The sequence below is a fragment of the Streptomyces sp. NPDC085931 genome (assembly GCF_044540565.1).
GTDB lineage: Bacteria > Actinomycetota > Actinomycetes > Streptomycetales > Streptomycetaceae > Streptomyces.
Genome location: NZ_JBITSK010000011.1, coordinates 115,344 through 169,873, shown reverse-complemented (window position 1 = coordinate 169,873; position 54,530 = coordinate 115,344). Strand labels below are relative to the sequence as shown.

The window sequence follows — 54,530 nt, the reverse complement described above, 5'->3', positions numbered from 1 at the left end:
TGCGCCATGGAACGCATTCGACTCGGCAATCCCTCCGAGCTGGGCGACGAGCCCTTCTCCCTCGGCATGTGGGTGGGTGAATCCGCCACGCCGAACAAGCTGAAAGACGCGAACGAGCAACTGGCGGAGCTCTACAAGGATCTCGACAAGCGACTTGCGACCAAGAACCCGGTCCAGCTGCACGCCTGCCCCTGGTGCGGCACCCGTTTGGACGCCCGCGCCTACGAGGTCGACGAGGGTGCCAAACGGATGCACATCCGTTGCCCGGGTGGTGGTTGCGACTTCGCGAACGGTCTGCCCGTCCACCTGATCGACGAGGCGGTGTACCACGCCCGGCCGACCCTCGTCATCGCCACCGTCGACAAGTTCGCGTCCATGCCATGGCGTCCGGACACCGCGGCCCTGTTCAACCGGGATGACCCGAGCGACCGCACCCCGCCGCCCGAGCTGATCGTCCAGGACGAGCTTCACCTCATCTCAGGGCCTCTGGGGACGCTCACCGGTCTCTACGAGACAGCCGTCGACGAACTCGCGGGGCGCCCGAAGGTGATCGCGTCGACGGCGACCATCCGTCGTGCCGCCCATCAGGGCCGCAGTCTCTTCGACCGCCGAGTCCGCCAGTTCCCGCCGGCGGGCCTGGACTCGAGGGACTCCTGGTTCGCCGTGGAGACTCCGCGAGAGGACAAGGCAAGCCGACGCTATGTCGGCCTCCTGGCCCCTGGTACGAGTCAGTCCACCCTGCTCATCCGGACCTACGCGACACTGCTGCATCGGGCGAAGCAGGCCAAGACCTCGGACGACGTGCGCGACGCCTACTGGAGCCTGGTCGGCTACTTCAACAGTCTCCGACTGCTCTCCGCTGCCGAACTTCAGGTCCACGACGACGTGGTGGCCTATCTGGAGCTCCTCGCCGCCCGCGAGCAGACCACCGTGCGCTCCGTGGCCAATTACTCGGAGCTGACCAGTCGCATCGACGCCAGCGAGATCCCTGCGCGCCTCAAGGGCATCGAGCGGGCGCTTCCTGATCCCGACGTGGTGGACGTCCTCCTGGCCACCAACATGATCGCTGTAGGCGTGGACGTGGACCGGCTCGGCCTGATGGCAGTGATGGGCCAACCGCAGACCACCGCCGAGTACATCCAGGCCACCAGCCGCGTCGGCCGCGCTCACCCGGGCCTGGTCACCGTGATGCTCAACGCCACCCGCTCGCGTGACCGCTCACACTACGAAAACTTTCTCCACTTCCACTCCGCGCTGTACCGAGAGGTCGAGTCGACCTCCGTCACCCCCTTCTCCGCCCGATCTCGTGAGCGTGGTCTGCATGCGGTGATCGTCGCCCTGACGAGGATCATGATCCCGGAGGCTCGTCCCAACGAAGCCGCAAGCGCCGTGGAGTCGTACGAGCACCGCATCCGCGACGAGATCAAGCCCGTGATTCTCGACCGGGTCCGGGCCGTCACCCCCGAGGAGGTCGATGCGGTCGCCCGTGACTTCGACGAGTTCCTCGACTGGTGGTGCGAGGAAGCAGACGTCCACCACGGTCTGCTCTTCGAGCCGAGGAGGGGGAGGCGCACTCCATCGCTGCTGCAACCGTACGACGACGAGGCCGAGAACGCCGAGGCCTGGCCCACATTGTGGAGCCTGCGCGATGTCGATGCCGAGTCCGCTCTGTTCATGGAGGCCACCCGATGACCCCGCCCCCCGCGCGCCGTCGCCGTTCCGGTGCCGGCGGATCGGCGCCCGCACACAACCTCCCGCGTCGCGGCGCCATTCGCCGTGCCCAGGCGATCACGACGTACGGCGTAGGCTCACTCATCGCGGTGGACCATGAGTCCTTCATCGTCTCCGGCTTGGACGGGGCCGACGAACACTGGAGTTCGGACGAGGCGCCCCGCATCCACGAGCGTCGGCTCGCACGCATCCTGAAGGTGGACTATTTCCGGCTGCCGCCTGCGTCCGACGAGTTCAGCAGAGACGGAATCCGGGTCCGCCGCTTCCCGCTCATGCACTCCTGCCCGGACTGCACAGAGCTGCGCCGCCACCGCGACTTCAACTCACCGCCCGGTAAGAGCCTGTGCGGCACCTGTGAGGCCGACCTGGTTCCCTCCCGTTTCGTGATCGCCTGCGAGGCAGGTCACCTCGACGAGTTCCCGTACTGGCACTGGGTCCACCGAGCCGCAGGGCGAGCCACGACCACCGCCGGCCAGTGCGGCGGCACACTCAGGCTGCGCTCTTCCGGCCGCAGCTCTTCGCTCCGCTCGATCCGCGTGTCGTGCAGCTGCGGGGTGCCCGAGGTGTCGATGGAAGGTTCCTTCCGCAAAAGTGCGCTGAAAGACCTGGGTCTGCGCTGCCGCGGTACCCGCCCGTGGCTCGGCACCTCCGTCCCGGCGGAGTCCTGCAGCCGCACTCCACGCACCCTCCAGCGTGGTTCCTCAGCCGTCTGGCAACCGGTGCTGAAGTCTGCGCTGTCCATTCCGCCCTGGAGTGACGGCCGGGCGGACAAGCTTGCCGAGTACTGGGATCGGCTCCGCGAACTGGACAGTCGAGCAGAGGTGGAGGATCGCCTGAAATTCGTCTTCGGAGACGACCTTCCGGTGCCCATCGACGAAGTGATGGCACTGCTCGCCGCAGAACGCGAAGAGGATTCGACAGGTGACGAGGTGCGCTCTTTCGACCACCGCTACCGCGCCTTGCGCAACAAGGAGTACGAACGCCTCTGCACCGGCAACGACGAACGTGAGCACTCCCACCACGAGCAGTTCATCTGCGAGAGCCCACTCACCTCTCCTGCCGCGCTCGACGGCACCGGCATCACCGGTCCCATGCTGGTGAAAAAGCTGCGCGAAGTCCGCGCGCTCAAGGCGTTCACCCGACTCGCCGACCCCAACTCGGCCACCGAGGCCTACGAGGCCGCGCTCTCCGACAAGCGGCTGAGGTGGCTGCCCGCCATGGAGGTACGCGGCGAAGGCGTTTTCCTGCGCCTGGCGACGGATCGGCTCGCCACCTGGGAAAAGCTGCCGGCGGTGATGAACCGCGCCCGGCGCATCCGTAGCGCCCATCAGCGTCTGATGGAGGAGTGGGCCTCCGATCCCAGCCAGGTTCAGCCCTCTCCCGTCACCCCACGCATGGTGCTGCTCCACACCTTGGCCCATGTGCTGATCAACGAGTGGAGCCTTGATGCCGGCTACCCGGCGGCAGCCCTCCGCGAACGCCTCTACGCCGACGAGGACATGGCGGGTCTTCTCGTCTACACCGCCACGAGCGACTCCGCGGGCAGCCTCGGCGGTCTGGTCGCTCAAGGGGAGCCCGGGAAGCTGGCGGACGCGATCCGTTCGGCGATCCGGCGGGCATCCTGGTGCTCCGCCGACCCCTTGTGCGTCGAGGCCGAGGCGTCCGGAACGGGCGGGACGAATCTCGCCGCCTGTCATGCCTGCGTGATGCTGCCTGAGACCAGTTGCGAGCACAACAACATCCTGCTCGACCGGGCACTCCTGGTGGGCACGCCGGAGAATCCCGACGTGGGCTTTTTCGCCGATCTGCTGCACCACTGACCAGTCGGCCCGTCCGAAGCATCACGACCTCGGCGCACTTCTGTCGTAGACGGGCGCCTCTCGCTGCGACGGCACATCTGGGCCGGCCCAGGGGCTGCCATCTGCGCAGGTTCGGCTGCGAAGCCGCCCTGGGGCGCTCGGGGTACGGCTCGCTAGCCGCGCTCGCCCCGTTCGATGCAGAACTCATTGCCCTCCGGGTCCGTCAGGACGACCCAGCCTCGGCCGTTCGGGAGGGTGCGGTCTGCTTCGATGCGGGCGCCGAGGGAGACTGCGCGGTCGACCTCCTCGGTGCGGGTGCGGCCGGCGGGTGCGAGGTCGAAGTGGAGGCGGTTCTTGGTCCGCTTGGGGTCTCCGGTCCGCACGAAGAGGAGGCCGGGTGTGCCGGCCGGGAGTTCGATCAGGACCTCGTCGTCGCCGGGCTCGTCCGTGTCGGAGATCGGGTGGCCGAGGAAGTCGGACCAGAAGCGGGCCAGTGCGTAGGGCTCGCCCGTGCAGTCGAAGGTGATGTGGCGAAGGGTGGGGTTCAACGGTCGGTTCCGTCCCGTCGGTCGGCCAGTGGTGCCGTGTGTTCCGCAGCATCGTCGGCGGGGCCGGTGGCTGTCGAACTGTTTGGTGGCTCGGGCAGGTTGCCGTCGCCGCCCAGGTTGGCGACCATGCGGCGCAGGACGTTGATCGTGGTGATGAAGTCGGCCCGGGAGACGCCCTCGTGGGTCTGGTGGTGGACGCGGAGGTTGCGTTCCCTGGCCCGGAGGCGGGCGGCCTCGCCCTCGTCCGTGAGGGTCAGGCCGCCCGTCGTGTCGTCCTCGGTGAGCCAGCCCCGGGCCGTGAGGTCGTCGTAGACCGCGTCGAAGTCGGTGTGCTGGTCGTCGTAGGGGGTGAGGCGGGCGGTGAGGGTGGCGCGGGTCCAGGTGCCCGGGGCGCCGGCGGCGTGGTTGAGGGTCCACCAGTGGGGCTGGGTGAGGTTCTCCACCGCGAGTTGGGCGCGGATGGCCCCGACGACCCTGCGGTAGGCCTGGCCGGTCCATGCGCCGATCGGCTGGGCGGCCAGTTCGTCCTGGGGGTAGTCCTTGAGTTCCTCGACGTGTGCGGTCATGGGTCCTCGCTGTCCCGTCTGTGCCGTCTGTGCCGTGGTCGGTCGGACGCGAGAAAACTAGGACCTCAAGCAAGGTCGAGGTCAAGGACGAAGGTGCGGATCGCCTCGTGGAGGCGGGCCGGCTGGTCCAGGTGCACGTCGTGGGACGCCTCGGGGATGCGGACCACCTTGGTGTCGGGGCGGTGGGCGAGCATCCCCGCCGGCTCGTCGGGGCGCATCGTCCCGTGTTCGCCCTGGACGAGGAGGGTCGGGCGGGTGATGCGCGACCACTCCGACCAGTAGGCGGTGGTGGCCAGTTCGGCGACCGTGTCGATGATCGTGGTGCGGTCGAAGGCCGGGTACCAGCCGTCGTGCCTCTTCTCCAGGGTTCCCGTCCACGCCTCGTGGCCCAGGAAGGCCGCCGCCTCCCGCAGTGACGTGAAGGGGGTCGGCCAGTTGTCCAGCCAGGTCGCGATCCGGGTGGGGAGGTCGGGGGCCGGGCCGCCTGGGCCCGCTTCGACCAGGATCAGGGAGTGCACGAGGTGCGGGTGCGAGGCGGTCAGCAGCATCGCCGTGTGGCCGCCGAGTGACTGGCCGAGCAGGGTCACGGGGGCCAGGCCCAGGTGCTCGATCAGGGTGGCGGCGTCCTCGACGTGCGCCGCGCGGGTGGTCGTCGGCGGGGTGCGCGTGCTGGCGCCGTGTCCTCGGGCGTCGTACGTCACGACACGGTGGCCGTCGGACAGCAGGCGTGCGGTGAGGGTGTCCCATTCGCCCTGGTGGCCCGCCAGGCCGTGCAGGAGGACGAAGGGCGGTGTGGGGGGCCTGGGAGTCGCGGTGGGGTGGCGCGGGCGGGCGTCGTGGTCGGTGTAGGCGAGGCGCGTGCCGTCGGGGGTGGTGAGACTCGCGGACGTCGGTGGGGGCATGGGCGGGCGACCGTACGTGGGAAGGGGCATGGTGGGCGGCGGCCTCCTGGCGTCGACGGCCGGACCGGGCGGCCTACGATCCTCCGTGGCCCGGAGGCCCGGAGGCCCGTGGCCCGGAGGCCCGTGCCCGGAGGCCCGTGGCCCGGAGGCTTCGGGGGGCCCAGCGGCCTCGGTGGCCCGGTGGCTCCGGGGGGCCACGGCCTCGGTGGCTTCGCGGCTCGGCGGGCCCAGCGGGCCTCGGTGGCTTCGCGGCTCGGCGGGCCCAGCGGCCTCAGCGAAGGCCACTCCAGCGGCCGCGGGCGGCTCCGACGGGCCCAGCGGCTCCGTGAGCCCATCGGCATCGGGAGGCTCCGGCAGGCCCGCGCGCCGGTGGACCCGCGGCGCCGGTGGACCCGCGGCGCCGGTGGGCCCGCGGCTTCGCCGGCCCGGTTGCCTCCGACACCCCGGCTGCCTCGCCTGACGGCCACCCTCGGTTTTCTCACCCTGGTCGCCGGGGTGGCCGTCGTCCGTGTTTCGAGGGCCTACGCCGCCGGGCTCAGGTCCGCTCGGCCGAACAGGAGAGCGTAGCCCGGGGGGAGTTGGGTGAGGATGCGGGTCACCAGGTCGTCGCCGATCAGGGGTGGGAGCACGCTGAGGACGGAGCTGACGTCCCAGCGGGCCGTGGCGGGGGTGGCGCCCGGGGTGCGGGACGCCACCTCGTCGACGAACCGCGCGGCGGTCAGCCGGTGCGTGGCCGGGATCTGGGCGGCGATCAGGCGGGCCGCCTCGTCGGGGAGGGCGCGGGCGAGGTCGACCCGTTCGTCACCGATGACGTGGGCGCCGAGGGCCGCCAGGACGGTACGGGTGACCCGCTCGGCCTCGGCCGGGGTGTCGTACTGGCCCGACGCGCGGACTGCCTCGACGAGCCGGGGCCAGCCGTTGTCGTCATCGTGGTCTCTCGCGGTCACACCGGGCACTGTCGCCGTGCTCATGTGCGGGTTTTTCCTCCGGATGCGTGGGTGCGGTCCTCCCGGGGCGCGCCACCGTGCGTGCGTACCCGCGCGCGGTGGCGCGGCCCCCGGACTGGACGGGCGGTGTTCGCGGGGTGGGGCCGTCAGCCGCTGATCTGCTTGCGGCTGTCGCCGCCCGTGATGTGGATGCGGCGGGGCTTGGCCTGCTCGGCCACCGGAATGCGCAGGGTCAGGACACCGGCCTCGTACGAGGCGTCGATGCGCTCCGTGTCGAGCGTGTCGCCGAGGAAGAGCTGGCGCGTGAAGGTGCCGGTGGGGCGCTCGGCGACCAGGGATTCCGCGCCCTCGGGGGCGGGAGACCTGCGCTCGGCCCGCACGTTGAGGACGTTGCGTTCGACGTCCAGCTCGATCGTCTCGGGGTCGATGCCGGGGAGGTCGAAGTGGACGAAGAAGTCGTCCCCGGAGCGGTAGGCGTCCATCGCCATCGCGGAGGGGCGGGTGGCGGAGCCCAGGACCTGCTGGGTGAGCCGGTCGAGTTCACGGAAAGGGTCCGTGCGCATGAGCATCACTGGTCACTCCTCTCTTCAGGCGCTGTGTGTGCGATGCCCTACGGTCTGCGTCTTCTTATATAGCTCGGAGGAGGAAACTTGACAACCCCCGACTCAGGTTCGGGGTGGCCTCCGTGCCTGTGCTGTGGCGGGTTAGCCTCGTGATCTCGTAAGCGTGGGCGTGTCAGGAGGCAGCAGTGGCGAAGGTTCCCAGCGCGGTGGTGGCGGCGAGCGGGCTCGTGGGCGGGTACGGCGTGGCCCGGTGGACCAGGCAGCGGCCGCTTGGCGGGGTCGTCCTCGCCGTCGCCGGCGCGGCGGCCGCGCGGCAGTGGCGGCAGCAGGCGGGCGGGGTGGCCGCGGGGGCGTTGTCGGCCGCGTATGTCGCGGCGTTCGCCGGGTCTCATCCGCTGGCACGGAAGGTGGGGGCCTGGCCTGCCGTGTTCGGCGTGGCGGGGGCCGTGGGGCTGGCCTCGTGGGTGGTGGCTGACCGGCGGCGGGACGGAGCGTAGGCAGCGGGCTGCGGGACTGCGGGGCTGCGAGGGTTGACCCGGGTTTGGTGCCGCATGCCGCCGAGTGCCGTGCATGCGCCGGGCGCGCGGCTTCCGTCGGGCGCTGTCCCTACGGCTCTTGCCGGTACGGCCGCCCCGCTCGCCCCCGGCCCCACTCACCCCGTGGGCACACAGCAGAAGACCCGGCCCTGTCACCCAGGGCCGGGTCTTCGAGTGGAGCGCCGGGCAGGCCTTGCACCTGCATCTCCCCACAGGAAGTGGGGCGTCTTTCCTTGGACCACCAACGCATCGCCCCTGTACCGGAGTTCCGGCGACTGGGCGCAGATCAACTATAGCGCAGTTTCCGTTGGCGCCTTCACCACCGGCTGTCTCCCCATCGGCCCCCGCCGGTACGCGACTTACGGCACCCGGCCCACGGGCGGGCAGCCCGCGGGCCGGGACCGAACCTGGGAGGAAGCCGCCGAGGAAGCCCCGGAGGGAGCCCCGGTCAGAGCCCCGGACGGAGCCCCGGATAGAGCCCCGGATAGAGCCTCGGATAGAGCCTCGGATAGAGCCCAGTCAGAGGCCCGGAAGGAGCCCCGGAAGAAGCCCTGGCCGCACCCGCAGCCTCACGCCACCGTCCCCGCACCCGGCTTCGCCTTGCCCGCCGCCGCCGTCAACGGCTTGGCGATGTCCTCCAGGGAGCGGCGTTCCGCGTTCACCGCGAGGAGTGCCGCCACCAGGCCCGCCAGGCACATCAGCGTCGCGCCGATGGAGAAGGCGAGGACCGTGTCGCCGACGACGCCGGATTCCGTGAGCTTGGCGAACAGCAGCGGGCCGCTGATGCCGCCGGCCGCGGTGCCGATGGCGTAGAAGAAGGCGATCGACATCGCGCGGGTCTCCATCGGGAAGATCTCGGAGACCGTCAGGTAGGCGCTGGAGGCGCCCGCCGAGGCGAAGAACAAAACCGCGCACCAGCACGCCGTCATCGTCGCCGCGCTGAGCGAGCCCTGGTCGAAGAGCCAGGCCGTGCCGAAGAGGAGCAGGCCGGACAGGATGTACGTGCCGGAGATCATCACGCGGCGGCCGACCGTGTCGAACAGCTTGCCGAGCAGCAGCGGGCCGAAGAAGTTGCCGAGGGCGATGACCGCGAAGTAGTAGCCGGTGTTGCCGCTCGGGACGTCGAAGAACGTCGTCAGGATCGCGCCGAAGCCGAAGGTGATCGCGTTGTACAGGAACGCCTGGCCGATGAAGAGGGAGAAGCCGAGGATCGCGCGCTTGCGGTAGTCGGAGAAGACCGTGCGGCCGATCTCCAGGAAGGAGACGCTGCGGCGCTGGTGGATGGTGATCTCACCCTCCGGCGGCGGCAGCGGCTTGTCGTTCTCGCGTTCGATCTCCCGCTCGATGGAGGAGACGATGCGTTCCGCCTCGTCGTCCCGGCCGTGGATCAGCAGCCAGCGCGGGCTCTCCGGGACGTGCCGGCGGACCAGCAGGATGACCAGGGCGAGGACCGCGCCGAGGGCGAAGGTGAGGCGCCAGCCCACGTTGGCGGCGAAGATGTCCGTGTCCAGCGCGACGATCGACAGCAGGGAGCCGAAGACCGCGCCCAGCCAGAAGCTGCCGTTGATCATGAGGTCGACGCGGCCGCGGTACTCCTTGGGGATCAGTTCGTCGATCGCGGAGTTGATGGCCGCGTACTCGCCGCCGATGCCGAAGCCGGTGAGGAAGCGGAAGAGGAAGAACCACCAGGTGTCGAAGGAGATCGCCGTGAGGGCGGTGGCGGCGAGGTAGACCGCCAGGGTGATCATGAAGAGTTTTTTGCGCCCCCATTTGTCGGTGAGCCGGCCCCAGAACAGGGCTCCCACGCAGGCTCCCGCCACGTACAGGGCGGCGGCCATGCCGGTGACCTCGCCGGAGGTGATGGGCAGGCCGCTGCCGGGTTCCGACAGACGGCTCGCGATGTTGCCGACGACGGTGACTTCGAGACCGTCGAGGATCCACACGGTGCCGAGCCCGATGACGATGGTCCAGTGCCAGCGCGACCAGGGGAGGCGGTCGAGTCTGGCGGGGATGTCGGTGGTCAGGGTCCGGCCGCTCTCGGCCTGCGCGGTGGTCATGGGCTCCCTCCTCGTCGAGAAGAACCCCGTTCTAGTGCCCTGAGCGGCTTTCCTTACGCCCCGAGCGCGTGCGTCACCGTGTAGATGAGCAGGCCGGCCAGGGAGCCGACCACCGTGCCGTTGATGCGGATGAACTGCAGGTCGCGGCCGATGTTCGCCTCGATCTTCCTGGTGGTGTGCTCGGCGTCCCAGCTCGCGACCGTGTCCGTGATCAGGGAGGTGATCTCCTTGCGATAGGTGGTGACGACGTAGACGGCCGCGTCCTCGACCCACTGGTCGACCTTGTCCTGCACCTTGCGCTCGCCCGCCATGCGGGAGCCCAGCGACAGCAGCGAGGCCCGTACCCGCAGGCGCAGTTCGCTGCGCTCGTCCTCCGCAGCCGCGACGATCATGGACCGTACGGCCGTCCAGGCGCTGGCGATGAGGTCCTGGACCTCGCCGCGGCCGAGCACCTCGCCCTTGAGCCGTTCGACGCGGGCGCGGGTGTCGGTGTCGGACTGCAGGTCGGAGGCGAAGTCGGTGAGGAAGCGGTCGAGGGCGCCGCGCGCGGGGTGGGCGGGCATGTCGCGCATCTCGGTGACGAAGCGCAGCAGTTCCTTGTAGACGCGCTCACCGACCTTGCGGTCGACGAACTTCGGGGTCCAGCCGGGGGCGCCGCCCTGGACGGCGTCCATGACGGAGTCGCCGTGCAGCACGAGCCAGTCGTGGGCGCGGGTGACGACCAGGTCGACGACGCGCCTGTGGCCGCCGTCGGCGACGACCTTCTCCAGCATCTTGCCGACGCCGGGGCCGATCTCCTGGGCGTTGGCCCGGCGCGTGATGGCCTCGCCGACCACGGCCTGCACGTCGGAGTCGCGCAGGACCGTCAGGGCGCCGCGCAGGGCCGTGGACAGCTCGGCGGTGACCCGGTCGGCGTGCTCGGGGACGGCGAGCCAGGCGCCGAGGCGGCTGCCGATGCCGACGGCGCGCAGCCGCTGCCGTACGACGTCCTCGGAGAGGAAGTTCTCCCCGACGAACTCGCCCAGGGAGACGCCGAGCTGGTCCTTCTTCCGCGGGATGATCGCCGTGTGCGGGATGGGGATGCCGAGGGGGTGGCGGAACAGGGCCGTGACGGCGAACCAGTCGGCGAGCGCGCCGACCATGCCCGCCTCGGCGGCCGCCGCGACGTAGCCCGCCCAGGCCGCGGCGCCGGAGTTCTGGGCGATCTTGGCGAGGACGTAGACCAGGGCCACGAACAGCAGGAGTCCGGTGGCGGTGAGTTTCATCCGGCGTACGCCGCGCTGTTTCTCCTCGTCCGCCGGACTGAAGGTCGTCATCGCACGGTTCACGGTGGCGCCGGGGCGGGCATGCTCCCCGCCGACACCGACCTTTTGTTCCGTTCTGGTCCGTTCCATCCGCTCCACCCGCTCGGTGATCCCGCACACATTGTCCCTTCCTGACCGACTCCTGGAACGGAACAGGAGTTCCCGGCGTCTGTCGGGAGGGGGTACTGCCACGGGGTCCTGTGAGCCTCCCCCGGTCCATGACGCATCATGGGCACATCAGATCGGAGCCTTGGGCTCCCATCGCCCGAGGAGAACTACACAGCATGACCCGAGGACGTGGCTACGCCCTCTTGGCCCTGGTCGTCGCAGCGATCGTGGCCCTTTCCACCGCCCTGTACGCCGGGGTGGCGTCCGACAACGGCGAGCCGGGCCGCAACGCCCTCGGTAACGGCCGCGCCCCGAACTCCGCCGCTCCCGCCTCCACCGGCACCTGGGTCAGCACGTGGTCGACGTCCCCGGCCGCCGGCGAGCCCGGCACCGAGACGACGGGCATGGCCAACCGTTCGGTGCGCAACGTCGTCCACACCAGCGTCGGGGGTACGAGTGCCCGCGTGACGCTGTCCAATCTCTACGGCCGGTCCCCGCTGAGCATCACGGGCGCCTCGATCGCCCTGGCCGCGGGCCCCGGCACGCCGGCCGCGGTCCCGGACACCCTGCGGCAGCTGACCTTCAACGGCGGTCCGACGGTCGTCATCCCGCCGGGGCGGCAGGTGATGAGCGACGCCGTGCGCATCGCGGTCCCGCACGACGCGGACGTCCTGATCACCACGTACACGCCGGCCGGCTCCGGCACGGTGACGTACCACCCGCACGCCCGGCAGATCTCCTACCTCGCGCAGGGCGACCACACGCGGGACACGACAGGCACGCCGTACACCGAGCAGACCAAGAACTGGCGGTACCTGACCGCCCTGGACGTGCTGAGCAACGAGTCCGACGGGACGGTCGTCGCGCTCGGCGACTCGCTCACGGACGGCATCACGTCCACGATGAACGCCAACAACCGGTGGACCGACGTGCTCTCCGACCGGCTGCGCGCGGAGATCGCCGCCGGGCGGGACCTGCCCCGGTACAGCGTCGTCAACCAGGGCATCAGCGGCAACCGGGTCCTCACCGACGGGCTGGGCCGCCCCGCGGACAACCCCAGCGGCCTGAACCGCTTCTCGCGGGACGTGCTGCAGCGGACCAACGTCAAGGTCGTCGTCATCGACCTCGGCGTCAACGACATCCTGCGCAATCCGCGGCTCGCCGACCCCCAGGCGATCCTGGGCGGCCTGCGCACGCTGGTGGGCCAGGCCCACGCTCGGGGGCTGAAGGTCGTCGGGGCGACCCTGATGCCGTTCCACGGCCACCGGGGCTACACGGACCAGCGGGAGTCGGTGCGCCAGGCCATCAACGCCGAGATCCGCTCCGGGCGGGTCTTCGACGCGGTGGTCGACTTCGACGCGGCGCTGCGCGACCCGTACGACCCGCGCCGGCTGCGCGCCGACTACGACTCGGGCGACCATCTGCACCCCAGCGACAAGGGCTACACCCGGATGGCCGAGGTCTTCGACCTGGAGTCGCTGAAGGGGTCGGCGCCGGCGGAGCTGTAGCCCACCGGGGGGTGAAGCCTCGCGCCGGGCGCCCTCAGTCCCGTTCCCGGCGGTCCGCCCCGCGCTCCAGCTTCTCCCGGCGGCGGGCCTCGCGGACGCGCTGCTTCTCGGCGCGGGTGAGCTTGCGCTGGACGCCGACGCCGCCCCAGAAGGCGAAACCGGTGACGATCACGCGCGGGGCCCCCGGTTCGCCCGGCACGCCCTCCTCGCGGTGGTCGAAGCCGCCCATGACGCCGATGCCGCGCACGACGACCTCGACGCCGGGCGGGACGATGACGTCCACCCCGCCCATGATCGCGATCGCGTTGATCTCGACCTCGCGCTCGGTGAAGTCCGCCTCGCGCAGGTCGATCTCCCCGCCGCCCCAGAAGGCGAAGCAGGTGAACCGCCGGGGCATCGTCCAGCGGCCCTTGCGCTGGAAGCCGGACATCACGGCGACGGCCCAGGTCGAGGACCCCTCGCCGCCGACGATCCGCCCGGACCAGCCCGGCCCGGCGGCGGGCTCCTTGTTCAGCGACACCACCGGGGCCGTGACGCCCGGGACGGGCAGGTCCCGGGTGATCGGCGCCAGTTCCCCGTACGTCCGGGCCCGGTAGGTGGCGTCCAGGCGCTCCTCGAACTCCGCCATGTCGAGCCGGCCCTCCGCGAGGGCGTCCCGCAGGACGTCGGCGACCTTCTCACGGTCGGCGTCGGAAGCGCGGAGGTCCGGCACTGCGTCGTCGGTCATACCCAGCAGCCTACGAGTTGCCCCTGCCGGGCACTACGTGGTCGCACGCTCCGGCCCGGGTTCCGGGGTGTCCCCCAGGGAGTGCAGCATCCTCGCGATGACCGCCTCGATGTCCGGCTCCCGCACCGACAGGTCGACCAGCGGGTACCGCTGCGCGATCCGCGCCACCAGCGGCGCCGCCGACTCGGCCGCCGGGAACGCCAGCCACTGCCGCGGCCCGTCCACCCGCACGACCCGCGCGGGCGCCGGCGCCTCGATGGGCGGCAGTTCCCGCTCCAGGTCCACCACCAGGGTCCGTTCGCTCTCCCCGGCCTCGTGCAGCCCGGTGAGCGGCCCGTCGTACATCAGCCGCCCGCGGTCGATGACCATCACCCGCCGGCACAACTGCTCGATGTCCTGCAGGTCGTGCGTGGTCAGCAGCACCGTCGTGCCGCGTTCGGCGTTCAACTCCCGCAGGAACTCCCGTACCTTCGCCTTGGAGACGACGTCCAGACCGATGGTCGGCTCGTCCAGGTACAGCACCTCCGGGTCGTGCAGCAGCGCCGCCACGATGTCGCCGCGCATCCGCTGCCCGAGCGAGAGCTGCCGGACCGGCACCTCCAGCAGGTCGGCCAAACCGAGGAGTTCGACCAGCCGGTCGAGATTCGCGCGGTAACGGGCGTCCGGGATGCGGTACATGCGGTGCACCAGCCGGTAGGAGTCGATCAGCGGCAGGTCCCACCACAGCGTCGTGCGCTGCCCGAACACCACCCCGATGCGGTGCGCGAGACGGACGCGGTCCTTCGACGGGTCGATGCCCGCCACCCGCACCCGGCCGGCGCTCGGCGTGAGGATGCCGGTCAGCATCTTGATCGTGGTGGACTTGCCGGCGCCGTTGGGGCCGATGTAGCCGACCATCTCGCCTCTCCCCACCCGGAACGAGATCGAGTCGACCGCCCGCACCTGCCGCCGCTCCCGCTTCAGGAAACCGGTCTTCCGGCGCACCTCGAAGACCTTCTCGACCCCGTCGAGCTCGATGAACCCGCTGTCCGAACCGGTCAACTCAACTCCCTGTACTCCGGTACGAGCGCAGCCCCGTCCGCCACGCCAGCCCCGCCAGCGCGCCGCACGCCAGGGCGACCAGCGGCGAGGCGTACGCCGTCCACCCGGGCAGGCCGACCGGGTACGGCCTGCCCAGCACGTGGGAGGCCGGCACCCAGTTGACGAAGGCGAGCGGCACCATGAAGGTCACCCCGCGCACCAGGTCCTTGCCGAACACGCCCGGCGGGTACTGCAGCAGCGTCGTCCCGCCGTAGGTGAAGGCGTTCTGCACCTCGGCGGCGTCCTGCGCGAAGATCTGGAAAGCGGCCCCCGCCACGAACACCGCCGAGAAGATCGCCGCGCCGCTGACCACCATCACCGGCACCAGCAGCACCTTCGCCGCGGTCCAGTCGACGTCCACCGACACCAGCGCCCAGCCCAGCACCACCGCGCCCTGGGTGATCCGGCCCAGCCGGCGCAGCGCGAAGCGGTCCGCCCCCACCTGGGCGAGCACCGGCGCGGGACGCACCAGCAGCGTGTCGAAGGAACCGTCGCGCATCCGGGCGCCCAGGACGTCCATCGAGCCCAGCAGCAGATCGGCGATCCCGAACGAGGTCACCGACAGCCCGTACAGCAGGGCCACCTCGGGCAGCGACCAGCCGCCCAGCGAGTCCACCTGCGAGAACATCAGCAGGATCGCCACGAAGTCCAGGCCGGTCACCGCCAGGTTGCCGATCACCGTGACGACGAAGGAGGTGCGGTAGGTCATGCTGGAGCGCACCCACATCCCGGCGATCAGCCGGTAAGCCCGCACCCCCTCGGACAGCGCACCGCGCTCACCCACCCTGCACCACCACCCGCCGCGTCGCCGCCGACTGCACCAGCCGCCCCGCCGCCAGCAGCGCCACCGCCCACGCCGCCTGGAACGCGAACGCCCGCAGCGGGTCCGTCTCCCCCATCAGCACATCGGCCGGCAGCTGGATCTGCGCCGCCCACGGCAGCACCCGCACGACCTCGCCGAGGACACCCGGGAAGGCGTTCAGCGGCAGCACCATGCCCGAGAAGAAGATCCCGGTGACCATCAGGGCCTGGTTGACGCCCATGCCGTCCATCAGCCAGAACACGCTCAGCGCCGCCAGGTAGCGGATCGCGAAGCTGACCACCGCCGCCAGCAGCAGCGTCACCCCGAACGCCGCCCACGGGACGACGCCCGCCGGCAGCGCCATCGGGAAGAACGCCGCGCCGAACAGAAACGGGACCACCCCCCGCCCCAGCAACTGGAACAGCGCCCGCCCCAGGTCCCCGGCCAGCCACCACAGCTGCAGATCGGCCGGCCGGTACAGGTCGACGGCGATCTCACCGGTGCGGATGCGCTCCATCAGGTCCTTCTCCGCGCCGCCGCCCTGGATGGCGAGGGTCGCGTAGAGGCACTGCCCCAGCCACACGTAGGTCACCGCCTGCGCCTGGTCGTACCCGCCCAGATGCGGCTTCTCGTCCCACAGCGCCAGGTACGTGTGGACGAGGATCACGCCGAAGACCGTGTTGGTGAACACCCCGGCCGCCGTGGCCGCCCGGTAGGTCGCGTACCGCCGGAAGCCGCCCGCCGCGACGGCCGCGTACAACCGTCCCGAGCCCACCTGCACCACCCTCCCAGCCGACCGGCACCGAAGCGCAGGAGCCTAGTGCCCGCGGCGAGGAGCCTGCCACGGAATATCACGCGCCGGCGAGGACGCCGCGGGGCGAGCCGGCACCGCCATTGACGGTACGATCCGTTGCGTCCGCGTGGGCCGAGGCGCCCGTGGCCAGGGCGAGCGGCGTGACGGCGGTGCCGGCCGGGGCGGAGCACGCGAGCCGGCACGCATACGGTCGGATCACCCTCGGGGGTGTGTCCCCCGTGGGGCGGATCTCGCGCGAGCAGGGTCTCGACGCGCACGGGCGGTTCGGGGTGCGGTCCGCCCTCGGCCCCGCCCGGGCGTTCGCCCGCGCGCCGGCCCGCCTCGCCCCACGGCTCACGACACGGCCCTCGATCAGGGAACTGATCGCCGGATGGGACAGTCTTCATCACAGGGGCGCAAGAGCGAGCAGAGACGTACGGGAACGACGTACGACGCGAAACAGGAGTCCGTGCACGACATGAGTGACGAGCCTCAGCCGCAGCAGCCGAACCAGGGCTGGGCACCGGGAGAGCCGCAACCGGACGGCGATTCCGGCACGCCCGGGACGGCCGCCGAACCGAAGCGGACGGGCTGGCGCCGGATCATCCCGACCTGGCGCATGACGCTGGGCGCGTTCCTCGTCGCCGCCCTGCTGCTCGTCGGCGGCTTCTTCCTCGGCTACTCGCTGGTGAAGATCCCGCCGGCCAACGCGCTCGCCACCAAGCAGGCCAACGTGTACCTGTACGCGGACGGCTCCGTGATCGCCCGCGACGGCGAGGTCAACCGCGAGAACGTCACCCTCGCGCAGATCTCCAAGGACGCCCAGCACGCCATCCTGGCCGCCGAGGACCGCGACTTCTACACCGAGTCCGCCGTCGACCCCAAGGCCATGGTCCGCGCCGCCTGGAACACCGCCCTCGGCAAGGGCAAGCAGTCCGGCTCCACGATCACCCAGCAGTACGTCAAGAACTACTACCTGCGCCAGGAACAGACCGTCACGCGCAAGGCCAAGGAGTTCTTCATCGCGATCAAGCTGGACCGCGAGGTGAGCAAGGACCACATCCTGGAGGGCTACCTCAACACCAGCTTCTTCGGCCGCAACGCCTACGGCATCCAGGCCGCCTCCCAGGCCTACTACGGCATGGACGCCAAGGACCTCGACGCCGGCCGCGCCGCCTACCTCGCCGCGCTGGTCAACGCGCCCAGCCAGTACGACGTCGTCGCCCACCCGGAGAACCGCAGGGCCGCCGAGTCCCGCTGGAACTACGTGCTGGACGGCATGGTCAAGAAGGGCTGGCTCGACGAGTCGGAGCGGGCCGGCATGAAGTTCCCCGTGCCGAAGGAGTCCACCCTCTCCACCGGCATGTCCGGGCAGCGCGGCTACATCGTCCGGATCGTCCGGGACTACCTCGTCCAGAACAAGATCGTCGACGAGGCCAGGCTCGACGCCGGCGGCTACCGCATCACCACCACCCTGCAGAAGCCCAGGCAGGACGCGTTCGTGAAGGCCGTCGACGACAAGCTGATGTCCAAGCTGGACAAGAAGGGCAACAAGGTCGACCGCTACGTCCGCGCGGGCGGCGCCGCCGTCGACCCCAAGACCGGCAAGGTCGTGGCGATGTACAACGGCATCGACTACGTCAAGCAGTACACCCCGAACGCCACCCGCAGGGACTTCCAGGTCGGCTCCACCTTCAAGCCCTTCGTGTTCACCGCCGCCGTCGAGAACCACAGCGAGACCCAGGACGGCCGCGTCATCACCCCCAGCACGATCTACGACGGCACCAACCAGCGACCCGTCCAGGGCTGGGCCGGCGACCCGTACGCCCCCGAGAACGAGGACCAGGTCTCCTACGGCGACATCACCGTCACCGAGGCCACCGACAAGTCCGTGAACTCGGTCTACGCGCAGATGGCCGCCGACGTCGGCCCGCAGAAGGTCAAGCAGACCGCGATCGACCTCGGCATCCCCGAAGCCACCCCCGACCTCGCCGACGGCCCCGCCATCGCGCTCGGCACGGCCACCGCCAGCGTCCTCGACATGGCCGAGGCCTACGCCACGCTCGCCAACCACGGCCGCCACGGCGCCTACACGATGGTCGAGAAGGTCACCAAGGAAGGCACCCCGATCGACCTGCCCGAGAGGCGCACCCGGCAGGCCGTCAGCCGCGAGGCCGCCGACACCACCACCAAGGTCCTGCAGAGCGTCGTGCAGAACGGCACGGCCGCCGCCGCCCAGGGCGTGGGCCGTCCCGTCGCGGGCAAGACCGGCACCGCCGAGAAGGACAAGGCCGCCTGGTTCGCCGGCTACACGCCCGACCTCGCCGTGGTCGTCTCCGTCATGGGCCAGGACCCCGTCACCGCCGAGCAGAAGCCCCTCTACGGCGCCCTCGGCCTGCCCCGCATCAACGGCGGCGGCCCGCCCGCGCAGATCTGGGCGCAGTTCACCCGCGACGCCCTCGAGGGCAAGCCGGTCAAGGACTTCGACCTGCGGCTCCAGCCCGGCGCCGACGTCTCCCAGGCCCCCGGCACCGAGGCCCCGGCCGACCCCACCACCGGCGCCACCGACGGCGGCTCCTCCACCGGCGGCCAGGACGAGGACACCGAGGCACCCAGCCAGACCCCGAGCGCGCCCGAGGGACAGAACCAGGGCCAGACCGACGGCGGCACCACCGACGGCGGCACCGGCGGGGAGCCCCCCACCGGCGGCGGCACGACCGACGGCGGCACCACCGACGGCTCGGCCACCGGCGGTGACGGCGGCACGACCGACGGCGGCGCCGCCACGGGAGGCGAGACCGGCGACGGCGGCACGGGCGACGGCGGGGCCACCACGGGCCCCGGCTGGGGCGTGGTGCCGCAGGGCGCGCGCCGCGAATGACGCCCTGACTCAGTGACCGCTGGTCGCCTTCAGCCCCACCACGGCGACCAGCAGCAGGCACACGAAGAAGATCCGGGCGGCGGTCGCCGGCTCCCCCAGCACCGCCATGCCGAACACCGCCGCCCCGGCCGCGCCGATCCCCACCCACACGCCGTAGGCGGTACCGATGGGCAGGGTCCTGGCGGCCTGCGACAGCAGCAGCATGCTGGCGACGATGCCGGCGCCGGTGAGCACACTCGGCACCGGGCGTGTGAAGCCGTCGGTGTACTTCATGCCGACGGACCACCCCACCTCGAGCAGACCGGCGACGACGAGCAGGACCCAGGCCATGACAGGCACCTCCGGGAAACGGGCTGACGGTGTCGGTGCGTCGTCTTTGCCTTGATCCCGGTACGGCGCGTCTCGTCGGGGTCCCCCCAACGTAGCAAAGCCCGGCGGCAGGCCGAAGGGGCCGGTGACGAGCGTCACCGGCCCCTTCGCACCGCCGCCCGCGGACCTACAGGTACAGGCCCGTCGAGTCCTCCGAACCCTCGAACCGGTCCGCGGCCACGGCGTGCAGGTCGCGCTCGCGCATGAGCACGTACGCGATGCCCCGCACCTCGACCTCGGCACGGTCCTCCGGATCGAACAGAACCCGGTCGCCCGGCTCCACCGTCCGCACGTTCTGCCCCACCGCAACGACCTCGGCCCAGGCAAGCCGCCGGCCGACCGCCGCCGTGGCGGGGATCAGGATGCCGCCGCCGGAACGCCGCTCGCCCTCGCCGGTCTCCTGCCGCACGAGTACGCGGTCGTGCAGCATCCGGATGGGCAGCTTGTCGGGATGGGTGCTGTGCTCGTTTCTGTTGGCGCTCACGCCCTGAAACCTACCTGTCTTCCCCGGGAACGTCCGCAGTCGGGTCAGCCCTTGCGGCGCCGCGTGCTCACCGCGAGCAGCCCGACCACGCCCACCACGACGAGTGCGACGGGCACGACCCGCTCCAGCCGGGGCGCCCCGTCCTCGTCCACGAAGCGGGCGCGCACCTCGCTGACGGCCTTGTTGACCCCCACGTAGGCCCGCCCCAGGGTGTGGTCGATGTTCGACGCGACCTTGGCCTTGGCATCCCCGACGATCGTCTTCGGGTGCACCCGCACGCCGATCTCGTCGAGGGTCTCGGCCAGGGTCGCGCGGCGGCGCCTGATGTCCGCCTCGATCTGCGCCGGGGTCCTGGTGTCCGCCGTGTCCGCCACCGTGTCGCCTCCGAAGTCGGTATGAGCCTGTACCTGTGCCTGTGCCGGACAGTCTGTCAGCTCCACGGCTCATCGCACTGCCTCGACCCCCGGTTACGCTGGTCCGATGAGCGAGCGACTCCAGCCGGGGGACGTGGCCCCCGCCTTCACCCTGCCCGACGCCGACGGAACCGAGGTGTCCCTGGCGGACCACAAGGGCCGCAAGGTCATCGTGTACTTCTACCCGGCCGCCCTCACGCCGGGCTGCACGAAGCAGGCCTGCGACTTCACGGACAACCTCCAGCTGCTGGCGGGCGCCGGCTACGACGTCATCGGCATCTCCCCCGACAAGCCGGAGAAGCTCGCGAAGTTCCGCGACAAGGAGTCCCTGAAGGTCACCCTGCTCGCGGACCCGGACAAGAAGGTTCTGGAGGCGTACGGCGCCTTCGGCGAGAAGAAGCTGTACGGCAAGACGGTCGTCGGCGTCATCCGCTCCACGGTGATCGTGGACGAGGAGGGCAAGGTCGAACGGGCCCTGTACAACGTCAAGGCCACGGGCCACGTCGCCAAGATCATCAGGGACCTGGGCATCTGAGACCCCCTCCCCCACCCGAGAGCGGCTCGCATCGGCGCACCCCGGTACGAGCCGCTCCGCTTTTCGGGCGTGACCGCCCGACAGTCGGTTCGTTACTCCGTACGAGATCGCGAACACGTGGTCGAGGACGGAGCGGGCGGGAGGGGCTCGATGGGGGCGAGTGCGTACACCAGGGAGCGGCTGGAAGAGGCGGCCCGGGGGGCGCGGACGCTGTCGGAGGCGTTGGGGCGGTTGGGGGTGGAGCCGGGGAGTTCGACCCGGGCCTACATCAGCCGGCGGATGAAGGAGCTGGGCGTGGACACGTCCCACTTCACGCGGGAGGGCGGCAAGTGGACGAAAGAGGTCCTGCAAGCGGCCGTGGCGGTCTCGGCCAGCACGAATGACGTGTTGCGTCATCTCGGCCTGGATCTGGTCGGCGGACATCACACGCACATCGGCCGCAGGATCAAGGCGTACGGCATCGACACCTCGCACTTCGTGCCCGTGGCCCGCACGGAGAGGATGAGGGACAACCAGCGCCGCCGAACCGCCGCGGACATCCTCGTCGAGGACAGGTCGCCGCACGCCCGGCGGGTTCCCGGCGCCCGTCTCAAGAGGGCGATGCGGGAGCTGGGCATCGAGGAGCGCTGTGCCCTGTGCGGCATCGGAGCGCTGTGGCTGGGCGAACCCCTGCCCCTGGAGGTCGACCACATCGACGCCGACTGGCGGAACAACAGGGTGGAGAACCTCCGGCTGCTGTGCCCCAACTGCCACGCGACGACCGACAGGTACCGGGGGCGCGGCGCGCGGCGCGAGCAGGGGTGTCCCGCATGAGTCCGCGGCAGGCCCCGCCCACAGCCGGGCAAGTACGGGCCGCGGTCGCCGCGTCCACCTCCCTGGCGGAGGTGCTGCGCCGCCTGGGCCGGCCGGACAACGGCGGCCAGCGGGTGATGCTGCGCCGTTGGATCGCCCAGGAGCACCTCGACACGGCGCATTTTCTGGGACAGGCACACAACCGCGGCAAGCCGGGCACGGTTCCGGCCAAGCGTCCCGAGGAGATCCTGGTCCGCCACGACGGCCGGCACCGCACCCGGACCCCGCTGTTGCGCCGAGCGCTCGCGGCCGTCGGTGTGCCGGAGCGGTGCGCGCGGTGCGGCACGGGACCCGTGTGGCTCGGCAGGCCCATGACGCTGGAGGTGGATCACATCAACGGCGACTGGAGCGACGACCGGCGTGAGAACCTGCGGCTGCTGTGCCCGAATTGCCACGCGATCACCAGGACGTGGTGCCGAGGAGGCCGCCGGGCGATCCGCGAGGCCCAGTAGAGTAGGCACCGCTGAGGGCCCGTACCCCAGCTGGCAAGAGGGCGCCGGTTTAGGTCCGGTGTGTCGTGGGTTCGAGTCCCACCGGGCTCATCCGGGAAGGGCGCGCACAGCAGTGGGCGCCCTTCCGCACATCTCAGCCCAACAGCTCCCGCACCACCGGTGCCAGCGCGCGGAACGCCTTGCCCCGGTGGCTGATCGCGTTCTTCTCCTGGGGGGTCAGTTCCGCGCAGGTGCGGGTCTCGCCCTCCGGCTGGAGGATCGGGTCGTAGCCGAAGCCGCCCGTGCCGGCGGGTTCGTGGCGCAGGATGCCGCGCAGCTGGCCCTCGACGACCCGTTCCGTGCCGTCCGGCAGGGCCAGGGCGGCCGCGCAGGCGAAGTGGGCCCGGCGGTGTTCGTCGGCGATGTCGGAGAGCTGGGCGAGGAGCAGGTCCAGGTTGGCCTTGTCGTCGCCGTGGCGGCCGGACCAGCGGGCGGAGAAGATGCCGGGGGCGCCGTTGAGGACGTCGACGCAGAGGCCGGAGTCGTCGGCGACGGCCGGCAGGCCGGTGGCGCGGGCGAGGGCGTGGGCCTTGAGGAGGGCGTTCTCGGCGAAGGTGACGCCGGTTTCCTTGACGTCGGGGATGTCCGGGTAGGCGTCGGCGCCGACGAGTTCGTGGCGCAGTCCGGCTTCGGCGAGGATCGCGCGCAGCTCGGTGATCTTTCCGGCGTTGCGGGTGGCGAGGATCAGGCGACTCATGGTCCCCACAGTATTCCGCGCCCCGAAGGGGGCGCGGGGTGCTGCGCGAGTGGCCACAGGGCCCTCGGCCCTCGGCGTTACGGTGTGCACACCTTCGTCAGTTCGCCCGCCGCGTCGGTGACGGGGCTGATGTCGGGCGTCTCGTCGCCGTTCTTGAGGGACGTGCGGACGTTGTCGACGGCCTTGTTGAGGTCGTTCACGGCCTGGTCGACGTCCGCGTTGTCCGTCTTGTCGCCGATCTCGCCGAGGTTCTTGTCGATGGAGTCGAGGGACTCGTCCAGCTGCGTGGGGTCGTTCGCGGCGTTGTCCACGGCCTGCTGGAGTTCCGTGACGCTGTCGGCGATGGCGTCGGCGGTCTGGACGCAGTCCAGCGCCTTGTCGACGGCGGCGCAGCCGGTGGTGAGTCCGGCGGTCAGCGCGACGGCCGCCAGGGTGGCGGCGACGGCTGCGGTGCGGCGTCGGCGGCTCGCGGCCATGGAACGGTCCCTCTCGTTCGGTCGGGCCGGTCGGGCCCGTGTGGCTGGCCGGGCGCACAGGGATGAGCCGTGCGCCCGTACTCCTTCAGACGCGCGGGTGCTCGGCGCGGTTGCCCGTGCCGAGCACCCGTTTTGGTGCGTCCTTTACTTTTCGAGGACCGTATCAAGGGCGGCGCGCTGGTGGGCGGCGAGTTCGGTGCAGCCGGCGACGGCGAGGTCGAGCAGGGCGTTGAGTTCGTCGCGGGCGAAGGGTTCGGCCTCGGCGGTGCCCTGGACCTCGACGAAGCGGCCGTCGCCGGTGCAGACGACGTTCATGTCGGTGTCGGCCTTGACGTCCTCCTCGTAGCAGAGGTCGAGGAGGGGGACGCCGCCGACGATGCCGACGGAGACGGCGGAGACGGTGCCGGTCAGGGGCTTGCGGCCGGCCTTGACGAGTTTCCTGCCCTGGGCCCAGGCGACGGCGTCGGCGAGGGCGACGTAGGCGCCGGTGATGGCGGCCGTGCGGGTGCCGCCGTCGGCCTGGAGGACGTCGCAGTCGAGGACGATGGTGTTCTCGCCGAGGGCCTTGTAGTCGATGACGGCGCGCAGGGAGCGGCCGATGAGGCGGCTGATCTCGTGGGTGCGGCCGCCGATGCGGCCCTTGACGGACTCGCGGTCGCCGCGGGTGTTGGTGGAGCGGGGCAGCATGGAGTACTCGGCGGTGACCCAGCCTTCGCCGCTGCCCTTGCGCCAGCGCGGGACGCCTTCGGTGACGGAGGCGGTGCAGAAGACCTTGGTGTCGCCGAAGGAGACGAGGACGGAGCCCTCGGCGTGCTTGCTCCAGCCGCGCTCGATGGTGATGGGGCGGAGCTGCTGGGGGGTGCGGCCGTCGATTCGAGACATGGCGCCGAGCCTATCCGTACGTGCGGAACGGGCCCCTCCCGCGGTGCGGAGGGGCCCGTTCCGGTGGTGTCAGGGTCCGTCAGGGGTGAAGCCCGGGACGATCCCCGCGCTTCACATCATGTCTTCGATCTCCGCCGCGATGGGGTCGGCGTCGGTGCCGATGACGACCTGGATGGCGCTGCCCATCTTGACGACGCCGTGGGCGCCGGCGGCCTTGAGGGCGGTTTCGTCGACCTTGGCGGGGTCCACGACCTCGGTGCGGAGGCGGGTGATGCAGCCTTCGACCTCTTCGATGTTGTCGATGCCGCCGAGCCCGGCAACGATCTTCTCAGCCTTGGTGGCCATGTTCGTTCTCCCTGATCCGAACCGCTTTGTCGCAGTAACCCACAGTTGGCCCATCTTCGCGAGCGGTCTCGTCGTGTGTGCCGAAGGATGGCTCACGTTCGTGTGACCGTCCGGACGACTGGTCTACACCACGAGTCCGTCTCTCGACAAAAGTCCCTCGCCCCGGGCCCGTCGACGAAGGGGAGCGGAGATGAGTGCCGACAGCTCCGCCGGCGCCGAGGCCGTCGCCGGTCCGGCGCGTGTCCGCTGGAACCGGTTGTTCCAGGGGTTGCAGAAGATGGGCCGCAGTCTGCAGCTGCCGATCGCGGTGCTGCCGGCGGCGGGGATCCTCAACCGGCTGGGGCAGCCGGACGTGTTCGGGGCCGACGGGCTGGGCTGGACGAACGTCTCGAAGGTGATGGTGGGGGCGGGCGGGGCGCTGCTGGACAGTTCGCTGGGGCTGCCGCTGCTGTTCTGTGTGGGTGTCGCGATCGGGATGGCGAAGAAGGCGGACGGTTCGACGGCGCTGGCGGCGGTGGCCGGTTTCCTCGTGTACTGGACGGTGCTGCGGCAGTTCCCGGAGGACTGTCCGCAGGGGGCGGTGGCGGTGCCCGGCGTCGGGTGCCAGGTGACCGACGGGGACCGGGAGGTGACGGCGTTCGCGTTCCAGAATCCGGGGGTGTTCGGCGGGATCGTGATGGGGCTGCTGGCGGCGTTCTTCTGGGCGCGGTTCCACCGGACGCGGCTGGTGGACTGGCTGGGGTTCTTCAACGGGCGGCGGCTGGTGCCGATCCTGATGGCGTTCGTGGCGATCGCGTTCGCGGCGCTGTGCCTGTGGGTGTGGCCGCCGGTCGGTGACGCGCTGGAGGGTTTCAGCGACTGGATGGACGGGGACGCGTGGGGCGCGGGCGTGTTCGGGGTGGCGAACCGGGCGTTGCTGGTGGTGGGGCTGCACCAGTTCCTGAACGTGCCCATCTGGTTCCAGTTCGGCTCGTTCACCAGGCCGGACGGGACGGTGGTGCACGGCGACATCAACATGTTCCTGGCGGGCGACCCGGACGCGGGGCAGTTCACCTCGGGTTTCTTCCCGATCATGATGTTCGCGCTGCCGGCTGCGGCGCTGGCGATCACGCACTGCGCGCGGCCGCAGCGGCGCAAGGAGGTCGGTGGCCTGTGCTGTCGGTGGCGCTGACGTCGTTCGTCACGGGCATCACGGAGCCGATCGAGTACTCGTTCCTGTTCGTGGCGCCGGTCCTGTACGCGGTGCACGCGCTGCTGACGGGGGTGTCGATGGCGGTGACGTGGGGGCTGGGGGTGCACGACGGGTTCAGCTTCTCGGCGGGGCTGATCGACTACGTCATCAACTGGAATCTGGCGACCAGGCCGTGGCTGATCGTCCCGATCGGGCTGGGCTTCGCGCTGGTCTACTACGTGATCTTCCGGTTCGCGATCACGAAGTTCGACCTGAGGACGCCGGGGCGGGAGCCCGAGGAGGACGTGGAGGACAGCGCCGAGGCGTGATCCTCCGGGGTGGGTGGAATTGGCGGGTTCCACTCGTTCGGCCTACCGTGCTACAACTGGTCTACACCACTCACCGGTGGAGGTCGCGCGGTGGATACCGCGTTCCCCTTTCTTTGAGACGCCGCCGTCCCCCGTCGAATTCTTCCTGGGCGGCGCCGTGCCCCATGGAGGAAGTTCATGTCCACAGACACCGCCGCGCCCGCGAGCCCGAGCAGAGGCTCGGCCGTGATGGCCGTCCTGCAGCGGATCGGCCGCAGCCTGATGCTGCCGGTCGCCGTGCTGCCCGCCGCCGCCCTGCTGGTGCGGCTCGGCAACACCGACATGCTGGGGCGCGAGTCGTTCCCCGCCTTCATCACCAAGATCGCGGGCTTCATGGCGGCCGGCGGCAACGCCATCCTCGACAACATGGCGCTGCTGTTCGCCGTGGGCATCGCCATCGGCTTCGCCAAGAAGTCGGACGGCTCCACCGCCCTGGCGGCCGTGGTCGGGTACCTGGTCTTCAAGAACGTGCTGGCTACGTTCACCGACGGCAGCCTGCCCAAGAAGGAAGCCATCGTCGACGGCAAGATCGTGATGGTCGAGCAGGCGGTGGACGCCAAGGTGCTCGGCGGTGTGGTGATGGGCCTCGTCGTCGCCCTGCTCTACCAGCGCTTCTACCGCACCAAGCTGCCCGACTGGGCCGGCTTCTTCGGCGGCCGCCGCCTGGTCCCGATCCTGGCCGCCTTCGCGGGTCTGCTCATCGGCATCGTCTTCGGTTACATCTGGCCGGTCCTCGGCACGGGCCTGCACAACTTCGGCGAGTGGCTGGTCGGCTCCGGCGCGGTCGGCGCGGGCATCTTCGGTGTGGCCAACCGCGCGCTGATCCCGATCGGCATGCACCACCTGCTGAACTCCTTCCCCTGGTTCCAGGCCGGCACCTACGAGGGCAAGAGCGGCGACATCGCCCGGTTCCTCGCGGGCGACCCGACCGCCGGGCAGTTCATGACCGGCTTCTTCCCGATCATGATGTTCGCCCTGCCGGCCGCCTGCCTGGCGATCGTGCACTGCGCCCGCCCCGAGCGCCGCAAGGTCGTCGGCGGCATGATGTTCTCCCTCGCGCTGACCTCGTTCGTCACCGGTGTCACCGAGCCGATCGAGTTCACCTTCATGTTCATCGCCCCGGTGCTGTACGCGATCCACGCGGTGCTCACCGGTGTCTCGATGGCGCTGACCTGGGCGCTCGGGATGAAGGACGGCTTCGGCTTCTCGGCCGGCGCGGTGGACTTCTTCCTCAACCTGGGCATCGCGACCAACCCGTGGGGTCTGGCCCTGGTCGGCCTGTGCTTCGCGGCGGTCTACTACGCGGTCTTCCGCTTCGCGATCACCAAGTTCAACCTGCCGACGCCCGGCCGGGAGTCCGACGAGGAACTCGCCGAGCTGCAGAAGGCGGAGGCGAAGTAGCCCGCTTCAGCGCCGAAGGCCCCGGAACCGCTCGGTTCCGGGGCCTTCGCGTGTTCGGACCGCTCAGATCTCGTACGTCCGCCGGGGTTCGGCGAGCTCCACGGGGCCGTCGTAGACCTCGCGGGCGTCGACGAGGTTGACCTGCGGGTCGGTCCACGGCGGGATGTGGGTGAGGACCAGGCGCCGGGCACCGGCCCGGGCCGCCGTCTCGCCCGCCTCGCGGCCGTTGAGGTGCAGGTCGGGAATGCTCTCCTTGCCGTGCGTGAACGCCGCCTCGCACAGGAACAGGTCGGCGTCCCGGGCGAGTTCGTCCAGGGCGGGGCTCACCCCGGTGTCACCGGAGTACGTCAGGACCTTGCCGTCGTGTTCGACGCGGATGCCGTACGCCTCCACGGGGTGGGCCACCCGCTCGGTGTGCACCGTGAACGGGCCGATGTCGAAGGTGGACGGCTTGACCGTGTGGAAGTCGAAGACCTCGCTCATGGAGGAGGCGGTCGGGGTGTCCGCGTAGGCGGTGGTCAGCCGGTGTTCCGTGCCTTCGGGGCCGAAGACGGGGAGTGGATCGCAGCGGCCGCCGTCGTGGCGGTAGTAGCGCGCGACGAAGTACGCGCACATGTCGATGCAGTGGTCGGCGTGCAGGTGGCTGAGGAAGATCGCGTCGAGGTCGTAGAGACCGCAGTGGCGCTGCAGCTCGCCCAGGGCGCCGTTGCCCATGTCGAGGAGCAGCCGGAAGCCGTCGGCCTCGACGAGGTAGCTCGAACAGGCCGATTCCGCGGACGGGAACGACCCCGAGCAGCCGACGACGGTGAGCTTCATGAAGCAGAAACCTCCGCTGGCGGGATAAGTCTGGTAGGGGCGTCGGGGGTCGTGCGGTCCGTCGAGCGTAAGGCGCGAAACCTCCGGTAGCTCCTCCGCCAAGGCCCGTTGTGGGCGAACTCACCTGTGGTGTCACCGGTTCGGCTGGCAGGCCGGGCGCGATCCTCACGAGGACGGGCGCGGGGCGGGGAGTACGCCGGTACCGTCTTCAGTATGGACACGTCCTGGTGGCTGGCGCTCGCCGCGGTGGTACTGCTCGCGCTCGTCGCCACGCTCGTCGACGGGTGGGGGCGCGGGTCGCGCACACGGCAGCGGCGGGCCCGGACGGCGGTGGCGGACACGGCGGTGGCGGGCCGGCCGCAGCCCGCGGAGATCTGGTGGGCGGACGTGCCCTACGAGGACGCGGCCGGGTCCAAGGACCGGCCGTGCCTGGTGCTGGCGGTGCGCGGGGAGCGGGCGACCGTCGCGAAGATCACCACGCGGTTCCGGCACGAGCGCGCGGGGGTGATCCTGCTGCCGCCCGGCTCGGTCGGCGACGCCCGGGGCCGGGCGAGCTTCGTGGAGACGGACGAGCTGCGGGAGGTCCCGGTGTGGGGCTTCCGGCGCAGGATCGGGGTGGTCGACCCGGCGCTGTGGGACCGGGTGCGGTACCTGGCCGGCTGACCTGCGCGGCGAGAGGGCTGCCGACGTGCACGGCCGAGGGAATCGCCGGCACGGCACAGGGTCCGACCGGCACAGCCGAGGGGCTCACGAGCACGGCAGCGGGTCCGACCCGCACGGCCGAGGGGATCCTGTGCACAGAAGCCGAGGGATCCTGTGCACAGAGAAGGGGCCGGAGTGCGGCTCCAGCCCCTTGGTGTGTCCGTGCCGCCGGCTCACGCCCAGAGCTGCCCCTGCAGCGTCTCGATGGCCTCCTCGGTCGTGGCGGCCGTGTAGACGCCGGTCGAGAGGTACTTCCAGCCGCCGTCGGCCACGACGAAGACGATGTCGGCCGGCTCGCCCGCCTTGACGGCCTTCCTGCCCACCCCGATCGCGGCGTGCAGCGCGGCGCCCGTGGAGACACCGGCGAAGATGCCCTCCTGCTGGAGCAGCTCGCGGGTGCGGGTCACCGCGTCCGCCGAGCCGACCGAGAAGCGCGTGGTCAGCACCGACGCGTCGTACAGCTCGGGCACGAACCCCTCGTCGAGGTTGCGCAGGCCGTAGACCAGGTCGTCGTAGCGCGGTTCGGCCGCGACGATCTGGACGCCGGGCTTGTGTTCGCGCAGGTAGCGGCCGACGCCCATGAGCGTGCCGGTGGTGCCGAGGCCGGCCACGAAGTGCGTGACGGACGGCAGGTCGGCGAGGATCTCGGGGCCCGTCGTCGCGTAGTGGGCGCCCGCGTTGTCCGGGTTGCCGTACTGGTAGAGCATCACCCAGTCGGGGTGCTCGGCCGCGAGCTCCTTGGCGACGCGCACGGCGGTGTTGGAGCCGCCCGCGGCCGGGGAGGAGATGATCTCGGCGCCCCACATGGCCAGCAGGTCACGGCGTTCCTGCGAGGTGTTCTCGGGCATCACGCAGACGATGCGGTAGCCCTTGAGCTTCGCCGCCATGGCCAGGGAGATGCCGGTGTTGCCCGAGGTCGGCTCCAGGATCGTGCAGCCGGGGGTGAGCCGGCCGTCCTTCTCCGCCTGCTCGATCATGTGCAGGGCGGGGCGGTCCTTGACCGAGCCGGTGGGGTTGCGGTCCTCCAGCTTCGCCCAGATGCGCACGTCGGCGGACGGCGACAGCCGCGGCAGGCGCACCAGGGGGGTGTTGCCGACCGCGGCCAGGGGTGAGTCGTAGCGCATGATCAGACCATGCCGCCGGCCACGGCCGGCAGGATCGTGACGTTGTCGCCGTCCGACAGCTTGGTGTTGATGCCGTCGAGGAAGCGCACGTCCTCGTCGTTCAGGTACACGTTGACGAAGCGGCGCAGCTGGTCGCCGTCCACAATGCGGGCCTGGATGCCCGCATGCCGGGTCTCGAGGTCGTTGAACAGCTCGGCGAGGGTGTCCCCGGTGCCCTCCACCGCCTTCTGGCCGTCGGTGTAGGTGCGGAGGATGGTCGGGATGCGGACCTCGATGGCCATGGCTCAGGGCTCCTGTCGGAAGGTGTCGTCGGGTGGTGGCGCGCGGCGGCGCGGGATTGCGTGGTCGTACGCAGGTGGAGCGTTTCGCCGCGGCTCACGGCCGTACGGCGGCAGGGTGCTGCGTCAACAGATGGCGCTGGCGAGCCTGCACAGGTCGACGTGCAGCCGCGCCACGAGCAGATCGCCCGGCGTCTTTTCGCTCACGTCGTGGAAAACCATGGGCTCATCGTATCGATTCCCGGCCCGGCTCCCGGAGTGTGATCCCACACTTCGGACGCTATTCATCCGCATGTCGAGATTTCGGTGCTGCGCGCGAGCTCAGGACCGGCTCAGTACGCCTCGACGATCCGGACCTCCTCCTCGGTGACCTCGCCCTCGACGATGCGGAAGGAGCGGAACTGGAACTCGCCGGCCCCGTCGGTGTCGGCGGTGGAGACCAGGACGTAGTGGGCGCCGGGCTCGTTGGCGTAGGAGATGTCGGTGCGCGAGGGGTAGGCCTCGGTGGCGGTGTGGGAGTGGTAGATCACCACCGGTTCCTCGTCCCGGTCGTCCATCTCGCGGTAGAGCTTGAGCAGGTCGCCGGAGTCGAACTCGTAGAACGTGGGCGACATGGCCGCGTTCAGCATGGGGATGAAGCGCTCGGGGCGGTCGGAGCCGGCCGGTCCGGCGACGACGCCGCACGCCTCGTCGGGGTGGTCCTTGCGCGCGTGGGCGACGATCCGGTCGACGAGGTCCTGGGTGATGGTCAGCATGCTGGTCAGGATAAGCAGAAGGGCCGTTCCGTACCGATGGCTGGTACGGAACGGCCCACATGCCGGACGCCCTGAGCGGCAGCCGCAGGGAGTGCCACGAGTACTCCCTGCGGCGGGCGTCCCGCGGGCCGGTCAGCCGACCTTCTCGAACTCCGCGTCGCCGCGGCGCTCGGTGAGCTGCGGGTTGCGGCTCTTGAGGACCTGCCACCCGATGCCGAGGGCGACGGCCCAGCCGGCCGCGACGTACAGGCAGACCCGGGCGTCCTTGTCGTAGGCGATCATGCAGGTCACGCCGATGAGGAACAGGAGCGCGACCCAGCTGAACAGGGCTCCGCCCGGGGCGGGGAAGGACGAGGCGCGCAGCCGGCCCGCGTCGACGGCGGCGCGGTAGCGGATGTGGCTGACGAGGATCATCATCCAGGTCCAGATGCCGGCCGCGGTGGCGACGGAGGTGACGTAGAGGAACGCCTTCTCCGGGACGACGTAGTTCAGCACGACGCCGATGCCCATGAGGGCCACGGAGACGGTGATCCCGACCGCGGGCGTCTTGCGGGCGTTGAGCTTGCCGAAGGCCTGCGGCGCCTCGCTGTTGGAGGCCAGGTCGCGCAGCATGCGGCCGGTGGAGTACATGCCCGAGTTGCAGGACGACAGGGCCGCGGTGAGCACGACGAAGTTGACGATGCCCGCGGCGAGCGGGATGCCGATCTTGCCGAAGGCGTGCACGAAGGGGCTCTCGCCGGCGGAGAACTCGGTCCACTTCACGACGGAGAGGATCACCAGCAGGGCGCCGACGTAGAAGACGATGATGCGCCAGGGCAGGGTGTTGATGGCCTTGGGCAGGGTCTTCTCGGGGTTCTCGGACTCGCCCGCGGTGACGCCGACCAGTTCGACGGCGAGGTAGGCGAACATGACGCCCTGGAGCGTCATCAGGCTGGAGCCGATGCCGTTCGGGAAGAAGCCGTCGTGGGACCAGAGGTTGGAGACGGTGGCGGTGTCACCGGCGTCGGAGAAGCCGAGGGTGAGCACGCCGAGGCCGATGACGATCATGCCGATGATGGCCGTGACCTTGATCATCGAGAACCAGAACTCGACCTCGCCGAAGATCTTGACGGAGATCAGGTTGACGCCGAAGAGCACCACCAGGAACACCAGGGCGCTGACCCACTGCGGGATCTCCGGGAACCAGAAGTGGATGTAGATCGCGGCGGCCGTGAGCTCGGCCATGCCGGTGACCACCCACATGAGCCAGTACGTCCAGCCCGTGACGAACCCGAAGAACGGGCCGAGGAACTCGCGGGCGTACTCGGCGAAGGAGCCGGAGACGGGCCGGTAGAGGAGCAGCTCGCCCAGGGCCCGCATGATGAAGAAGATCACGACGCCGGCAAGGGCGTACATGAGGATGATGCTGGGTCCCGCCTTGGCGATGTTCGCTCCGGCACCCATGAACAGGCCGACGCCGATGGCGCCGCCGATCGCGATCATCTGGACCTGGCGACTGCCGAGTCCCCGCTCGTAGCCCTCCTCGGGCACGTTTTCCGTGTCGACCTGCGCAGAGGTCATGAGTGGTGCGCCTTTCTCCATGCCGACCCGGGCCTCTCGTCGGCCCCGGATCGGGTCTCGATCCCCCCGGAATGATGGAGCTGAGCGGTTCTCGAAGCCCGCTCGTGCCTGGCCGGCGGTTGCCGGCTCGGTGGCGCACCCGGCCGAACATTCGGGTGGTGCTCGCCGGGCGGTCGTGAAGATTTATCACGGCCGCAACACTGATCACAGGGGCGGGATGTGACACACCGCACGAAAAGAACCGGACAAAACGACCCCGACGTGGCCATAGAAGGCGGCCGCGGTGACGGGATCGTTATCCGGATTTGAGTGTCCTCTGAGCGAACGCGAAACGCCCGTCCGAGCGTCGCGGAACCCGCGCGGATCAGGGCATCAGCGTCCCGACCAGCGTCTCCTGGAGTCCGCCGAGCCACAGGTAGGCCATGACCATCGGCTTGCGCGGGTCGTCGTCCGGGAGGCGGTAGAGGAGGTCGGTGTCCTCCTCGTCGGAGATCTCCAGCCGCGAGCCGATCGCCAGCCGCAGGTCGTTCAGCGCGCCCAGCCACTGCCGGGACTCCTCCACCGACAGCTTCAGCACCGCTCCGCCCTCGCCGGCCGAGGCCGAGGCGAGCGCGTCCAGGGAGCGGACCACCGCCAGGGCGTTGTCCCGCTTGCCGGCGCGCAGGTCGTTCTCGGTGTAGCGGCGGAACTCGGCGGAGTAGGCCCGCCGCTCCTCGGCGTCGCGGGCCGAGGCGGGCTGCTCGGGGTCGCTGTAGGCGTCGGGGAACAGCCGCCGGAGCACCGGGTCGGCGGGCGGCTCGCTCGGGCCCTCGGCGAACAGCTCGGCGAGCGGGTCGCCGGAGGCGTCCTCGGCGGGGCCGGGGCCGATGAGCTCCAGGAGCTGGACGGCCAGCGACCGGATGATGGAGATCTCGACGTCGTCGAGGGCGACGGCAGCGCCGCCGCCGGGGAGCGGTTCGAAGGTTCCGGGCATGAACGCCTTTTCGCTGCTGGGCGGGGTGCTGGCTACTTGCGGTCCTGCTGGAGGGTGGCCCACAGGCCGTAGCCGTGCATGGCCTGCACGTCGCGTTCCATCTCCTCGCGGGTGCCGCTGGAGACGACCGCCCGGCCCTTGTGGTGGACGTCGAGCATGAGCTTGGTGGCCTTGTCCTTGGAGTAGCCGAAGTACGTCTGGAAGACGTAGGTCACGTAGCTCATGAGGTTGACCGGGTCGTTGTGCACGATGGTGACCCAGGGGACGTCCGGCTCGGGTACGGCGAAGACCTCCTCCGCCGACTCGGTGCGTTCGATCTCCAGGGGCGCGGGTGACGTCACACTGCCCATGCTGCCACCCGAGGGGGCCAGTCGCACAAACGGGCCTGGCCGTACGGCGATCGCGTCCCGCGGGACCGCAATCGTCAGATTGACGAAATGGGGGTACGCTCCTCTCCATGAACACAGCGGACCTTGGGCTGCCGGTGGATGTTCCCTCGACGGCGCTCTTCACGGACCAGTACGAGCTGACGATGCTGCGGGCCGCCCTGACGTCGGGCACGGCCGATCGGCGCAGCGTGTTCGAGGTCTTCACCCGGAGGCTGCCGGACGGGCGCCGCTACGGCGTCGTGGCGGGCACCGGGCGGGTGCTGGACGCGGTGGAGAACTTCCGCTTCGACCCGGGCGTCCTGGGCTTCCTGCGCGAGCGGGACATCGTCGACGAGCGGACGCTGGAGTGGCTCGCGGGCTACCGGTTCAGCGGGGACATCTGGGGCTACCCGGAGGGCGAGGTGTACTTCCCGGGCTCGCCGATCATGCGGGTGGAGGGCACCTTCGCCGAGTGCGTGCTGCTGGAGACGGTGATCCTGTCGATCCTGAACCACGACTCCGCGATCGCCGCGGCCGCCTCCCGGATGTCGGCGGCGGCGGGCGGCCGGCCGCTGATCGAGATGGGCGCCCGGCGCACGCACGAGCTGGCGGCGGTGGCGGCCTCCCGGGCCGCGTACGTCGGCGGCTTCTCCACCACCTCCGACCTGGCGGCCGGCTTCCGCTACGGCATCCCCACCGTCGGCACCTCCGCGCACGCCTTCACCCTCCTGCACGACAGCGAGCGGGACGCCTTCCGCGCCCAGGTGGAGACGCTGGGCCGGGGCACGACGCTGCTGGTGGACACCTACGACGTCGCCGAGGCGGTCCGGACGGCCGTCGAGGTCGCCGGGACCGGGCTCGGGGCCGTCCGGATCGACTCCGGCGACCTGCTGCTGGTCGCGCACCGGGTGCGCCGGCAGCTGGACGAGCTGGGCGCGACCGACACGAAGATCGTCGTCACCTCCGACCTGGACGAGTACGCCATCGCCTCGCTCGCGGCGGCGCCCGTGGACGCCTACGGCGTCGGCACGCAGCTGGTGACCGGCTCCGGCCACCCCACCTCCTCGATGGTCTACAAGCTGGTCGCGCGGGCCGAGTCCGCCGATCCGAAGGCACCGCTGGTGCCGGTGGCGAAGAAGTCCAGCGGCGGCAAGACGTCGGTGGGCGGGCGCAAGTGGGCCGCGCGGCGGCTGGACTCCCACGGGATCGCCGAGGCCGAGGTGATCGGCACCGGGCGGGTGCCGGCCTCGCTCGCCGACCGGCAGCTGCTGGTGGAGCTGGTCAAGGGCGGCGAGGTGGTGGCGCGTGAACCGCTGGACGCGGCGCGCGACCGGCACGCGAAGGCGCGCGCGGGGCTCCCGATGTCGGCCACCCAGCTCTCCCGCGGGGAGCCGGTCCTTCCGACGGAGTACCTGCACGAGGGCTCGGGTAGCTAATGGCGGTGTGCCGCGATGCGCCGACCCGCGCCCCCTGACGACCCCGCGCTCCCGACCCTGGGCCCGGCAGTGCACCGGCCGGGCCCGCCGACCCCATAGCCGAAGGACACCGACCATGCGCCGCGCCTTGATCGTCGTAGACGTGCAGAACGACTTCTGCGAGGGAGGCAGCCTCGCCGTGTCCGGCGGTGCCGACGTGGCCGCCGCCGTCACCGAGCTGATCGGGCAGGCCGCCGGCTCCGGCTACCAGCACGTGGTGGCCACCCGCGACCACCACATCGCGCCCGGCGGCCACTTCTCCGCCCGCCCCGACTACGTCCGCTCCTGGCCCGCGCACTGCGTCGCCGGCACGGAGGGCGTCGGCTTCCACCCGAACTTCGCGCCGGCCGTCGCCTCCGGGTCGGTCGACGCGGTGTTCGACAAGGGGGCGTACGCGGCGGCGTACAGCGGCTTCGAGGGGACCGACGAGAACGGCACCCCGCTCGCCGAGTGGCTCCGCTCCCGCGACGTCACCGAGGTGGACGTGGTCGGCATCGCCACGGACCACTGCGTCCGCGCCACGGCCCTGGACGCCGCTTCCGAGGGCTTCCGCACCCAGGTCCTGCTCGACCTCACCGCCGGAGTGGCCGCCGAGACCACCGAGCGCGCCCTGGAGGAGCTGCGCGAGGCGGGCGTGGAGCTGACCGGCAAGCCTGTCGTGCAGTAGCCGCGCGGGCCGCCGGGTCAGGTCTGGGCGGTGGGCCGCCGCAGCAGGGACCTGATCGGGCGCCACAGCTCCTGGACCAGGTCCGGGCCGCCCGCGACACCGTGGCCGGGGGCCGTGCGCCATATCAGGCCGTCGGGGTGGTGCAGGACCGCCGTGATCTCGTCGGGGCTGGGCGGTGCGGCGTTGCCGCGCAGGTAGACCGACCGCAGGCCGAGGTTGCGGAGCCTGGTCAGGGCCCGCGCCCGGTTCGCGGAGTGGACGAGCACCCGGACGGCGCCGGGGCCGTCGGCGGCGGGGCTGGGCAGGTTCAGAGCCACCACCACCGTGCCGTTCGGCAGTTTGCAGAAGCCTCCTGCGGCCATGCGGTCATCCCCCCGTGTCGGTCGGTGTCAATAAGAGAGCCACAGGACGCACCTAAACACGGATCGGCGGTGACCCGCCAGTGGGTCACCGCCGATCATGTTCTGACCTGCAAGGATGCGGATTACCTACCCGCGGGGCCGACCTCCAGCTCGATCGTCGAGCCGTCCTTGGCCTCCTTGAGGATCTTGATCTTCGTGTTGGTGTCAGTGATCTTGACACCCGCCGTCGGGTTCGACTCGTCGTAGTAGTCGTTCGTCCGGTCGTTGAAGACCGATACGCCCTTCGAGCCCGGGATGTACTTCGCCACGTCCGCCTTGTGCAGCGTCATGCCGTCGGTGCGGTAGAGGCTGAACGGCGAGTCGTAGGACTGGATGCGGTTGCGCATCAGCGTGCCGTCGGCCCACTTCAGCGCGGTCGGGTGGGAGTCGACCGGCAGGACCAGACCGGTGCCCTGGTGCTGGCTGGTGTTGTTGTCCGCCTGGGAGGTGTCCCACTTCCAGATGAGCAGGCCGTTCTGGTACGCGTAGTGCTCGACCCAGTCCGGACGCTCGGTGAAGCCGAAGTTGTACGGGCCGACCTCGAGGGTCTTGTCGTACGACACGTACTGCCGGTTCTCGGCGATGTAGTACTGCGCGTAGTCCTTGGTGAAGGACGCGCCGATGCGGGAGAAGCCGGTGGCCTTCCACGCGGCGTCCGCGCTCTCGGCGTTGTCCGTGAAGACGGGCGCGCCGTCGGCGGTGACCGTGATCGAGTCGGCCGCGAAGCCCTTCTGGGCCACGCCGCCGTCGGTCTGGTAGCGGAAGCGCAGGTCGATCTTCTGGCCGGCGTAGGCGTCCAGCGAGAAGGCGAGCTTCTTGTAACCGTCGACCGTGCCGGTGAGGGCCGGCTTGTCGCTGCCGTCGCGCGGGATCGGCTGGCCGTCCACCGTGCCGTCGAGGGCGGTCCAGTTGGCGCCGCCGTCGGTCGACACCTCGGTGTAGAGGTAGTCGTACTCGGCCTCGATGTCGTACCAGCCGTCGAGGGTCAGCTGGGCCTTCGCCTTGCCGGTGAGGTCGACCGAACGCGTCAGCGTGTTCTTGAGGTTGTCACCGCTGCCGCTCCACCACTGGGACGTGCCCTCGGCGGGAGTGACGATCTCGGTGGTGACCGCCTTCTTGGGCAGGTCGACGACCAGCGCCTGCTTGTGCTTGGTGTTGTACTCCGCCACACCCAGCTTGTGCCACGAGTCGACGCCGGCCTTGGCCTTGTCGAAGTTCAGCCAGCCCAGCTGCAGCTTGTCCCAGGCGGTCATGTCGCCGGGCAGGTCACCGATCTCGTTCTTGCCGGTGCCCAGCCAGGAGCCGGACGACATCAGCGTCCAGAAACCGGTGGAGTTCTCGCCGCCCGCGGTGTCGTAGTGGTCGGGCAGGCCGAGGTCGTGGCCGTACTCGTGGGCGTAGACGCCCAGTCCGCCGTTCTCCGGCTGGACGGTGTAGTCGCCGACCCAGATGCCGGTGTCGCCGATCTTCGCGCCGCCGAGCTTGTTGTTCTCTGGGCCGGTGGCGCCGGCGTCGGTGCCGAAGGCGTACCAGCGGTGCGCCCAGATCGCGTCGGTGCCCTGGGCGCCGCCGCCCGCGGACTCGTCCTCGCCCGCGTGCACGATCTGGAAGTGGTCGATGTAGCCGTCGGGCTCGTTGAAGTCGCCGTCGCCGTCGAAGTCGTAGCGGTCCCACTCGTCGAAGCGCGCGACGTCCGCCTTGATCTGGGCGTCGGTCCTCCCCGCTGCCTTCTGCTGGGAGACCCAGGCGTCCAGGCCGTCGCTGACGACGTTCCACACGCTGGAGCAGTTGGTCTGGCCGCAGGCGTTGTTGCCGTAACGGGCCTCGTTGTAGGGGACCTTGACCCAGTCGGAGACCTCGCCCTCGACCGAGTAGCGGCCCGAGGACTGCTTCTCGTAGTAGGTCTTGACCGAGTCGACGCCCTTGCCGGAACCGAAGTACAGGTCCTGGAAGTAGTCCCGGTCGTAGTCGGCCCGCCAGGCGGTGGAGTTGTCCTTCTTGCGGTCCGGCTTGGGTATCTGGTTGTGCAGCGGGCCGGCCGTGCCGCCGTAGCGCGGGTCGGTCTTGTCGCCGAACTCGACCAGGATCGTGAAGATCTTGTCGGTCTTCTCGCGGCCGAGCTCGACGTACTTGCTGTCGCCCTTCTTGCTCTTGAGCTGGACGACCTTCGAGCCCTCGCGGTTCTTGACCTTGGTCTCGCCGGAGATGACCTGCTCCAGGGCCTCCTGGCGCTGGGCCTCCTGGGTCTTGCTCAGAGGGCCTTCGAGGTCGTGCTCGTCGTGGTGACGGTCCGCCGGGTCGTGCCGGTCCACGGTGGTGGACCGGGGGGCGGAGGTGTCGTCGGCCACCGCGTAGGTAGAGGCGGTGGCTGTGGCCGCCGCGAGCGCCACACCGATGGCGGCCGCTCTGAACGTCCAGGGTCTAGTGGTCACTTGAGTTCCTCCCCCGCGTTCGTGCGCGCGGAAGGAAGGGGTCCCTGGTCAGGTGCGGTCCGCGCGCGCGTGATCAACGCGTGTAGTCAAGTGACGACATTTGACTAGAGGTTTAGAAGAAAAGACAGACCTTGACTTGGACAGGTCAAGTGCACTATGCGGAGGTGAGGTTCGTTTTACGGACAACCAAACGGTTGCCCCATCGGCGGGCGGGCGCGTGCATAGGTCCACTGGGTGGACGTCATGACTCCGTGCGCCCCCCGTGCACCGCCCTTGTTGATGAGGTCACGCTTACCGCTCGTTCCCGTCGGGCAGCCTGCCGGTTAGAGTCGCTTGGCGGAACGCCCGGAAGCCGGCGGAATGCCAGGCCGACGCCCCCGTGGACCCCCACTTTCGAGGACATGATGGCCATGCCCCGTCCGACTGCCGCACAGCTCGCCTACGGTTCGTGCACCGTGATCCTCTCCACGCTCGCCATGCTGCTGCTGTCACAGACGAGTTCGGGTCCGGGGATCGCGCTCATCGCCGTCGCGGCGCTCGCCCTCGGGCTCCTGGTCGCCATGACGGTGCCGCTGCCCGGCAGGCGCCCCGCCGCCGTGGAACAGCCCGCGCCCCGGGAGCCGGTGCGGGCCCCGGTCGCCGCCGCGTCCCAGGAAGCCGTGCGGGAGCGGGCGGCTTCCTGACCGCCGCCCTTTCGCTTCCTTCGCGGTAGTTGGGCAGAACCTGCCTCAATTGGTGCTGACCACGACCGTTTTGGCCGCCTTGTCGTGCAGGCCCTGCTTGTAGGGGCGGTCGAAGAAGCTCCAGCCGCCGGAGATCGCCGTCCAGACGCAGGCGCAGCAGAAGGCGAACGGGATCCACAGCACGGCCGCGCGCGCCAGGGCCGTCTGCACGGAGGGCGTGGCGCCGTTGTCCAGGTTGGCCACGCGCAGGTGCAGCAGTTTCTTGCCGAGCGTCTGGCCGGTCCTGGCGGTGAGGACGGTGTCGTAGGCGATGTAGAGGACGGCGGCGACCGCCGACTGCCAGAAGGACTTGCCGACCTCGATGCGGTCGCTGTCGACGTCGTACTCGTTGACGCCGAAGCCCCAGGTGAGCAGCCAGACGACGACACCCACCAGGATCATGTCGATGATGCGGGCGAGGGTGCGCTTGCCGCTGTCGGCGAGCGGGGGCATGCCGGCGAGCGGGTCGGAGGGGGCCGATCCTCCGCCGTAGGGGTCACCGCCGTAGGGACCACCGCCGTAGGGGCCACCACCGGGCGGGCCGCCGCCGGGTGCGCCTCCGCCGTACGGACCACCGCCGTACGGACCACCGCCGTACGGGCCTCCGCCGTACGGGCCGCCTCCGGGTGGGCCGGCGGGGCCGCCCGGGCCGCCTCCCGGGTACGGCGGTGGGTCGTTGCCGTACGGGGAGCCCGCGCCCTCGCCGGGCTGCTCGCCCGGGGGCCGCTTCCGGAACGGGTCGTCTTCCGGGGGCTGCTGACCGGAGCCGGGAGGCGGTTCACTGCTCATGGCCCGAGTCGACCGCGAACCCCCGGGCTCCGCATCCGGCAGACGGCCGTCCGGGGGAGCTCAGCCCGCCACGAAGGTGTGGGCCGCCTTGTCGTGCCAGCACTGCCGCCACGGCTTGTCGAAGAGGCACCAGGCGACGCCGACCACACCGACGACGAGGAGACCGGGCACGCTGTAGACCAGCCAGCGGCGCAGGGCCGCGCCGAACCCCGGCGTGTCGTGGCCCTCGATGTCCCGCACGTCCAGGCCCGTCAGCTTCTTGCCGAGGGTGCGTCCCCACTTGGCGGTGGGCAGCACCTCGGTGAGCACACCCGCGAGCAGCAGCACGGCCAGGATGACGCCGAGGTAGACCGAGGTGGTGCCGTCGAGCAGCCACACCGTGACGGTCTCTCCGGAGAGCCGGGCCGCCTCGATCTTCGCGTCGACGTGGTCGACGGCCTTGCTGCCGAGCGGGACAGCGGCAGTGGCGGTCAGGCCCAGGAGCACGACGGTGTCCACGAGACGGGCCGCCAGCCGCTTGCCGAGCCCCGCGGGCCGGGCCGAGGCCTGGCGCCGGGCGGCCGCCTGGAACACGTCATCTACGGGCGGCTTCCAGGGCGCGACGGGCTGCTCGTCTCCCCCGCCGGCGAGCCGGTGCACCTGCTGCGCCCAGGAGGACTGGCCGCCCCCGGGGCCGGGGCTGAGGGGGGCGGAGGAGGCGGCGGGGCCCGACGAGGAGCCGCCGGGCTGCGGGGGAACGACGGGGGCCGCCTGGGGACCGGACAGCGCCGTCGAACCGGCGGCGGAGGCCTGGGCGCTCAGGGGCCCGGCCGGAGCCTGCGCGGCGGCGGCCCGGGCGGCGGCGGCCTTGCCGGCCCCGAAGCCGGGGCGGTCCGCCCCGTCGGCCGGGGCGGGGCCACCCTGTGCGCTGAAGGCGGGCCCGGCCGGAGCCTGCGCGGGGCCGGCCGGACCGGAGGGACGGCCGAACGCCGAGCCACCGCCCGAGCCGCTGCCCGAGCCGACGGGACCGGCCGGGCCACCGAAGCCGGGCCCCGCGGCACCGCTGCCCGGCGCGGCCGCCGCGCCGCCGAAGCCGGCACCGGCCGGACTCCGGCCCGATCCCGACCCGGACCCGGAGCCCGACCCCGACCCCGGCGAAATGGCCGGTCCGCCGGGAGCACCGGAAGTACCGGGAGCACCGACACCGGCAGGACCCGCACCCGCGACACCCGTGCCCGAACCCGAACCCGAACCGAAGCCCGGCGCCCCGGCGTTCGCACCCGTGCCCGTGCCCCTGCCCGTCGCGCCGCCCTGTGGGGGTCGGCCGGCCGCGCCCTGGCCCGGCTGCGCGGCTCCAGGGGAGCCGCCCGAGCGGGGCGTCACCGCGCGGAACGTCATCGTGCCCTCGTCGGGTGCCTTGGGGGCCCCTCCCCCGGGCTTGCCCGACGGGCGGCGGAAGACGAACGTGCTGCCGGAGGCCGCCGCGTTGCCCTCCTGGCCGGCGGGCGGCACCGGCGCCGTGCCGTCGGTGCGCGGGGACTCGCCGGCCGGCCCGCGGTCGGCGTGCGCCAGCCGCGGGTCGGCCCCCTGCCGAGCCGCCCCCTGTGCCTCCTGTGCCTCCTGTGCCCCCTGTGGCGCGCCCCACGAGACACGGCGGTCCTGGTCACCGCCGAAGCCGGACTGGCGGGAGCGGTCCGCGCCCCACGCGGAGGCTGGTTCGGGACGGCTGCCGTGCTGGGCGTCGGCGGGAGCGGGCTCGTCGACCGGGTCCTCGTCGAAGAAGTGCGGGCCGGTCTCCTCGACCGAGGCGGCGGGTGCCGCCCCCGCACCGGGCGGTGGCGCGAGCGACTCGCCGTCCTGGGGCGCCGGACGGCTGGTGCCCGGCACCCAGGAGGCGCCGTTCCAGTACCGGACGTATCCAGGAATGGACGGGTCCGGGTAATAGCCTTCGCGGGGCCTGTCGTCACCGGGGGCCGGGGTTGGGGCGCTCATGTCCGTCGTCCCGTATCTGCTCGGGGGCCAAATGGGGGCCTCCACATCTATCAGACGAGCGCAAGCCCCACCGCCGCTCCCACGGGACCCACCCCTTTCGGGCGCCGATGTGCTACGCACGGCGCCGCCCCGCGGTGTACCCCGCCGAAAAAACTTCCGGGAACGCGCGTAATGCCGCCGCGCCCGGCCGCTCTCTCTCCCTGACCGGCCCGCACGGGCAGCCGTCAGGAGAAGGGAACACCGCCATGCAGACCGTGGTGGAGAGGGAACTGGAGCTGAACCTCGTCCTGTCGCCGGAGCGCAGGATCCCGGTGCCGGCCCGGCTCGGGTACGTCACCGACGATCCGTACGCCGTCCATGTCACCTTCCACGTCGACTCCGCGCACCCGGTGTACTGGACGTTCGCCCGGGACCTGCTGGTGGAGGGCGTGTTCCGGCCCTGCGGGCAGGGGGACGTGCGGGTGTGGCCGACGAAGACGGACGGGCGCAGCGTGGTGCTGATGGCGCTGAGCTCGCCCGACGGGGACGCCCTGCTGGAGGCCCCGGCGGCGCAGGTGTCGGCCTGGCTGGAGCGCACGCTGCGGGTGGTGCCGCCGGGGACGGAGGGCGAACAGCTGGGCCTGGACGACGCGTTGGACCAGTTGCTCGCCCAGTGACGGCGGCGGCGTCAGAACAGTTTGCCCGGGTTGAGGATGTTCAGCGGGTCGAAGGCCTGCTTCACGGCCCGCTGCATCTCCATCCCGACGGGCCCGATCTCGCGCGCCAGCCACTCCTTCTTCAGCACGCCGACGCCGTGTTCGCCGGTGATGGTGCCGCCGAGTTCCAGGCCGAGGGCCATGATCTCGTCGAAGGACTCGCGGGCACGGCGGGACTCGTCCGGGTCGGCCGGGTCGAAGCAGACCGTCGGGTGGGTGTTGCCGTCGCCGGCGTGGGCGACGACGCCGATGGTGAGCCGGTGCTTCCCGGCGATCCGGTCGACGCCGTCGAGCATCTCGGCGAGCCGGGAGCGCGGTACGCACACGTCGTCGATCATCGTGACGCCCTTGACCGCCTCCAGGGCGGTGAGCGACAACCTGCGGGCCTGCAGGAGCAGTTCGGACTCGGCGGCGTCGTCGGCGGGGACGACCTGGGTGGCGCCGGCGGCCTCGCACAGCGCGCCGACGGCGGCGAGGTCGGCGGCCGGGGCGGTGGTGTCGAAGGCGGCCAGGAGCAGGGCCTCGGTGGTCTCGGGCAGGCCCATCTGCGCCAGGTCGTTGACGGCCTTGACCGTCGTACGGTCCATGAGTTCGAGGAGTGACGGGACGTGGCCGCCCTCCATGATGCGGCACACGGCGTCGCAGGCGGCGGCCGCGGAGGTGAACTCGGCGGCCAGGACGAGCTGCTGGGGCGGCTTGGGCCGCAGCCCGAGCACGGCCCGGACCACGATGCCGAGCGAGCCCTCGGAGCCGACGAACAGCCGGGTCAGGTCGTAGCCGGCGACGCCCTTGGCGGTGCGGCGGCCGGTGGACATCAGCCGCCCGTCGGCGAGCACCACGTCCAGGCCGAGGACGTACTCGGCGGTGACGCCGTACTTGACGCAGCACAGGCCGCCGGAGGCGGTGCCGATGTTGCCGCCGATGGTGCACATCTCCCAGCTGGAGGGGTCCGGCGGGTAGTACAGGCCGTGTTCGCCGACGGCTCTCGACAGGGCGGCGTTGATCACGCCGGGCTCGACGACGGCGATGCGGTCGACCGGATTGATCTCCAGGATCCGGTCCATCTTCGTCAGGGAGAGCACGATGCAGCCGTCACAGGCGTTGGCCGCGCCGGACAGGCCGGTGCGGGCGCCCTGCGGGACGACCGGGACGCGCAGCGCGCTGGCGGTGCGCATCACATGCTGGACCTGCTCGGTCGTGCGGGGCAGGACGACGACGGCGGGGGTGCCGGCCGGGCAGAAGCCGGCCATGTCGTGGGCGTAGGAGGCCGTGATGTCGGGATCGGTGAGCACCGTCTCGGCGGGGAGGCCGCCGAGCAGCAGGTCGACGAGGTTGCCGGTCCTGTCGTCGCGGGGCGCTTCGATACGGCTCATGATCACAGGTTCGCATCCGGGGCCACCGGTGTGAACCCCGGCGGCGCCGGCTTGGCCTGTCCGGGGCGTGCGGGTGTCCGGTGACTCCCGCACGCCCGGCATCGTCGTGCCGTCGGGCTACAGGTTGCCGCGGCGGGCCTGCTCGCGCTCGATCGCCTCGAACAGGGCCTTGAAGTTGCCCTTGCCGAAGCCCATGGAGCCGTGGCGTTCGATGATCTCGAAGAAGACCGTCGGGCGGTCCTGGACCGGCTTGGTGAAGATCTGCAGCAGGTAGCCGTCCTCGTCGCGGTCGGCCAGGATCTTCAGCTCGCGCAGGGTGTCGATCGGCACGCGCGTCTCGCCGACCCACTCGCCGAGCGTGTCGTAGTAGGAGTCGGGCGTGTTGAGGAACTCCACGCCGGCCGCGCGCATCGTGCGGACCGTCTGCACGATGTCGTTGGTGTTGAGGGCGATGTGCTGCACGCCCGCGCCGCCGTAGAACTCCAGGTACTCGTCGATCTGGGACTTCTTCTTGGCGACGGCCGGCTCATTGATCGGGAACTTGACCTTGAGCGTGCCGTCGGCGACGACCTTGGACATCAGGGCGCTGTACTCGGTGGCGATGTCGTCGCCCACGAACTCCTTCATGTTCGTGAAGCCCATGACCTTGTTGTAGAAGCCGACCCACTCGTTCATGCGGCCGAGCTCGACGTTGCCGACGCAGTGGTCGATCGCCTGGAAGGTGCGCTGCGCGGGCGGCTCGACGATCGGCTGGGCCGCGACGTAGCCGGGCAGGTAGGGGCCGTCGTAGCCGGAGCGCTCGACGAGGGTGTGGCGGGTCTCGCCGTAGGTGGCGATCGCGGCCAGGACGACTGTGCCGTGCTCGTCCTTCAGCTCGTACGGCTCGGCGACCGAGCGGGCGCCGTGCTCCAGGGCGTAGGTGTACGCGGCGCGCGCGTCCGGGACCTCGATGGCGAGGTCGACCACGCCGTCACCGTGCTCGGCGACGTGCCGGGCGAGGAAGTGGCCCCAGTCGGTGGCGGGCTTGATGACCGAGGTGAGGACGAAGCGGGCGGAGCCGTTCTCCAGGACGTAGCTCGCGGTCTCGCGGCTGCCGTTCTCCGGTCCGGAGTAGGCGACCAGCTTCATGCCGAAGGCGGTGGAGTAGTAGTGCGCGGCCTGCTTGGCGTTGCCCACGGCGAAGACGACCGCGTCCATTCCCTTGACCGGGAAGGGGTCGGCCTGCCGTGCGGTGTCGGGAGTGTGGTGTGTGGTCTGCGTCATAGCCGCAGGGTCTCCCCGCCTCGCAAGGTGCGCAATAGTTTGCGTTTCTGCTGGGCAATCTGTTCAGCAATACGGCCGAAGGACCGGCCTTTCTGTACAGGATGACCACTTCGGGAGGCTGCTGTGGCGATCGATCAGCTGGACGGCCGGGTCATCCTGCTCCTCGCCCGTGAGCCGCGGATCGGGGTGCTGGAGATGTCCCGGCGGCTGGGCGTGGCCCGGGGCACGGTGCAGGCCCGGCTGGACCGGCTTCAGTCGAACGGAGTCATCCGCGGATTCGGCCCCGAGGTGGATCCGGCCGCGCTCGGCTATCCGGTCACGGCGTTCGCCACGCTGCAGATCCGGCAGGGGCAAGGAGCCGACGTACGGGCCCACTTGGCGGGTGTGCCGGAGGTGCTGGAGCTGCACACCACGACCGGCACGGGAGACATGCTGTGCCGGCTGGTGGCGCGGTCCAACGCCGATCTCCAGCGTGTGATCGACCGGGTCGTCGGTTTTGATGGCATCGTCCGGGCCTCCACGGCGATCGTCATGGAGAACCCGGTTCCGCTGCGGATCATCCCGCTCGTGGAGCAGGCCGCGGAGGAGACCTGACGTCATGGGGTGAGCGCGTGTGAACTTCTGGGAGTACCTGGCAGGCCGGCACCAGCAACTGCTCACCGACGCCTACCAGCACGCCGGCGCCGTCTTCCAGTGCATGGTCGTCGCGACCCTGCTCGGGGTGCTGATCGGTGTCGCCACCTACCGCAGCGAGTGGGCCGGGAACCTCGCGACCACGACCACCGCCACCGTCCTGACCGTGCCCGCGCTCGCCCTGATCGGCCTGCTCGTCCCGGTCGTGGGTCTGGGGGTGGCGCCCACGGTGATCGCGCTGACGCTGTACGGGCTGCTGCCGGTGGTCCGCAACACCGTCGTCGGGCTGCGCGGGGTCGACCCGGCGCTGGTGGACGCGGCCACGGGCATCGGGATGTCCCGCCGGGCCCGGCTGCTGCGGGTCGAGCTGCCGCTGGCCTGGCCACCGATCCTGACCGGCATCCGGGTCTCCACGCAGATGCTGATGGGCATCGCCGCGATCGCCGCGTACGCCTCCGGGCCGGGCCTGGGCAACGTCATCTTCCGCGGACTCGCCTCGCTGGGCAGCGCCAACGCGCTCAACCAGGTCCTCGCGGGCACGCTCGGCATCATCGTCCTCGCGCTGCTGTTCGACGCCGGGTACGTCCTGATCGGGCGGCTGACCATTCCCAGGGGGATCCGTGGCTGAGACCGGCGGCCACGGTGCCTCCATCGAGCTGGAGGACCTGAGCAAGCGGTTCCCCGGCAGCGCGCAGCCGGCCGTGGACAACGTGACCATGGAGATCAAGGCGGGCGAGGTCGTCGTCCTGGTCGGCCCCTCGGGCTGCGGGAAGTCGACCACGCTGCGGATGATCAACCGGCTGATCGAGCCGTCCGGCGGCCGGATCCGCATGGGCGGCGAGGACGTCACCGACATCGACCCGGTCGGGCTGCGCCGCAAGGTCGGCTACGCGATCCAGTCCGCCGGCCTGTTCCCGCACATGACGGTCGCCCAGAACATCGGCCTGGTCCCGAAGATGATCGGCTGGCCCAAGGCCCGGATCCGGGAGCGGACCGAGGAACTGCTCGACCTGGTCGGGCTGGATCCCGGCGAGTTCCACGGCCGCTATCCGCGCCAGCTCTCCGGCGGCCAGCAGCAGCGCGTGGGGGTGGCCCGGGCGCTCGCGGCCGATCCGCCGGTGCTGCTGATGGACGAGCCGTTCGGGGCGGTGGACCCGATCACCCGGGACCATCTCCAGGACGAGCTGATCCGGCTGCAGCACGAGCTGCGCAAGACGATCGTGTTCGTCACCCACGACTTCGACGAGGCGATCAAGCTGGGCGACCGCATCGCCGTACTGCGCGAGCGCTCGCACATCGCCCAGTTCGACACGCCCGAGGCGATCCTGACCAACCCGGCGGACGACTTCGTCTCCGGCTTCGTGGGCGCCGGGGCGGCGCTGAAGCGGCTGAACCTGACCCGGGTGCGGGACGTGGAGATCACCGACTACCCGACCGTCACGGTCGACGACCCGCTGCAGCAGATCTTCAACCGGCTGCGGGCCGGCGGCACCAACGAGGTCCTGATGCTCGACCGGCGGGGCCGCCCCTACAAGTGGCTGCGGCGCGGCGACCTGATGCGCGCCAGGGGCTCCCTGGCCCGCGCCGGGCAGCTGGTGCACGACACGGTGACCCGGGACGCGACCCTGCGCGACGCGCTGGAGGCGGTGCTCACCGACAACGCGGGGCGCGTGGCGGTGACCGGGCGGCGCGGCGAGTACACGGGCGTCGTCGACATGGAGACGCTCATGAACTCGGTGCACGAGATGCTGGAGGCCGACCGGCTCGACGCGATGGAGCACCAGCACGAACTGGAGACGCTGCGGGCCGCGCAGACCCAGGCGGAGCAGGAGGGGGCCGGGGGCGCGCCGGGCGTGGGCCGGGGAGGGCAGCGGTGAGGGCCACGGCGGCCGAGGAAACCTCCGGGCCTCGCGGACCGGAGGCCTCGGAGCCCGCCGCGGGACCGCCCCCACCCGAGCGCCGGCCCGCCCGGGTGGGCTGGCGGAAGCTGACCTTCCTGCCCGTCGGCCTGATCGCCGTGTGCCTCGCCACCTGGCTCTGGTTCGAGCAGGCCGACCTGGACGCGCTCACCCGGAACGCCCTGGCGGGCGGCCAGGTGTCCAAGGCGCTGTGGCAGCACATCCAGCTGACCGCGATCTCCACGTTCTTCGTGCTGGTCATCGCGATCCCGCTGGGCATCCTGCTGACCCGCGGGGCGTTCCGCAGGGCCACGCCGGTGGTGATGGCCCTCGCCAACACGGGCCAGGCGACCCCGGCGATCGGCCTGCTCGCCCTGCTGGTGATCTGGCTGGGCATCGGCCGCCGGGCCGCCCTGATCGGCATGATCCTGTACGCGGTCCTGCCGGTGCTGTCCAACACGATCGCGGGGCTGAAGGCGAACGACCCGACCCTGCTGGAGGCGGGCCGCGGCATCGGCATGTCCCCGATGGGCGTGCTGACCCGGGTCGAACTCCCCCTGGCCGTCCCGCTGATCCTGGCGGGCGTGCGCACGGCCCTCGTCCTCAACGTCGGTACGGCGACCCTGGCGGTGTTCGGCGGGGGCGGCGGGCTGGGCGTGCTGATCACGACCGGGATCACCAACCAGCGCATGCCGGTGCTGGTGCTGGGGTCGGTCCTCACGGTCGTCCTGGCGCTGCTGGTGGACTGGCTGGCCTCGCTCGCCGAACTGCTGCTGCGGCCGCGGGGGTTGCGGCCATGAGGGGCCGGCTGGGGTCGGCCCTGCTGCTGGTGGCGGTCTCCGGGTGCGGCCTGACCAGCGGCTCCCCCATGGCCGACGACGTCCGGCCCGGGTCGATCGGGCGGGGCGAGCCGCTGAAGGGCGCGAGCCTGACGGTGACGTCCAAGTCGTTCACCGAGGGCCTGATCCTGGGCGCGATCATGGGCATCGCCCTGGAGGCGGCCGGGGCGGAGGTCCTCGACCGCACGGGCATCCAGGGCTCCATCGGCAGCCGCGAGGCGGTGCGCAAGGGCGACGCGGACGCCGGGTACGAGTACACGGGCACGGCCTGGATCACCTACCTCGGGCACAGCGAGCCGATCGCGGATCCGCGGCGGCAGTGGGAGGCGGTGCGGAAGGAGGACGCGGCGAACGGGCTGGCCTGGCTGCGGCCGTCGTCCCTCGACAACACCTACGCGCTGGCGATGAACCAGCGGAACGCGAAGAAGTACGGCACGAAGACCATGTCGGACGTGGCGAGGCTGGCGAAGTCGGACCCGGGCGCCGTGCGGCTGTGCGTGGAGGTCGAGTTCGCGAACCGGGCGGACGGGCTGCCGGGCATGCAGCGGCGGTACGGGATGGACCTGCCGGCGCGGAACGTCACGCAGATGGACACCGGGATCATCTACACGCAGACGCAGAAGGGCAGTTGTCCGTACGGCGAGGTGTTCACGACGGACGGGCGGATCAAGTCGATGAACCTGGTCGTGATGGAGGACGACCGGAAGTTCTTCCCCAACTACAACGCCGCGCCGATGGTCAACGCCAAGACGCTGAGGGAGTGGCCGGCGATCGCGGACGTGCTGGATCCGGTGACGGCCCGGCTGGACAACGCGGTGGCGCGGGAGCTGAACGCGAAGGTGGACGTGGAGGGGGAGGACCCGCACGAGGTGGCACTGGACTGGATGGTGGCGGAGGGGTTCGTCCGGGAGGAGTAGGGAGTTGCAAAGAAACCCTTGCAACGATTCCTTTGCAAGGATACCTTTGCATGGTGACGGAATCCCGGAAACCAGAAGTACGGCAGCTCGACGCCCGGTCCCTGCGGGGACTGGCTCATCCGCTGCGGATGCAGCTGCTGATCGCGTTGCGACGCGGCGGACCGGCCACCGCCTCGCAACTGGCCGAGAAACTGGGCGAGTCGAGCGGCGCAACCAGCTACCACTTGCGGCAGCTCGCCGCGCACGGGTTCGTCGCTGACGATCCCGAGCGCGGCAAGGGGCGCGAGCGCTGGTGGAAGGCGGTGGACCAAGGCGTCCAGCTCGACGAGACCTTGATCAAGGACCCGGATCCGGCCGTGCGCGGAGCCGTCGCCCTGTTCCGCTACGAACTGGCGAACGTGCACACCCGAGAGGTGGCGACCTGGCTCGGCACCACGAACGACTGGGCCGAGGAATGGGACGGCGCCACCGATCTGAGCGACTTCACCCTACGGCTCACTCCTGAACTCGCCCGTGAGCTGATCGGCAGGATGCACGAGCTCGTGCAGAGCTACCGCCCGCTCGCCGAGGGCACCCCGGACGCCGAAACAGTGCGCGTCCACACGCACGTCTTCCCCACCCGGACGAAGCTGTGAGAGGCCACCACCCATGCACCCCGACATCCACCTCGCCCTGCACCACGCCCGCGCCGCCGACCTCCGTGCCGAGGCCGGTCTCCGGCCGGCGCGCCGCAGCGACCTGCGGACGCGTCTGGGCTGGACCCTCGTCGAGGTCGGGCTGAAGCTCGCCACCCGGCCCCGGCAGGCCGCCGCCGCCGTCTAGCAGCTCGGCACGGCCCCCTTGCCCGTCTGCAGGGCCAGCAGGGAATTGACCGTGCCCTTCAGCGTCGTGACCGGGATCAGCCGCAGGCCCTTCGGCAGTTCGGCGCGCGCGTCGGCGCACTCCGCCTTCGGCACCAGGAACACCGTCGCGCCGTCCCGCCTCGCGGCCTGCGTCTTGAGGGCGACGCCCCCGACCGCGCCGACCGTGCCGTCCGCCTCGATCGTGCCGGTACCGGCGATGACGCGGCCGCCCGTGAGATCGCCGCCCGTGCCGTCGCCGTCGAGCTTGTCGACGATCCCGAGGGAGAAGAGCAGCCCCGCGCTGGGCCCGCCCACGTCGGCGAGTCTCAGGCTGACCTTGACGTCATCGGCGTCGAGGCCGAGGTATCCGAGCGCGGCCTGGGTCGCCGCGTCCTGGGACTGCTTCATCTGCTTCTCGTTGTGCCGCTCGATCTCCTTGACCGTGTCCCCGCGCGGGTAGAGGGCGTCGCGCGGCATGACGGCCTCGTCGGTGCGGAACCAGCTGTCGAGGACGTCGGGGAGGGAGACGCGGGTGTCCGGCGAGGTCGCGACGATGGTGGTCATCCGCAGCTCGCCCCGGGTCTCGCGGGTCGGCGCGCCGGCGATGGTGATCACCGGCTCGCCCTTGTGCTCGCCGAGCACGTTCGCCGTCTCACCCGGCTGCGCCACCGAGAACGGCAGCGGCGCGAACACGGCCGTGGCGATCAGGGCCACGGCGGGCAGGGCGCAGACGGCGAGGGCCTGGGGGCGCGTGAGGCGAGAGAACACGGGATCAATCTAACGCGGGGGCGCCGGACCACCGGGGCCAGGTCACCGGGCCCCTGTCAACGGGCCCTTGTCACCGGGCCCCTGTCCCGAACGCGGGTCGGCGTCCTCGCAGGCGCGCGGTCCGGGCGGCCATCCCGGCCACGTCGGACGCCCCGGACTCCTCGGACTCCCCGGCGCCCCGGCCGGTGTCAGCGCAGTGCTTCCGCCACCTCGCGGGCCGCCTCGACGACCCGCTCTCCGACCCGTTCCGGTACGACGTCGGCCAGCATCACCACACCCACGCTGCCCTCGACCCCCGTGACGCCCAGCAGCGGGGCCGCCGCCCCGCACGCGCCCGCCTCCAGCTCACCGTGGGTGAGGGTGTAGCCCGGGTCCGCGCGCGGGTGCTGCCGGGCCGCGAGGATGGCCTTGCCGGCGGCGCCCCGGTCCAGCGGATGCCGGAACCCGGCCCGGTAGGCGACGTGGTAGTCCGTCCAGGTCGGCTCCACCACGGCCACGGCGAGGGCGTCCGCCCCGTCGACCAGGGTCAGGTGCGCCGTCGCGCCGATGTCCTCGGCCAGCGACCGCAGGGCCGGCATCGCGGCTTCCCGCACCAGCGGATGGACCTGCCGTCCCAAGCCCAGCACACCGAGCCCGACCCGGGCACGTCCGCCCAGGTCACGGCGTATCAGTGCGTGCTGCTCCAGGGTGGCGAGCAACCGGTACACCACGGTCCGGTTCACGCCCAGCCGGACGGACAGCTCGGTCACGGTCAGCCCGTGGTCCGTCTCGGCGAGCAGCTTGAGGACCCGCAGTCCCCGGTCGAGCGTCTGGGAGGTCTCCGCGGTCACGACGCCCACTCCTTAGTGGTGAGGTCGGCGGCCCCTCTGGTCGGCGGATGCGTCGCCGAGTCCCGTCGGCGACGCGCTCCTAAGGCCGCCGATCGGCCGGCGGCCCGGCCTGTCCGGGCCGCGTCGCTTCACGGCTGCGCTCCGCGGCGGCGCTGCCACGGGGCGTGTGCGTAGCGGGACAGTAGCGAAGGGGGTTCGCTGAGCGGAAGGCTCCGTCCAGAATCCGGGCACGGCCCGCGGCGTACTGCTTCACTTTGGGACGGTATGCGCGCCCCCCAGGTTGTGGAGCCCTGCCCGGGGCGTCACTTCATGCGGGTGGCCCACTCCTGCACCTTGGCGATGCGCTGCCGCAGCTGCCCGGCCGTCGCCTCGGCCGCCGGCGGTCCCCCGCAGACGCGCCGCAGCTCGGTGTGGATCACGCCGTGCGGCTTGCCGCTCTGGTGGACGTACGCGCCGACCATGGTGTTGAGCTGCCGGCGCAGCTCCATCATCTCCTTGTGGGAGACCACCGGCCGCCGCTCGGCGGGCAGTTCGAGCAGGTCGGCCTCCTCGTCCGGCTTCTTGCGGCTGTGCGCGATCTGCCTCGCCTGCCGCTTCTGCAGCAGCAGTTGCACCTGGTCGGGCTCCAGCAGTCCCGGGATGCCGAGGTAGTCCTGCTCCTCCTCGCTGCCGGGGTGGGCCTGCATGCCGAACTCGGCGCCGTTGTACATGACCCGGTCGAAGACGGCGTCGGACTCCAGCGCCTCGAAGGGCAGCATGTCCTGCTCGCCGGTGTCCTCGTCCTGCTCCCGGTTCGCCTCCTCCATCTCCTTCTCGGACTCGGCGTAGGGGTCCTCCTCGCCCTCCTTCTTGGGCTTGTCGAGGACGTGGTCGCGCTCGCGCTCCATCTCGTTGGCGAAGGAGAGCAGGTCGGGCACGGTCGGCAGGAACACGGACGCCGTCTCGCCGCGCCGCCGGGACCGTACGAAACGGCCGACGGCCTGCGCGAAGAACAGCGGCGTGGAGATGGTGGTGGCGTACACGCCGACCGCGAGCCGGGGCACGTCGACGCCCTCGGACACCATCCGCACCGCGACCATCCACCGGTCGGTGTTGTTGCTGAACTCGTCGATCCGCTCGGAGGCGCCGGAGTCGTCGGACAGCACCAGGGTCGCCTTGCTGCCGGTGATGTCCCGGATGAGCTTGGCGTAGGCGCGGGCCGAGTCCTGGTCGGAGGCGATGACGAGCGCGCCGGCGTCCGGGATGGACTTCCTGACCTCGGTGAGCCGCTGGTCGGCGGCGCGCAGCACGGCCGGCATCCACTCCCCGCGCGGATCGAGCGCGGTCCGCCAGGCCTGGCTGATGGCGTCCTTGGTCATGGGCTCGCCCAGCCGGGCTTCGATCTCGTCGCCGGCCTTGGTGCGCCAGCGCATGTTGCCGCTGTAGGAGAGGAAGATGACCGGCCGGACGACGTTGTCGGCGAGGGCGTTGCCGTAGCCGTAGGTGTAGTCGGCCGCGGAGCGCCGGATGCCGTCGTCGCCCTCCTCGTACGTGACGAAGGGGATGGGGTTGGTGTCGGACCGGAAGGGCGTACCGGTCAGCGCCAGCCGCCGCGTCGCCGGCTCGAACGCCTCCAGGCAGGCCTCGCCCCAGGACTTGCTGTCACCGGCGTGGTGGATCTCGTCGAGGATGACGAGGGTCTTGCGCTGCTCCACGCGGTTGCGGTGCAGCATGGGCCGCACGCCGACACCGGCGTAGGTCACGGCGACCCCGTGGTACTCCCGGCCGAGCGGCCCCGCGCTGTACTCCGGGTCGAGCTTGATCCCTATCCGCGCGGCGGCCTCGGCCCACTGCTTCTTCAGGTGCTCGGTCGGGGCGACGACGGTGACCTGCTGCACGACGTGGTGGTGCAGCAGCCACGAGGCCAGTGTCAGGGCGAAGGTCGTCTTGCCGGCGCCGGGGGTGGCGACCGCCAGGAAGTCGCGCGGCTGCTCCTGGATGTACTTCTCCATCGCGCCCTGCTGCCAGGCGCGCAGCTTGCTGGCGGTGCCCCACGGGGCGCGGCCGGGGAACGCCGGGGAGAGGTGGTGCGAGGCAGTGCTGGTGCCGGCGGTGGTAGTCACG

The 54,530-nt window shown here is 71.0% G+C and carries 55 protein-coding genes, 1 tRNA gene, 2 pseudogenes and 1 riboswitch (1 of these 59 only partly in view); of the genes and pseudogenes, 23 read left to right on the top strand and 35 right to left on the bottom strand.

The window, feature by feature from the left end; translation table 11 throughout:
- On the top strand, positions 1–1,692 hold the 3' portion of the coding sequence (locus ACIGAN_RS23845) for a helicase-related protein (protein ID WP_399860291.1). It extends 1,566 nt beyond the left edge of the window; only the last 1,692 of its 3,258 coding nucleotides appear in the window; its start codon lies beyond the left edge, outside the window; it ends in the stop codon at positions 1,690–1,692.
- On the top strand, positions 1,689–3,551 hold the full coding sequence (drmB, locus tag ACIGAN_RS23840; protein ID WP_399860288.1) for a DrmB family protein: 1,863 nt from the start codon (positions 1,689–1,691) through the stop codon (positions 3,549–3,551). The genes ACIGAN_RS23845 and drmB overlap by 4 nt, the downstream gene beginning before the upstream one ends.
- Before the next feature lie 152 nt (positions 3,552–3,703).
- Here the strand turns inward: drmB and ACIGAN_RS23835 are convergent, their stop codons facing one another.
- The 5 genes from ACIGAN_RS23835 to ACIGAN_RS23815 form a co-directional block, all read right to left on the bottom strand.
- The gene (locus tag ACIGAN_RS23835; protein WP_365738944.1) at positions 3,704–4,078 is read right to left on the bottom strand and encodes a VOC family protein; all 375 of its coding nucleotides are present in this window, start codon (positions 4,076–4,078) and stop codon (positions 3,704–3,706) included.
- Positions 4,075–4,644: a MarR family winged helix-turn-helix transcriptional regulator gene (locus tag ACIGAN_RS23830; protein ID WP_399860284.1), complete on the bottom strand. Its 570-nt coding sequence runs from the start codon at positions 4,642–4,644 to the stop codon at positions 4,075–4,077. The genes ACIGAN_RS23835 and ACIGAN_RS23830 overlap by 4 nt, the downstream gene beginning before the upstream one ends.
- Positions 4,645–4,709: 65 nt before the next feature.
- Positions 4,710–5,546, bottom strand: coding sequence for an alpha/beta fold hydrolase (locus ACIGAN_RS23825; RefSeq protein ID WP_399860281.1), 837 nt, complete (start codon positions 5,544–5,546; stop codon positions 4,710–4,712).
- Positions 5,547–6,067: 521 nt separating this feature from the next.
- Positions 6,068–6,517 (bottom strand): DUF2267 domain-containing protein, encoded by a 450-nt coding sequence (locus tag ACIGAN_RS23820; RefSeq protein ID WP_399860279.1) that lies wholly within the window; start codon positions 6,515–6,517, stop codon positions 6,068–6,070.
- A gap of 122 nt (positions 6,518–6,639) precedes the next feature.
- Complete coding sequence (locus ACIGAN_RS23815) at positions 6,640–7,062, bottom strand: Hsp20/alpha crystallin family protein (protein WP_365086296.1); 423 nt, start codon at positions 7,060–7,062, stop codon at positions 6,640–6,642.
- 179 nt (positions 7,063–7,241) lie between these two features.
- On the opposite strand from ACIGAN_RS23815, the gene ACIGAN_RS23810 reads away from it, so the two are divergent.
- On the top strand, positions 7,242–7,553 hold the full coding sequence (locus tag ACIGAN_RS23810) for a hypothetical protein (RefSeq protein ID WP_365086299.1): 312 nt from the start codon (positions 7,242–7,244) through the stop codon (positions 7,551–7,553).
- 608 nt (positions 7,554–8,161) lie between these two features.
- Here the strand turns inward: ACIGAN_RS23810 and ACIGAN_RS23805 are convergent.
- Entirely contained in the window at positions 8,162–9,649 is a 1,488-nt protein-coding gene (locus tag ACIGAN_RS23805; protein WP_399860276.1) for an MFS transporter, read from the bottom strand.
- A 53-nt stretch (positions 9,650–9,702) separates the two neighbouring features.
- Complete coding sequence (locus ACIGAN_RS23800) at positions 9,703–11,073, bottom strand: DUF445 domain-containing protein (RefSeq protein WP_365086305.1); 1,371 nt, start codon at positions 11,071–11,073, stop codon at positions 9,703–9,705.
- Positions 11,074–11,237: 164 nt separating this feature from the next.
- On the opposite strand from ACIGAN_RS23800, the gene ACIGAN_RS23795 reads away from it, so the two are divergent.
- Positions 11,238–12,569, top strand: coding sequence for an SGNH/GDSL hydrolase family protein (locus ACIGAN_RS23795; protein WP_399860273.1), 1,332 nt, complete (start codon positions 11,238–11,240; stop codon positions 12,567–12,569).
- A gap of 43 nt (positions 12,570–12,612) precedes the next feature.
- Here ACIGAN_RS23795 and ACIGAN_RS23790 read toward each other — a convergent pair.
- The 4 genes and pseudogenes from ACIGAN_RS23790 to ACIGAN_RS23775 form a co-directional block, all read right to left on the bottom strand.
- Positions 12,613–13,296 (bottom strand): annotated as a pseudogene (locus ACIGAN_RS23790) (DUF1707 domain-containing protein); the annotation flags it as partial.
- A 33-nt stretch (positions 13,297–13,329) separates the two neighbouring features.
- Positions 13,330–14,337 carry an ABC transporter ATP-binding protein gene (locus ACIGAN_RS23785; protein WP_365086311.1) on the bottom strand — a complete coding sequence of 336 codons (1,008 nt, stop codon included), beginning with the start codon at positions 14,335–14,337 and terminating at the stop codon, positions 13,330–13,332.
- Between the two features lies 1 nt (position 14,338).
- Positions 14,339–15,160 (bottom strand): ABC transporter permease, encoded by an 822-nt coding sequence (locus tag ACIGAN_RS23780; RefSeq protein ID WP_399860270.1) that lies wholly within the window; start codon positions 15,158–15,160, stop codon positions 14,339–14,341.
- Positions 15,153–15,953 carry an ABC transporter permease gene (locus tag ACIGAN_RS23775; RefSeq protein ID WP_399860268.1) on the bottom strand — a complete coding sequence of 267 codons (801 nt, stop codon included), beginning with the start codon at positions 15,951–15,953 and terminating at the stop codon, positions 15,153–15,155. Before ACIGAN_RS23775 ends, ACIGAN_RS23780 begins: the two co-directional genes overlap by 8 nt.
- Positions 15,954–16,449: 496 nt before the next feature.
- Between ACIGAN_RS23775 and ACIGAN_RS23770 the strand changes: the two genes are divergently transcribed.
- On the top strand, positions 16,450–18,852 hold the full coding sequence (locus ACIGAN_RS23770; protein WP_399860265.1) for a transglycosylase domain-containing protein: 2,403 nt from the start codon (positions 16,450–16,452) through the stop codon (positions 18,850–18,852).
- A gap of 9 nt (positions 18,853–18,861) precedes the next feature.
- Here ACIGAN_RS23770 and ACIGAN_RS23765 read toward each other — a convergent pair whose 3' ends face one another.
- From ACIGAN_RS23765 to ACIGAN_RS23755, 3 genes are all read right to left on the bottom strand, one after another.
- Positions 18,862–19,182, bottom strand: a complete 321-nt coding sequence (locus tag ACIGAN_RS23765) for a DMT family transporter (protein ID WP_351350774.1) — start codon at positions 19,180–19,182, stop codon at positions 18,862–18,864.
- Positions 19,183–19,216: 34 nt separating this feature from the next.
- Positions 19,217–19,283: riboswitch (guanidine-III (ykkC-III) riboswitch) on the bottom strand.
- 65 nt (positions 19,284–19,348) lie between these two features.
- Positions 19,349–19,705, bottom strand: coding sequence for a GroES family chaperonin (locus ACIGAN_RS23760; protein WP_333933571.1), 357 nt, complete (start codon positions 19,703–19,705; stop codon positions 19,349–19,351).
- Between the two features lie 44 nt (positions 19,706–19,749).
- Positions 19,750–20,079: a DUF3618 domain-containing protein gene (locus ACIGAN_RS23755; protein WP_365086323.1), complete on the bottom strand. Its 330-nt coding sequence runs from the start codon at positions 20,077–20,079 to the stop codon at positions 19,750–19,752.
- Positions 20,080–20,185: 106 nt separating this feature from the next.
- On the opposite strand from ACIGAN_RS23755, the gene bcp reads away from it, so the two are divergent.
- The 4 genes from bcp (at position 20,186) to ACIGAN_RS23735 (ending at position 22,047) form a co-directional block, all read left to right on the top strand.
- Complete coding sequence (gene bcp / locus ACIGAN_RS23750) at positions 20,186–20,653, top strand: thioredoxin-dependent thiol peroxidase (RefSeq protein ID WP_399860262.1); 468 nt, start codon at positions 20,186–20,188, stop codon at positions 20,651–20,653.
- A 150-nt stretch (positions 20,654–20,803) separates the two neighbouring features.
- Positions 20,804–21,466: an HNH endonuclease signature motif containing protein gene (locus ACIGAN_RS23745; RefSeq protein ID WP_399860259.1), complete on the top strand. Its 663-nt coding sequence runs from the start codon at positions 20,804–20,806 to the stop codon at positions 21,464–21,466.
- Positions 21,463–21,957 carry an HNH endonuclease gene (locus ACIGAN_RS23740; RefSeq protein ID WP_365738967.1) on the top strand — a complete coding sequence of 165 codons (495 nt, stop codon included), beginning with the start codon at positions 21,463–21,465 and terminating at the stop codon, positions 21,955–21,957. Before ACIGAN_RS23745 ends, ACIGAN_RS23740 begins: the two co-directional genes overlap by 4 nt.
- 15 nt (positions 21,958–21,972) lie before the next feature.
- Positions 21,973–22,047, top strand: a tRNA-Leu gene (locus ACIGAN_RS23735).
- Positions 22,048–22,090: 43 nt separating this feature from the next.
- On the opposite strand, the gene rdgB is transcribed toward ACIGAN_RS23735, so the two are convergent.
- From rdgB to ACIGAN_RS23715, 4 genes are all read right to left on the bottom strand, one after another.
- Positions 22,091–22,693: an RdgB/HAM1 family non-canonical purine NTP pyrophosphatase gene (gene rdgB, locus ACIGAN_RS23730; protein ID WP_365738969.1), complete on the bottom strand. Its 603-nt coding sequence runs from the start codon at positions 22,691–22,693 to the stop codon at positions 22,091–22,093.
- A gap of 77 nt (positions 22,694–22,770) precedes the next feature.
- Positions 22,771–23,169 (bottom strand): hypothetical protein, encoded by a 399-nt coding sequence (locus ACIGAN_RS23725; RefSeq protein ID WP_365086338.1) that lies wholly within the window; start codon positions 23,167–23,169, stop codon positions 22,771–22,773.
- A 144-nt stretch (positions 23,170–23,313) separates the two neighbouring features.
- Positions 23,314–24,051, bottom strand: coding sequence for a ribonuclease PH (rph, locus tag ACIGAN_RS23720; protein ID WP_365738971.1), 738 nt, complete (start codon positions 24,049–24,051; stop codon positions 23,314–23,316).
- Positions 24,052–24,162: 111 nt separating this feature from the next.
- Positions 24,163–24,396, bottom strand: a complete 234-nt coding sequence (locus ACIGAN_RS23715) for a glucose PTS transporter subunit EIIB (protein ID WP_010039992.1) — start codon at positions 24,394–24,396, stop codon at positions 24,163–24,165.
- 190 nt (positions 24,397–24,586) lie between these two features.
- Here ACIGAN_RS23715 and ACIGAN_RS23710 point away from each other — a divergent pair.
- Together ACIGAN_RS23710 and ACIGAN_RS23705 are read left to right on the top strand one after the other, a co-directional pair.
- Positions 24,587–25,896 (top strand): annotated as a pseudogene (locus ACIGAN_RS23710) (PTS transporter subunit EIIC).
- A gap of 177 nt (positions 25,897–26,073) precedes the next feature.
- The gene (locus ACIGAN_RS23705) at positions 26,074–27,336 is read left to right on the top strand and encodes a PTS transporter subunit EIIC (RefSeq protein WP_365086347.1); all 1,263 of its coding nucleotides are present in this window, start codon (positions 26,074–26,076) and stop codon (positions 27,334–27,336) included.
- A gap of 63 nt (positions 27,337–27,399) precedes the next feature.
- Here the strand turns inward: ACIGAN_RS23705 and ACIGAN_RS23700 are convergent, their stop codons facing one another.
- Positions 27,400–28,152, bottom strand: a complete 753-nt coding sequence (locus ACIGAN_RS23700; protein ID WP_365738976.1) for an MBL fold metallo-hydrolase — start codon at positions 28,150–28,152, stop codon at positions 27,400–27,402.
- A 213-nt stretch (positions 28,153–28,365) separates the two neighbouring features.
- On the opposite strand from ACIGAN_RS23700, the gene ACIGAN_RS23695 reads away from it, so the two are divergent.
- Entirely contained in the window at positions 28,366–28,815 is a 450-nt protein-coding gene (locus tag ACIGAN_RS23695) for a type II toxin-antitoxin system PemK/MazF family toxin (RefSeq protein ID WP_399860255.1), read from the top strand.
- Between the two features lie 212 nt (positions 28,816–29,027).
- Here the strand turns inward: ACIGAN_RS23695 and ACIGAN_RS23690 are convergent, their stop codons facing one another.
- The 7 genes from ACIGAN_RS23690 to clpS all read right to left on the bottom strand — a co-directional run bounded on the left by ACIGAN_RS23690 (position 29,028) and on the right by clpS (position 33,894).
- The gene (locus ACIGAN_RS23690) at positions 29,028–29,978 is read right to left on the bottom strand and encodes a PLP-dependent cysteine synthase family protein (protein ID WP_399860252.1); all 951 of its coding nucleotides are present in this window, start codon (positions 29,976–29,978) and stop codon (positions 29,028–29,030) included.
- A gap of 2 nt (positions 29,979–29,980) precedes the next feature.
- Entirely contained in the window at positions 29,981–30,259 is a 279-nt protein-coding gene (locus ACIGAN_RS23685) for a MoaD/ThiS family protein (protein ID WP_309096728.1), read from the bottom strand.
- Positions 30,260–30,382: 123 nt separating this feature from the next.
- Positions 30,383–30,478: a putative leader peptide gene (locus tag ACIGAN_RS23680; protein ID WP_311688247.1), complete on the bottom strand. Its 96-nt coding sequence runs from the start codon at positions 30,476–30,478 to the stop codon at positions 30,383–30,385.
- Positions 30,479–30,588: 110 nt separating this feature from the next.
- Positions 30,589–31,011 carry a M67 family metallopeptidase gene (locus ACIGAN_RS23675; protein ID WP_365086360.1) on the bottom strand — a complete coding sequence of 141 codons (423 nt, stop codon included), beginning with the start codon at positions 31,009–31,011 and terminating at the stop codon, positions 30,589–30,591.
- Between the two features lie 132 nt (positions 31,012–31,143).
- Entirely contained in the window at positions 31,144–32,571 is a 1,428-nt protein-coding gene (locus ACIGAN_RS23670; protein WP_365086363.1) for an amino acid permease, read from the bottom strand.
- 364 nt (positions 32,572–32,935) lie between these two features.
- Entirely contained in the window at positions 32,936–33,544 is a 609-nt protein-coding gene (locus ACIGAN_RS23665; RefSeq protein ID WP_365086366.1) for a DUF2017 domain-containing protein, read from the bottom strand.
- A gap of 32 nt (positions 33,545–33,576) precedes the next feature.
- Positions 33,577–33,894 (bottom strand): ATP-dependent Clp protease adapter ClpS, encoded by a 318-nt coding sequence (gene clpS, locus ACIGAN_RS23660; RefSeq protein ID WP_137301422.1) that lies wholly within the window; start codon positions 33,892–33,894, stop codon positions 33,577–33,579.
- A 107-nt stretch (positions 33,895–34,001) separates the two neighbouring features.
- On the opposite strand from clpS, the gene ACIGAN_RS23655 reads away from it, so the two are divergent.
- Both ACIGAN_RS23655 and ACIGAN_RS23650 read left to right on the top strand, forming a co-directional pair.
- A complete protein-coding gene (locus ACIGAN_RS23655) occupies positions 34,002–35,348 on the top strand; it encodes a nicotinate phosphoribosyltransferase (protein WP_399860249.1) in 1,347 nt (448 codons plus the stop codon).
- Between the two features lie 115 nt (positions 35,349–35,463).
- Positions 35,464–36,054 carry a nicotinamidase gene (locus tag ACIGAN_RS23650; RefSeq protein WP_399860247.1) on the top strand — a complete coding sequence of 197 codons (591 nt, stop codon included), beginning with the start codon at positions 35,464–35,466 and terminating at the stop codon, positions 36,052–36,054.
- A gap of 17 nt (positions 36,055–36,071) precedes the next feature.
- Here ACIGAN_RS23650 and ACIGAN_RS23645 read toward each other — a convergent pair whose 3' ends face one another.
- Together ACIGAN_RS23645 and ACIGAN_RS23640 are read right to left on the bottom strand one after the other, a co-directional pair.
- Entirely contained in the window at positions 36,072–36,416 is a 345-nt protein-coding gene (locus tag ACIGAN_RS23645; protein WP_365086375.1) for a hypothetical protein, read from the bottom strand.
- A gap of 122 nt (positions 36,417–36,538) precedes the next feature.
- Positions 36,539–38,887 (bottom strand): immune inhibitor A domain-containing protein, encoded by a 2,349-nt coding sequence (locus ACIGAN_RS23640; protein WP_399860244.1) that lies wholly within the window; start codon positions 38,885–38,887, stop codon positions 36,539–36,541.
- A 404-nt stretch (positions 38,888–39,291) separates the two neighbouring features.
- Between ACIGAN_RS23640 and ACIGAN_RS23635 the strand changes: the two genes are divergently transcribed.
- On the top strand, positions 39,292–39,570 hold the full coding sequence (locus ACIGAN_RS23635) for a hypothetical protein (RefSeq protein WP_365739159.1): 279 nt from the start codon (positions 39,292–39,294) through the stop codon (positions 39,568–39,570).
- Positions 39,571–39,615: 45 nt separating this feature from the next.
- On the opposite strand, the gene ACIGAN_RS23630 is transcribed toward ACIGAN_RS23635, so the two are convergent.
- Both ACIGAN_RS23630 and ACIGAN_RS23625 read right to left on the bottom strand, forming a co-directional pair.
- Positions 39,616–40,398 (bottom strand): RDD family protein, encoded by a 783-nt coding sequence (locus ACIGAN_RS23630; RefSeq protein WP_399860241.1) that lies wholly within the window; start codon positions 40,396–40,398, stop codon positions 39,616–39,618.
- A gap of 60 nt (positions 40,399–40,458) precedes the next feature.
- The gene (locus ACIGAN_RS23625) at positions 40,459–42,369 is read right to left on the bottom strand and encodes an RDD family protein (RefSeq protein ID WP_399860239.1); all 1,911 of its coding nucleotides are present in this window, start codon (positions 42,367–42,369) and stop codon (positions 40,459–40,461) included.
- A gap of 245 nt (positions 42,370–42,614) precedes the next feature.
- Between ACIGAN_RS23625 and ACIGAN_RS23620 the strand changes: the two genes are divergently transcribed.
- On the top strand, positions 42,615–43,025 hold the full coding sequence (locus ACIGAN_RS23620) for an SsgA family sporulation/cell division regulator (RefSeq protein WP_365738993.1): 411 nt from the start codon (positions 42,615–42,617) through the stop codon (positions 43,023–43,025).
- Between the two features lie 11 nt (positions 43,026–43,036).
- Here ACIGAN_RS23620 and ACIGAN_RS23615 read toward each other — a convergent pair whose 3' ends face one another.
- Both ACIGAN_RS23615 and hppD read right to left on the bottom strand, forming a co-directional pair.
- Complete coding sequence (locus ACIGAN_RS23615; protein WP_365086391.1) at positions 43,037–44,443, bottom strand: FAD-binding oxidoreductase; 1,407 nt, start codon at positions 44,441–44,443, stop codon at positions 43,037–43,039.
- A gap of 111 nt (positions 44,444–44,554) precedes the next feature.
- A complete protein-coding gene (gene hppD / locus ACIGAN_RS23610; RefSeq protein ID WP_365086394.1) occupies positions 44,555–45,700 on the bottom strand; it encodes a 4-hydroxyphenylpyruvate dioxygenase in 1,146 nt (381 codons plus the stop codon).
- A gap of 123 nt (positions 45,701–45,823) precedes the next feature.
- Between hppD and ACIGAN_RS23605 the strand changes: the two genes are divergently transcribed.
- The 7 genes from ACIGAN_RS23605 to ACIGAN_RS23575 are packed head-to-tail and all read left to right on the top strand — an operon-like array spanning position 45,824 to position 50,809.
- Positions 45,824–46,294 carry an Lrp/AsnC family transcriptional regulator gene (locus ACIGAN_RS23605; RefSeq protein ID WP_399860235.1) on the top strand — a complete coding sequence of 157 codons (471 nt, stop codon included), beginning with the start codon at positions 45,824–45,826 and terminating at the stop codon, positions 46,292–46,294.
- 19 nt (positions 46,295–46,313) lie between these two features.
- On the top strand, positions 46,314–46,961 hold the full coding sequence (locus ACIGAN_RS23600) for an ABC transporter permease (protein ID WP_399860232.1): 648 nt from the start codon (positions 46,314–46,316) through the stop codon (positions 46,959–46,961).
- Positions 46,954–48,210: a betaine/proline/choline family ABC transporter ATP-binding protein gene (locus ACIGAN_RS23595; protein WP_399860229.1), complete on the top strand. Its 1,257-nt coding sequence runs from the start codon at positions 46,954–46,956 to the stop codon at positions 48,208–48,210. The genes ACIGAN_RS23600 and ACIGAN_RS23595 overlap by 8 nt, the downstream gene beginning before the upstream one ends.
- A complete protein-coding gene (locus tag ACIGAN_RS23590; protein ID WP_399860227.1) occupies positions 48,207–49,031 on the top strand; it encodes an ABC transporter permease in 825 nt (274 codons plus the stop codon). The genes ACIGAN_RS23595 and ACIGAN_RS23590 overlap by 4 nt, the downstream gene beginning before the upstream one ends.
- The gene (locus ACIGAN_RS23585) at positions 49,028–49,987 is read left to right on the top strand and encodes a glycine betaine ABC transporter substrate-binding protein (protein WP_399860225.1); all 960 of its coding nucleotides are present in this window, start codon (positions 49,028–49,030) and stop codon (positions 49,985–49,987) included. The genes ACIGAN_RS23590 and ACIGAN_RS23585 overlap by 4 nt, the downstream gene beginning before the upstream one ends.
- Positions 49,988–50,037: 50 nt before the next feature.
- Positions 50,038–50,622: an ArsR/SmtB family transcription factor gene (locus ACIGAN_RS23580; RefSeq protein WP_399860222.1), complete on the top strand. Its 585-nt coding sequence runs from the start codon at positions 50,038–50,040 to the stop codon at positions 50,620–50,622.
- 13 nt (positions 50,623–50,635) lie between these two features.
- The gene (locus ACIGAN_RS23575) at positions 50,636–50,809 is read left to right on the top strand and encodes a hypothetical protein (RefSeq protein ID WP_362275313.1); all 174 of its coding nucleotides are present in this window, start codon (positions 50,636–50,638) and stop codon (positions 50,807–50,809) included.
- Here ACIGAN_RS23575 and ACIGAN_RS23570 read toward each other — a convergent pair.
- From ACIGAN_RS23570 to ACIGAN_RS23560, 3 genes are all read right to left on the bottom strand, one after another.
- A complete protein-coding gene (locus tag ACIGAN_RS23570) occupies positions 50,806–51,597 on the bottom strand; it encodes a S16 family serine protease (protein WP_399860220.1) in 792 nt (263 codons plus the stop codon). The two genes, ACIGAN_RS23575 and ACIGAN_RS23570, sit on opposite strands and share 4 nt — an antisense overlap.
- A gap of 188 nt (positions 51,598–51,785) precedes the next feature.
- Complete coding sequence (locus ACIGAN_RS23565) at positions 51,786–52,427, bottom strand: IclR family transcriptional regulator (protein WP_365086416.1); 642 nt, start codon at positions 52,425–52,427, stop codon at positions 51,786–51,788.
- Between the two features lie 302 nt (positions 52,428–52,729).
- On the bottom strand, positions 52,730–54,529 hold the full coding sequence (locus ACIGAN_RS23560; RefSeq protein ID WP_365086419.1) for a DEAD/DEAH box helicase: 1,800 nt from the start codon (positions 54,527–54,529) through the stop codon (positions 52,730–52,732).
- Position 54,530: the final 1 nt, after the last annotated feature.

Excerpts from the sequence above, each read along its gene's own strand:
- drmB (WP_399860288.1), top strand. The coding sequence starts at position 1,689 with ATGACCCCGCCCCCCGCGCGCCGTCGCCGTTCCGGTGCCGGCGGATCG.
- ACIGAN_RS23830 (WP_399860284.1), bottom strand. The coding sequence starts at position 4,644 with ATGACCGCACACGTCGAGGAACTCAAGGACTACCCCCAGGACGAACTG.
- ACIGAN_RS23825 (WP_399860281.1), bottom strand. The coding sequence starts at position 5,546 with ATGCCCCCACCGACGTCCGCGAGTCTCACCACCCCCGACGGCACGCGC.
- ACIGAN_RS23820 (WP_399860279.1), bottom strand. The coding sequence starts at position 6,517 with ATGAGCACGGCGACAGTGCCCGGTGTGACCGCGAGAGACCACGATGAC.
- ACIGAN_RS23815 (WP_365086296.1), bottom strand. The coding sequence starts at position 7,062 with ATGCTCATGCGCACGGACCCTTTCCGTGAACTCGACCGGCTCACCCAG.
- ACIGAN_RS23805 (WP_399860276.1), bottom strand. The coding sequence starts at position 9,649 with ATGACCACCGCGCAGGCCGAGAGCGGCCGGACCCTGACCACCGACATC.
- ACIGAN_RS23795 (WP_399860273.1), top strand. The coding sequence starts at position 11,238 with ATGACCCGAGGACGTGGCTACGCCCTCTTGGCCCTGGTCGTCGCAGCG.
- ACIGAN_RS23770 (WP_399860265.1), top strand. The coding sequence starts at position 16,450 with ATGAGTGACGAGCCTCAGCCGCAGCAGCCGAACCAGGGCTGGGCACCG.
- ACIGAN_RS23765 (WP_351350774.1), bottom strand. The coding sequence starts at position 19,182 with ATGGCCTGGGTCCTGCTCGTCGTCGCCGGTCTGCTCGAGGTGGGGTGG.
- bcp (WP_399860262.1), top strand. The coding sequence starts at position 20,186 with ATGAGCGAGCGACTCCAGCCGGGGGACGTGGCCCCCGCCTTCACCCTG.
- ACIGAN_RS23745 (WP_399860259.1), top strand. The coding sequence starts at position 20,804 with ATGGGGGCGAGTGCGTACACCAGGGAGCGGCTGGAAGAGGCGGCCCGG.
- ACIGAN_RS23740 (WP_365738967.1), top strand. The coding sequence starts at position 21,463 with ATGAGTCCGCGGCAGGCCCCGCCCACAGCCGGGCAAGTACGGGCCGCG.
- rdgB (WP_365738969.1), bottom strand. The coding sequence starts at position 22,693 with ATGAGTCGCCTGATCCTCGCCACCCGCAACGCCGGAAAGATCACCGAG.
- ACIGAN_RS23725 (WP_365086338.1), bottom strand. The coding sequence starts at position 23,169 with ATGGCCGCGAGCCGCCGACGCCGCACCGCAGCCGTCGCCGCCACCCTG.
- rph (WP_365738971.1), bottom strand. The coding sequence starts at position 24,051 with ATGTCTCGAATCGACGGCCGCACCCCCCAGCAGCTCCGCCCCATCACC.
- ACIGAN_RS23715 (WP_010039992.1), bottom strand. The coding sequence starts at position 24,396 with ATGGCCACCAAGGCTGAGAAGATCGTTGCCGGGCTCGGCGGCATCGAC.
- ACIGAN_RS23705 (WP_365086347.1), top strand. The coding sequence starts at position 26,074 with ATGTCCACAGACACCGCCGCGCCCGCGAGCCCGAGCAGAGGCTCGGCC.
- ACIGAN_RS23700 (WP_365738976.1), bottom strand. The coding sequence starts at position 28,152 with ATGAAGCTCACCGTCGTCGGCTGCTCGGGGTCGTTCCCGTCCGCGGAA.
- ACIGAN_RS23695 (WP_399860255.1), top strand. The coding sequence starts at position 28,366 with ATGGACACGTCCTGGTGGCTGGCGCTCGCCGCGGTGGTACTGCTCGCG.
- ACIGAN_RS23690 (WP_399860252.1), bottom strand. The coding sequence starts at position 29,978 with ATGCGCTACGACTCACCCCTGGCCGCGGTCGGCAACACCCCCCTGGTG.
- ACIGAN_RS23685 (WP_309096728.1), bottom strand. The coding sequence starts at position 30,259 with ATGGCCATCGAGGTCCGCATCCCGACCATCCTCCGCACCTACACCGAC.
- ACIGAN_RS23680 (WP_311688247.1), bottom strand. The coding sequence starts at position 30,478 with ATGGTTTTCCACGACGTGAGCGAAAAGACGCCGGGCGATCTGCTCGTG.
- ACIGAN_RS23675 (WP_365086360.1), bottom strand. The coding sequence starts at position 31,011 with ATGCTGACCATCACCCAGGACCTCGTCGACCGGATCGTCGCCCACGCG.
- ACIGAN_RS23670 (WP_365086363.1), bottom strand. The coding sequence starts at position 32,571 with ATGACCTCTGCGCAGGTCGACACGGAAAACGTGCCCGAGGAGGGCTAC.
- ACIGAN_RS23665 (WP_365086366.1), bottom strand. The coding sequence starts at position 33,544 with ATGCCCGGAACCTTCGAACCGCTCCCCGGCGGCGGCGCTGCCGTCGCC.
- clpS (WP_137301422.1), bottom strand. The coding sequence starts at position 33,894 with ATGGGCAGTGTGACGTCACCCGCGCCCCTGGAGATCGAACGCACCGAG.
- ACIGAN_RS23655 (WP_399860249.1), top strand. The coding sequence starts at position 34,002 with ATGAACACAGCGGACCTTGGGCTGCCGGTGGATGTTCCCTCGACGGCG.
- ACIGAN_RS23650 (WP_399860247.1), top strand. The coding sequence starts at position 35,464 with ATGCGCCGCGCCTTGATCGTCGTAGACGTGCAGAACGACTTCTGCGAG.
- ACIGAN_RS23645 (WP_365086375.1), bottom strand. The coding sequence starts at position 36,416 with ATGGCCGCAGGAGGCTTCTGCAAACTGCCGAACGGCACGGTGGTGGTG.
- ACIGAN_RS23635 (WP_365739159.1), top strand. The coding sequence starts at position 39,292 with ATGGCCATGCCCCGTCCGACTGCCGCACAGCTCGCCTACGGTTCGTGC.
- ACIGAN_RS23630 (WP_399860241.1), bottom strand. The coding sequence starts at position 40,398 with ATGAGCAGTGAACCGCCTCCCGGCTCCGGTCAGCAGCCCCCGGAAGAC.
- ACIGAN_RS23625 (WP_399860239.1), bottom strand. The coding sequence starts at position 42,369 with ATGAGCGCCCCAACCCCGGCCCCCGGTGACGACAGGCCCCGCGAAGGC.
- ACIGAN_RS23620 (WP_365738993.1), top strand. The coding sequence starts at position 42,615 with ATGCAGACCGTGGTGGAGAGGGAACTGGAGCTGAACCTCGTCCTGTCG.
- hppD (WP_365086394.1), bottom strand. The coding sequence starts at position 45,700 with ATGACGCAGACCACACACCACACTCCCGACACCGCACGGCAGGCCGAC.
- ACIGAN_RS23585 (WP_399860225.1), top strand. The coding sequence starts at position 49,028 with ATGAGGGGCCGGCTGGGGTCGGCCCTGCTGCTGGTGGCGGTCTCCGGG.
- ACIGAN_RS23580 (WP_399860222.1), top strand. The coding sequence starts at position 50,038 with ATGGTGACGGAATCCCGGAAACCAGAAGTACGGCAGCTCGACGCCCGG.
- ACIGAN_RS23575 (WP_362275313.1), top strand. The coding sequence starts at position 50,636 with ATGCACCCCGACATCCACCTCGCCCTGCACCACGCCCGCGCCGCCGAC.